General features: G+C 61.2%; 60 protein-coding genes and 2 pseudogenes. 38 read left to right on the top strand and 24 right to left on the bottom strand.

Annotated features, from left to right (window positions below; all coding sequences use genetic code 11):
- The first annotated feature begins 282 nt into the window (after positions 1–282).
- From RLDS_RS40255 to RLDS_RS54525, 10 genes are all read left to right on the top strand, one after another.
- Positions 283–834, top strand: coding sequence for a helix-turn-helix domain-containing protein (locus tag RLDS_RS40255; protein ID WP_161626725.1), 552 nt, complete (start codon positions 283–285; stop codon positions 832–834).
- 63 nt (positions 835–897) lie between these two features.
- Positions 898–1242: a hypothetical protein gene (locus RLDS_RS40250; protein WP_021226077.1), complete on the top strand. Its 345-nt coding sequence runs from the start codon at positions 898–900 to the stop codon at positions 1240–1242.
- Between the two features lie 401 nt (positions 1243–1643).
- Positions 1644–2312 (top strand): JAB domain-containing protein, encoded by a 669-nt coding sequence (locus RLDS_RS0128120; RefSeq protein WP_084514778.1) that lies wholly within the window; start codon positions 1644–1646, stop codon positions 2310–2312.
- A gap of 451 nt (positions 2313–2763) precedes the next feature.
- Positions 2764–3126 (top strand): AbrB/MazE/SpoVT family DNA-binding domain-containing protein, encoded by a 363-nt coding sequence (locus RLDS_RS0128115; RefSeq protein WP_201767477.1) that lies wholly within the window; start codon positions 2764–2766, stop codon positions 3124–3126.
- Positions 3119–3520 (top strand): type II toxin-antitoxin system VapC family toxin, encoded by a 402-nt coding sequence (locus tag RLDS_RS40240; RefSeq protein ID WP_021226073.1) that lies wholly within the window; start codon positions 3119–3121, stop codon positions 3518–3520. Before RLDS_RS0128115 ends, RLDS_RS40240 begins: the two co-directional genes overlap by 8 nt.
- A 37-nt stretch (positions 3521–3557) precedes the next feature.
- A complete protein-coding gene (locus RLDS_RS40235; RefSeq protein WP_021226072.1) occupies positions 3558–4484 on the top strand; it encodes a nucleotidyltransferase domain-containing protein in 927 nt (308 codons plus the stop codon).
- Positions 4485–5056: 572 nt separating this feature from the next.
- Positions 5057–5620, top strand: a complete 564-nt coding sequence (locus tag RLDS_RS40230) for an RNA polymerase sigma factor (protein ID WP_021226071.1) — start codon at positions 5057–5059, stop codon at positions 5618–5620.
- On the top strand, positions 5620–6714 hold the full coding sequence (locus tag RLDS_RS40225; protein ID WP_021226070.1) for a FecR family protein: 1095 nt from the start codon (positions 5620–5622) through the stop codon (positions 6712–6714). The genes RLDS_RS40230 and RLDS_RS40225 overlap by 1 nt, the downstream gene beginning before the upstream one ends.
- Before the next feature lie 66 nt (positions 6715–6780).
- Positions 6781–9363, top strand: a complete 2583-nt coding sequence (locus RLDS_RS55295; RefSeq protein WP_031298134.1) for a TonB-dependent receptor — start codon at positions 6781–6783, stop codon at positions 9361–9363.
- Between the two features lie 5 nt (positions 9364–9368).
- Positions 9369–11486, top strand: coding sequence for an Atxe2 family lasso peptide isopeptidase (locus tag RLDS_RS54525; RefSeq protein ID WP_236616856.1), 2118 nt, complete (start codon positions 9369–9371; stop codon positions 11484–11486).
- Between the two features lie 16 nt (positions 11487–11502).
- Here RLDS_RS54525 and RLDS_RS55290 read toward each other — a convergent pair whose 3' ends face one another.
- The 6 genes from RLDS_RS55290 to RLDS_RS54520 form a co-directional block, all read right to left on the bottom strand.
- Positions 11503–12582 carry an asparagine synthase-related protein gene (locus RLDS_RS55290; RefSeq protein ID WP_084514776.1) on the bottom strand — a complete coding sequence of 360 codons (1080 nt, stop codon included), beginning with the start codon at positions 12580–12582 and terminating at the stop codon, positions 11503–11505.
- Positions 12583–13235: 653 nt separating this feature from the next.
- Complete coding sequence (locus RLDS_RS57395; protein WP_161626724.1) at positions 13236–13886, bottom strand: lasso peptide biosynthesis B2 protein; 651 nt, start codon at positions 13884–13886, stop codon at positions 13236–13238.
- Between the two features lie 58 nt (positions 13887–13944).
- Complete coding sequence (locus RLDS_RS55945; RefSeq protein ID WP_021226065.1) at positions 13945–14076, bottom strand: benenodin family lasso peptide; 132 nt, start codon at positions 14074–14076, stop codon at positions 13945–13947.
- 146 nt (positions 14077–14222) lie between these two features.
- Complete coding sequence (locus RLDS_RS40215; RefSeq protein WP_269078213.1) at positions 14223–14984, bottom strand: GntR family transcriptional regulator; 762 nt, start codon at positions 14982–14984, stop codon at positions 14223–14225.
- Positions 14872–15282 (bottom strand): helix-turn-helix domain-containing protein, encoded by a 411-nt coding sequence (locus RLDS_RS56280; protein ID WP_021226063.1) that lies wholly within the window; start codon positions 15280–15282, stop codon positions 14872–14874. Before RLDS_RS56280 ends, RLDS_RS40215 begins: the two co-directional genes overlap by 113 nt.
- Before the next feature lie 151 nt (positions 15283–15433).
- The gene (locus RLDS_RS54520) at positions 15434–15871 is read right to left on the bottom strand and encodes a hypothetical protein (protein WP_021226062.1); all 438 of its coding nucleotides are present in this window, start codon (positions 15869–15871) and stop codon (positions 15434–15436) included.
- Between the two features lie 309 nt (positions 15872–16180).
- On the opposite strand from RLDS_RS54520, the gene RLDS_RS40205 reads away from it, so the two are divergent.
- The 22 genes from RLDS_RS40205 to RLDS_RS40100 all read left to right on the top strand — a co-directional run bounded on the left by RLDS_RS40205 (position 16181) and on the right by RLDS_RS40100 (position 37931).
- The gene (locus tag RLDS_RS40205) at positions 16181–17017 is read left to right on the top strand and encodes a DsbC family protein (RefSeq protein WP_040603787.1); all 837 of its coding nucleotides are present in this window, start codon (positions 16181–16183) and stop codon (positions 17015–17017) included.
- A gap of 192 nt (positions 17018–17209) precedes the next feature.
- The gene (locus RLDS_RS40200) at positions 17210–17524 is read left to right on the top strand and encodes a hypothetical protein (RefSeq protein WP_031298126.1); all 315 of its coding nucleotides are present in this window, start codon (positions 17210–17212) and stop codon (positions 17522–17524) included.
- A 130-nt stretch (positions 17525–17654) separates the two neighbouring features.
- Positions 17655–17921 (top strand): type IV conjugative transfer system protein TraL, encoded by a 267-nt coding sequence (locus RLDS_RS40195; RefSeq protein ID WP_014076300.1) that lies wholly within the window; start codon positions 17655–17657, stop codon positions 17919–17921.
- A gap of 5 nt (positions 17922–17926) precedes the next feature.
- Positions 17927–18562: a TraE/TraK family type IV conjugative transfer system protein gene (locus RLDS_RS40190; protein ID WP_021226058.1), complete on the top strand. Its 636-nt coding sequence runs from the start codon at positions 17927–17929 to the stop codon at positions 18560–18562.
- Positions 18546–19322, top strand: coding sequence for a type-F conjugative transfer system secretin TraK (locus RLDS_RS40185; RefSeq protein WP_021226057.1), 777 nt, complete (start codon positions 18546–18548; stop codon positions 19320–19322). The genes RLDS_RS40190 and RLDS_RS40185 overlap by 17 nt, the downstream gene beginning before the upstream one ends.
- Positions 19323–19345: 23 nt before the next feature.
- On the top strand, positions 19346–20674 hold the full coding sequence (locus tag RLDS_RS40180) for a TraB/VirB10 family protein (RefSeq protein ID WP_021226056.1): 1329 nt from the start codon (positions 19346–19348) through the stop codon (positions 20672–20674).
- Between the two features lie 23 nt (positions 20675–20697).
- Positions 20698–21342, top strand: coding sequence for a TraV family lipoprotein (locus tag RLDS_RS40175; protein ID WP_052034131.1), 645 nt, complete (start codon positions 20698–20700; stop codon positions 21340–21342).
- Positions 21339–23852 (top strand): TraC family protein, encoded by a 2514-nt coding sequence (locus tag RLDS_RS40170; protein ID WP_021226054.1) that lies wholly within the window; start codon positions 21339–21341, stop codon positions 23850–23852. The genes RLDS_RS40175 and RLDS_RS40170 overlap by 4 nt, the downstream gene beginning before the upstream one ends.
- A complete protein-coding gene (locus RLDS_RS40165; protein WP_021226053.1) occupies positions 23849–24178 on the top strand; it encodes a hypothetical protein in 330 nt (109 codons plus the stop codon). The genes RLDS_RS40170 and RLDS_RS40165 overlap by 4 nt, the downstream gene beginning before the upstream one ends.
- Positions 24175–24552, top strand: coding sequence for a hypothetical protein (locus tag RLDS_RS40160; RefSeq protein WP_021226052.1), 378 nt, complete (start codon positions 24175–24177; stop codon positions 24550–24552). Before RLDS_RS40165 ends, RLDS_RS40160 begins: the two co-directional genes overlap by 4 nt.
- Positions 24549–24785, top strand: coding sequence for a hypothetical protein (locus RLDS_RS40155; protein ID WP_021226051.1), 237 nt, complete (start codon positions 24549–24551; stop codon positions 24783–24785). Before RLDS_RS40160 ends, RLDS_RS40155 begins: the two co-directional genes overlap by 4 nt.
- Before the next feature lie 52 nt (positions 24786–24837).
- On the top strand, positions 24838–25434 hold the full coding sequence (locus RLDS_RS40150; RefSeq protein ID WP_031298119.1) for a conjugal transfer protein TraW: 597 nt from the start codon (positions 24838–24840) through the stop codon (positions 25432–25434).
- Positions 25431–26444, top strand: a complete 1014-nt coding sequence (locus tag RLDS_RS40145) for a TraU family protein (protein ID WP_021226049.1) — start codon at positions 25431–25433, stop codon at positions 26442–26444. Before RLDS_RS40150 ends, RLDS_RS40145 begins: the two co-directional genes overlap by 4 nt.
- A 137-nt stretch (positions 26445–26581) precedes the next feature.
- On the top strand, positions 26582–26770 hold the full coding sequence (locus tag RLDS_RS56965) for a hypothetical protein (protein ID WP_236616848.1): 189 nt from the start codon (positions 26582–26584) through the stop codon (positions 26768–26770).
- Complete coding sequence (locus tag RLDS_RS40135; RefSeq protein WP_021226047.1) at positions 26767–28698, top strand: hypothetical protein; 1932 nt, start codon at positions 26767–26769, stop codon at positions 28696–28698. Before RLDS_RS56965 ends, RLDS_RS40135 begins: the two co-directional genes overlap by 4 nt.
- Positions 28695–29789 (top strand): conjugal transfer protein TraN, encoded by a 1095-nt coding sequence (gene traN, locus RLDS_RS40130; protein ID WP_021226046.1) that lies wholly within the window; start codon positions 28695–28697, stop codon positions 29787–29789. Before RLDS_RS40135 ends, traN begins: the two co-directional genes overlap by 4 nt.
- Positions 29790–29814: 25 nt before the next feature.
- The gene (locus RLDS_RS40125; protein ID WP_021226045.1) at positions 29815–30663 is read left to right on the top strand and encodes a type-F conjugative transfer system pilin assembly protein TrbC; all 849 of its coding nucleotides are present in this window, start codon (positions 29815–29817) and stop codon (positions 30661–30663) included.
- Positions 30635–31231: a S26 family signal peptidase gene (locus RLDS_RS40120; protein ID WP_021226044.1), complete on the top strand. Its 597-nt coding sequence runs from the start codon at positions 30635–30637 to the stop codon at positions 31229–31231. Before RLDS_RS40125 ends, RLDS_RS40120 begins: the two co-directional genes overlap by 29 nt.
- On the top strand, positions 31228–32109 hold the full coding sequence (locus RLDS_RS40115; RefSeq protein ID WP_021226043.1) for a conjugal transfer protein TraF: 882 nt from the start codon (positions 31228–31230) through the stop codon (positions 32107–32109). Before RLDS_RS40120 ends, RLDS_RS40115 begins: the two co-directional genes overlap by 4 nt.
- Before the next feature lie 32 nt (positions 32110–32141).
- Positions 32142–32708, top strand: a complete 567-nt coding sequence (locus RLDS_RS40110) for a hypothetical protein (protein WP_021226042.1) — start codon at positions 32142–32144, stop codon at positions 32706–32708.
- Between the two features lie 46 nt (positions 32709–32754).
- Positions 32755–34179, top strand: a complete 1425-nt coding sequence (locus tag RLDS_RS40105) for a conjugal transfer protein TraH (protein ID WP_021226041.1) — start codon at positions 32755–32757, stop codon at positions 34177–34179.
- Between the two features lie 8 nt (positions 34180–34187).
- Positions 34188–37931 (top strand): conjugal transfer protein TraG N-terminal domain-containing protein, encoded by a 3744-nt coding sequence (locus tag RLDS_RS40100; protein ID WP_021226040.1) that lies wholly within the window; start codon positions 34188–34190, stop codon positions 37929–37931.
- 2 nt (positions 37932–37933) lie between these two features.
- On the opposite strand, the gene RLDS_RS40095 is transcribed toward RLDS_RS40100, so the two are convergent.
- Positions 37934–38332 carry a hypothetical protein gene (locus RLDS_RS40095; protein WP_021226039.1) on the bottom strand — a complete coding sequence of 133 codons (399 nt, stop codon included), beginning with the start codon at positions 38330–38332 and terminating at the stop codon, positions 37934–37936.
- 191 nt (positions 38333–38523) lie between these two features.
- Between RLDS_RS40095 and RLDS_RS56275 the strand changes: the two genes are divergently transcribed.
- The 5 genes from RLDS_RS56275 to RLDS_RS40075 all read left to right on the top strand — a co-directional run bounded on the left by RLDS_RS56275 (position 38524) and on the right by RLDS_RS40075 (position 40984).
- The gene (locus tag RLDS_RS56275; protein ID WP_021226038.1) at positions 38524–38685 is read left to right on the top strand and encodes a hypothetical protein; all 162 of its coding nucleotides are present in this window, start codon (positions 38524–38526) and stop codon (positions 38683–38685) included.
- A gap of 22 nt (positions 38686–38707) precedes the next feature.
- Positions 38708–38902, top strand: coding sequence for a hypothetical protein (locus RLDS_RS40090; RefSeq protein ID WP_021226037.1), 195 nt, complete (start codon positions 38708–38710; stop codon positions 38900–38902).
- 20 nt (positions 38903–38922) lie between these two features.
- Positions 38923–39120 (top strand): hypothetical protein, encoded by a 198-nt coding sequence (locus tag RLDS_RS40085; RefSeq protein WP_021226036.1) that lies wholly within the window; start codon positions 38923–38925, stop codon positions 39118–39120.
- Between the two features lie 95 nt (positions 39121–39215).
- A complete protein-coding gene (locus tag RLDS_RS40080; RefSeq protein ID WP_231746403.1) occupies positions 39216–40286 on the top strand; it encodes a nucleoside triphosphate pyrophosphohydrolase family protein in 1071 nt (356 codons plus the stop codon).
- The gene (locus RLDS_RS40075) at positions 40286–40984 is read left to right on the top strand and encodes a uracil-DNA glycosylase (protein WP_010339380.1); all 699 of its coding nucleotides are present in this window, start codon (positions 40286–40288) and stop codon (positions 40982–40984) included. Before RLDS_RS40080 ends, RLDS_RS40075 begins: the two co-directional genes overlap by 1 nt.
- On the opposite strand, the gene RLDS_RS40070 is transcribed toward RLDS_RS40075, so the two are convergent.
- Genes RLDS_RS40070 through RLDS_RS40050 form a run of 5 tightly spaced genes read right to left on the bottom strand, consistent with a single transcriptional unit; the run spans position 40948 to position 44113 of the window.
- On the bottom strand, positions 40948–41733 hold the full coding sequence (locus tag RLDS_RS40070) for a hypothetical protein (RefSeq protein ID WP_031298116.1): 786 nt from the start codon (positions 41731–41733) through the stop codon (positions 40948–40950). The two genes, RLDS_RS40075 and RLDS_RS40070, sit on opposite strands and share 37 nt — an antisense overlap.
- Positions 41705–42373 carry a C1 family peptidase gene (locus tag RLDS_RS40065; protein ID WP_231746402.1) on the bottom strand — a complete coding sequence of 223 codons (669 nt, stop codon included), beginning with the start codon at positions 42371–42373 and terminating at the stop codon, positions 41705–41707. The genes RLDS_RS40070 and RLDS_RS40065 overlap by 29 nt, the downstream gene beginning before the upstream one ends.
- A 16-nt stretch (positions 42374–42389) precedes the next feature.
- Positions 42390–43400, bottom strand: a complete 1011-nt coding sequence (locus RLDS_RS40060; RefSeq protein WP_010339383.1) for an ImmA/IrrE family metallo-endopeptidase — start codon at positions 43398–43400, stop codon at positions 42390–42392.
- 3 nt (positions 43401–43403) lie between these two features.
- Positions 43404–43778 carry a helix-turn-helix domain-containing protein gene (locus tag RLDS_RS40055; RefSeq protein WP_010339384.1) on the bottom strand — a complete coding sequence of 125 codons (375 nt, stop codon included), beginning with the start codon at positions 43776–43778 and terminating at the stop codon, positions 43404–43406.
- Positions 43775–44113: a hypothetical protein gene (locus RLDS_RS40050; RefSeq protein WP_021226034.1), complete on the bottom strand. Its 339-nt coding sequence runs from the start codon at positions 44111–44113 to the stop codon at positions 43775–43777. Before RLDS_RS40050 ends, RLDS_RS40055 begins: the two co-directional genes overlap by 4 nt.
- A 393-nt stretch (positions 44114–44506) precedes the next feature.
- Between RLDS_RS40050 and RLDS_RS55280 the strand changes: the two genes are divergently transcribed.
- Entirely contained in the window at positions 44507–46324 is a 1818-nt protein-coding gene (locus RLDS_RS55280; protein ID WP_084514769.1) for a recombinase family protein, read from the top strand.
- A gap of 495 nt (positions 46325–46819) precedes the next feature.
- On the opposite strand, the pseudogene RLDS_RS56960 reads toward RLDS_RS55280, so the two are convergent.
- The 12 genes and pseudogenes from RLDS_RS56960 to RLDS_RS56270 all read right to left on the bottom strand — a co-directional run.
- A pseudogene (locus tag RLDS_RS56960) lies at positions 46820–47866 on the bottom strand (recombinase family protein); the annotation flags it as partial.
- A gap of 29 nt (positions 47867–47895) precedes the next feature.
- Positions 47896–48123 (bottom strand): hypothetical protein, encoded by a 228-nt coding sequence (locus RLDS_RS40035; RefSeq protein ID WP_021226030.1) that lies wholly within the window; start codon positions 48121–48123, stop codon positions 47896–47898.
- Positions 48124–48236: 113 nt separating this feature from the next.
- Complete coding sequence (locus RLDS_RS40030; protein WP_021226029.1) at positions 48237–49031, bottom strand: DUF5131 family protein; 795 nt, start codon at positions 49029–49031, stop codon at positions 48237–48239.
- On the bottom strand, positions 49021–50148 hold the full coding sequence (locus tag RLDS_RS40025; RefSeq protein WP_021226028.1) for a three-Cys-motif partner protein TcmP: 1128 nt from the start codon (positions 50146–50148) through the stop codon (positions 49021–49023). The genes RLDS_RS40030 and RLDS_RS40025 overlap by 11 nt, the downstream gene beginning before the upstream one ends.
- A gap of 157 nt (positions 50149–50305) precedes the next feature.
- A complete protein-coding gene (locus tag RLDS_RS40020; RefSeq protein ID WP_021226026.1) occupies positions 50306–51226 on the bottom strand; it encodes a nucleotidyl transferase AbiEii/AbiGii toxin family protein in 921 nt (306 codons plus the stop codon).
- Positions 51223–51942: a type IV toxin-antitoxin system AbiEi family antitoxin domain-containing protein gene (locus tag RLDS_RS40015; protein WP_199257945.1), complete on the bottom strand. Its 720-nt coding sequence runs from the start codon at positions 51940–51942 to the stop codon at positions 51223–51225. The genes RLDS_RS40020 and RLDS_RS40015 overlap by 4 nt, the downstream gene beginning before the upstream one ends.
- A 4-nt stretch (positions 51943–51946) precedes the next feature.
- Positions 51947–52261, bottom strand: a complete 315-nt coding sequence (locus RLDS_RS40010) for a DUF736 domain-containing protein (RefSeq protein ID WP_021226024.1) — start codon at positions 52259–52261, stop codon at positions 51947–51949.
- Between the two features lie 3 nt (positions 52262–52264).
- Positions 52265–52588 carry a DUF2274 domain-containing protein gene (locus RLDS_RS57280; protein WP_021226023.1) on the bottom strand — a complete coding sequence of 108 codons (324 nt, stop codon included), beginning with the start codon at positions 52586–52588 and terminating at the stop codon, positions 52265–52267.
- Between the two features lie 11 nt (positions 52589–52599).
- Positions 52600–53820 carry a TrbI/VirB10 family protein gene (locus RLDS_RS40000; RefSeq protein WP_021226022.1) on the bottom strand — a complete coding sequence of 407 codons (1221 nt, stop codon included), beginning with the start codon at positions 53818–53820 and terminating at the stop codon, positions 52600–52602.
- Between the two features lie 11 nt (positions 53821–53831).
- On the bottom strand, positions 53832–54833 hold the full coding sequence (gene trbG / locus RLDS_RS39995; RefSeq protein WP_021226021.1) for a P-type conjugative transfer protein TrbG: 1002 nt from the start codon (positions 54831–54833) through the stop codon (positions 53832–53834).
- A complete protein-coding gene (gene trbF, locus RLDS_RS39990; RefSeq protein ID WP_021226020.1) occupies positions 54830–55549 on the bottom strand; it encodes a conjugal transfer protein TrbF in 720 nt (239 codons plus the stop codon). The genes trbG and trbF overlap by 4 nt, the downstream gene beginning before the upstream one ends.
- 3 nt (positions 55550–55552) lie before the next feature.
- A pseudogene (locus tag RLDS_RS56270) lies at positions 55553–56019 on the bottom strand (P-type conjugative transfer protein TrbL); the annotation flags it as partial.

The raw sequence follows: 56019 nt of genomic DNA, 5'->3' as shown, positions 1-56019 counted from the left end.
GGCCCGCGCGTGATGACGTTGCCGAGGTAGACCGGCGGCTCTTCGTACAGCCGTCCCGTCTGATGGCGCTACAGCCCTTGCCTGAAGCGTGAGCCGGTGCTGACCGCCCGCCGAGCGCGTAAAGCATTCTGTTAAATTCAATGTGAACAGGCTATGTTTTAGAAAGGTTTTTGGTTGAAACAGAATGCGACGTGATCGGAGGCTGACGGCAAATCGATTGGAATGCCAGGTTGAGAGAGGATGCAGCTTCCGGTCGCCTCGAACTGGCGAAGGGATACGTCCTTGGACGAGGTCAACTTTTCAGAGGTGTTCGAAGCGCTCAGCGCTCGCAAGGGTGATTGCCTGCGAGAGGCCGCCAAGGGCTATTCGGCGAAAGAAATCGGTCGGGCCCTTAACCTCTCTCCACACACCGTAAACAATCATATTCTTGAAACCAGAAAGAAGCTTGGCGGCGTATCGCGGCTGAAAGCGGGACATCTGTTTGTGGAATGGGAAGCTCGAAGGGGGGGCATATATTGCCCCCCCTATCCTGTGACTATTCCCCAGGATGACGATTCGAGGTCATCTGCGCCTACCGTAACCAAGGTGGATGCACTGGCCACGCAAGACGGTTTCGAGGATATTTTCGCGGAAGAACAACGACCATTTGGCGTTCGCGAAAGCCTTACCGCTCTGCAAGGCATTGTGCCGCTCCGCGTCGCCGGGAGGCAACTCAATGACCTGAATGGATCTTCAACGCTGATCGTTTTTGCAATCCTGACCACGATAATGCTCTTTGCTGTGGGGGGCGGGATATCCTTGCTTCTCGTACTCAACACCCTCGTGGAAAAGTAGAGCAGCAACACTTCCTTCAGTCCATCACCATGACCTGCCCCCACCGGGCGGGAAGGAGAAACCATGCGCGCTCAACGCCAGTCCATCGCCAAGCAAGTCGCCGGACGCCTATTCGCGGCCGAAGAAGCCATCGATATCGCTGTTGCCCGAATAGCGGAACTCAACGCCGCTCTTCCGCTTGCGCGGCTTGACGCCCGTCTTTCCGCCATGATCGGCCAGGACGCCATTCAAAGTTCTGCTTCGGCCATGCTGCTGATTTCGGAAACGCGGGAAAAGATCGTCATCACGCATGCCAACCTCAAACAGGCCAGCGATGCGATCGGACTGACCGAGACCAGCTATGGCGACCTGCTCAAGGTGGCAGGCGACACGTCTCGGCCCAGCGGACAACATCTCCGGGCGGTATGACGCATCTGGTCGAGAGAAATTGACGCAACGCGCCATTTATCGTTCCTCTACGATATGATGACGAGACAAGTCCTGTTTCTTGCCGTTTTGCTCCTGAGCACCGCTTATGCCTTCATCAGAGGTGGCCAACCCGAGCGGATCGGGGCGGCCACCCTTTTAGGCGGGGCAAGTCTGACAGTCGTTGCGGCCTCCCCTCTCGGCATTCGCTTCCGGGGTGTCGAAACCGGCATCCTCTTCATCGATCTGTCGCTATTGGGTATTTTCCTATGGCTCTCAATTCGGAGCACGCGCTTTTGGCCGATCTGGATCGCCGCGATGCTCGGCGCGGAGGTCATCATCCATATCGCACTGATGGTTGCACCCGATGTGGTACCCCGGACCTACATGCACGCATTGGCGCTATGGAGTTGGATGGGTCAGCTTGTTCTGGTGACTGCGACCTGGAGGCACCGAATGAGATTGACGCGCCTGGGTGCCGACGCGCCCTGGAAGGCCTGATCGGCCTCACCTGCCCGGATCGCGCCGAAGAATTCTCGGAACGCCTCTTTGCTCGTTTCGGCTCACTTGGTGAGGCCGTGTCGGCACGTTCGGCAGAACGAATCGAACTGCTGGACCATTCGATAGAGGTGGAGCGGACATTCGCCTGCTTTCGCCGCGCGATGACGCAAATACTCCGGGGCCGCCTTGTGCAGCGCCCCATATTATCGAATGACCAGACGCTGCTCGATTATCTCAGAAGCCGCATGGCCTTCGAGCCCATCGAACAACTTCGCGTACTTTTCCTCAATGCCAATAACGAGCTCATCGCCGACGAGGTTCTGGGCGTCGGGTCTGTTACAGGCGTCTATGCCTCACCGCGGGAGATACTCAAGCGTTGCCTCGATCTTGAGGCGACCGCGATATTGCTAGTCCATAACCATCCATCAGGTTGCTCCAAGCCCTCGCGCGCGGACCGAGAACTCACGGAGAAGATAGCGAAGGCGGCAAACTGCCTCAACGTCGTCGTTCATGATCACCTTATCGTGGCGCGGAACGGTACGACGAGCTTTCGAAGGGCAGGATATCTATGATTCGCAGGATCGAATCTGCTGCTATGAACCGTACGGGACGGAGAGAATGCGGCCCCTGTGGTCGATCGTACGGCGGCTGTTCGTGAGGTTCCCTTCAGGCAGTTCACCTGGGGGGAAGTCGGATGACGCCTCGTCGCTTGCCAGCCGAGCAGCGGCCTGCCGAACCCTTCTGAGATTGGAAGCTGCGATAAGGAAAAATATAGGACGCAAGCTTTCGTCCACACCCTACTTGTGGTCACTGTTACAAATCTACCTCGCCGAGATCGAGGGCGAACGCATTTATCAGGCTTGCCATTCCACGGACTACGCATCGTCGACAGCGCATCGTCGGTCGACAAAACTGGAAGAACTGGGCGCCTTGGTCCGACGGGACGACCCGACAGACGGCCGCTGCACTGACCTCAAACTCAGGCGTTCTACGAAGGATGCCCTGGAGCAAGCAGTCGACGTCATGATCTCGCATTACCTTGCATTTGGCGGCCAAGTTTTCCAATCCGGGCACTTGATACACGACGCGGAAATGCAGTACCATTTCTCAGTTGGTACCGACGATAGAGTAGATGGCATGGCTATTTTGCGAGGCAAGGTCATTGCAGGCGGCCGGGTGGCGCTTCCCGCCGATTTTCGGCGTTCTCTCGGCTTGCAGAATGGCGACACCGTTCTCTTCGAGCTCAATGGTGACGAGGTTCGCATCCGCCCAGCACGATCCGCTCTACGGCGAGTGCAGGAGCGCTTGCGGGCATTTGCGCCGTCTGACGGCCTGGTATCCGATGAGTTGATTGCCGAACGGCGCGCCGAGGCAGCACGTGACTGATATCGAACAGAATGGCGCTTACATTCTGGACGCCTCGGCGCTCCTTTGCCTCCTGTTTGGCGAACCGGGAGCCGAGCTCGTCGAGGAGCGGTTGGCCGGCGCTCTGGTATCGGCGGTGAACTATCATGAGGTGTTCGCCAAACTCGTCGACCGGGGGGTCGAAGCTGATGAGGCCCGTGCGATGCTGGCTGAACTCGACATTGAAATCGTGGCCGCTGATCGTCAGCAGGCCGATCTTGGCGGAACGTTAAGAGCATCTACGCGCAGCCTGGGCCTATCGCTTGGCGATCGATCCTGCCTTGCGCTGGCGCAGGTCAGCAACGGGGTCGCGGTCACTGCAGACAAGGCATGGGGTAGCTTGGACGCCGGGATCATCGTGGAGATCGTCAGATGAGGGTGATCCCGCTTAGCCATTGGGGCTTTGGCTTCTGATGCGTATCGACCTTAACCATCTGCCTATCGCCAAGCAGCGCGAACTGGATCGTGTGGTCGAAATTCTCTTTCAGGGATTTCGTGAGGCGACGCAGGATGCGACCGGTCGGCGCAAGTCGGCGCGTATTCTGAAAGTTATTCTTTTCGGCTCATACGCACGTGGGGACTGGGTCGATGCTCCGTTCGACTCGAACCAGTTTACCTCAGACTACGATATTCTGATCATCGTCAACCAGAAGGAATTGACCGATGGCGCGCTCTATTGGGAAGAGACAGAGCAACGTCTCTACGATGCCTATCAGGTCGAGAAGATCATCCGCTCTCCGGTCAATTTCATCGTTCATTCGCTTCAGCAAGTGAACGACGGTTTGTCGCACGGTCGGCTTCTATTCTCCGAAATCGCGAAGGACGGCATCGTTCTTTATCAGTCGGATGATCGGCCACTGGCGGAACCTAAACCTAAGACACCAAATCAGGCTTACCTTGCTGCAAAAGAGTATTTTGAGGATAAGTTTCCTGCCTCGATGCGCTGGTTCGAGGGCGCAGAGTTTTATCAAATAAAGGGATATTACAGTAACGCAGCATTCTTGCTGCATCAAACGACTGAGAGCTTGTATAAGTGCGTTCTTCTGACACTTACTTTTTACGCACCTCGCAATCCAAATATCATTTTTCTCCGGGGAATGGCTGAAGGTTTAGACACCCGCCTTTTTGAAGCCTGGCCCCGTGCGACACATGCCGAACGCGCTATGTATCAGAAGTTGAAGGAGGCCTACCGCAAAGGCCAGCACTCGAAGCATTTCGACATTTCGCCCGAAGAACTGAACTGGCTTCAGGGCAGGATTCAAATACTTGGCGAACTCGTGCACAAAGTCTGTTCGGAGCGAATAGCGAAACTGAAAATCGATGTCGGGGCAGCGGAATAGCATTCAAGAGAGACGTCGCCTCCTTCAGATTGAATTCCGGTTGCAAGCTCGAAACGCGCGACCAGCGCCACAGTCTGATAGGCATGCGTTCGGAAATTCCCGGGCGGGGTTTGACTTATTGTGAGATCATGCAACTCCCGCCGGATGAGGAAATCGTAATGATGTCGGACGTTCAACCGATCCCGCCTAGGCGGCGACGGATGCAGGCCATCGCGGCATCATAACGCCCATTGGCATCGACGCTTACAAGCTTCGTCAGTCGTCACGAGTGTGACCGGATTGGCCAGGCCCTCGTTCGAAACCCTGCAGCATGGATACATCTGAGTAGAATAACGGCGTACTAATTTGACGTCGATACCATTGTCTTGATCGAGTCCCATTCTGCGGGCATAGTGCTAAATGCGGGCTGGAAGCTGGCAGCCGCCCGCAGGATTGTCCTGTCAGGTATCTCGAAGCTCGACATACGGGTCGAGCGCCGGTTCCCTTCGTTTCGAAGACAACACGGCTCACCTCACTCAAGATAGCCCGGGGTTCCCGGGGGTCTCTGCCGTGCTGTGAGGAACCGTGGGTCCATGTCAATCGATGCCGAACACCCCGTCCCAGTGGATTCGGTCAATGCGCCCGCATCGGCCGAAACGTCCGCTATCGAGTTCAGTCGTATATACGCGATCGAAGCGCCCAAGCTGCAGCGTTACTTCCGAACGCGCCTGCGCGGCGCTGAGGACGTAAGTGATCTTGTGCATGAGACATTCGTTCGGCTCCTGGGGGCCTTGGACACTCGAAACCCGGTGCGCCCCGCCGCCTACTTGCAGCGTATCGCACGGAACCTGCTGTTCAATCGCACCAAACGCCTCGAGAACCGCCTGGCCGGCTCGCATGTGTCATTCGATGATGGCTACGAACTCGCAACACCTGCCAATCAAGGAGATGAGATCGAGGTCGAAGACATGATGCGGATCTACCGCAAGGCATTGAGCGAACTTCCGGAAAAGACCCGTCAGGCATTTCTGCTTCACCGGGTGGACGAGCTAACGTACAGGGAAATCGGAGAAAGGCTCGGAATATCGATCCCTACGGTTCAATATCATATTGCACGGGCCCTTGCCCACATCGATGCGGCGCTGGAGCAGGAATAATGGAAGACTCTGATACGCCGCAGCGGCATGGGCAGTTGCGTGAAGAAGCTGCCAAGTGGTTTGTAATCATGCGGGGACCGGAAGCTGAAATCCGCCGCAATGAATTCGAGGCCTGGCTCGCGCGCGGCGCTGTCCATCGGCTGGCCTATAATCGCATTGCGGAAACCTTCAGTAATGCCAGGTTTCTCAAGGGGGATGGGAAAGCCGGGCTTGATAAGGAACGGTCGCAGGAGAATTCGCAAAAACCACAGCGGAAAGCAAATCGCTCAATCGGCATCGCTTGTGCGACGGTCAGCATCATAGCGCTTGGCGGCGCCGTCTTATATTTGTCGATATCGTCGATGCGCGCGCGCAATCCCGAGAGGCCACAGTCAATTGTATCGGCCTCGCCATCTGTCGGCCATCCGGTCCAGCTTGCAACTGCCTTTGGCGAAATTCGCACATTCCGGCTCGGCGACGGATCGAAAGTGACGCTCGACACCGACAGCGTGCTTCTCGTTGCGTTCGGGAAAGCAAAGCGGGATTTCCGGCTTGTTCGTGGCCGGGCACGTTTCGATGTCTTCCACGAGACGCGGCCGTTCGTGGTTTTCGCGGGGAACGGCAGGGTCACCGCTCGAGGAACGATATTCGACGTGAGCCTAGGAGATGACCGCCGGGTAACGGTGCGCCTGATGCGCGGGGCCGTCGACATTGACCGTCTCGGATCGACGGTAACTGAAAAGGGAGCTGCTTTGCGCCTTTCGCCTGGTCAGCAATATTCCTTCAAGGACGGAGGGCAGCCGCAAGTTAGCGAAAAACCTGATCCTGATGTGGTGGATCGGCAATGGCCGGATGGGTTGAGAGAGTATGAAAACGTGCGCCTGGATGACCTTCTCGCCGAAGCAAACCGATATAGCGCCGTGCCTCTCCTGACAGCATCCCGAGATCTAGGCGAAATCAGGGTGTCAGGCACATATCGCATAACAGATCCCAGGCGACTTGCCGAAAATCTGGCTGATCTACTCGGGCTTGCATTGGTGACCACGTCGGACTCTTTACTCTTCACCGTGTCGTGCACCGGCTATAAAGAGAAGAGCTGCCGGCCACCTTCATAAAAGATCGATCTCAGTTGTTGCTGCCCAGGAAGTCGGAATTTCCGGCCATCATGCCTGGGGAGCGTCATGGGAAACATCGCAAGAAATCTTCTAATGTCGGCGGTAGCGCTTACGGCAATGGCCGTCGCGTCACCACTGGCGATCGCAGCTGAAGAGAAGCAGGAGTATCATCTCCCTGCGCAGGATCTGGGAACATCGCTTCGCGCGATAGGAAGTGCCTCTCGTCGCGAAATCATGTTCCCGGTTCAATCTGTCGAAGGAAGGCGCGCGCCTGCTCTCAACGGAACCTTTTCGGCCAGCGAAGCTGTTGCGATTCTTCTCAAGGACTCGGACCTCGTTGCAAGCGTGCGGGGCCGTGCCATCTTGGTGAAGTCCCGATTTCACGCAGAGACAAAAGCGTTAGCCACAGATCGAGAGGGTAATGGGACCAACGATATCATTGTCACCGGGTCGCTGATCGTAGGCGTCGATTCTGCTTCACCCACACAGACTATTGATCGTGAGCGTATTCTCGATAGCGGGTACAACAGTTTAGCAGACGCCGTACGAGCGTTGCCTATAGCTTCCGGTGCCGGCCAGAATCCGGGAATCGGTCAGAATGTCCCCGAAAGCGTTGGTAGCAATCTCGGCGGGGCCAGTTCAATCAACCTGCGCGGCCTTGGTTCCGATGCAACCATCACGCTTCTCAACGGCCACCGTCTGGCGTTCAATACCGCCGTTCAGTCCGTCGACATTTCAGCCATTCCGCTTGCAGCTGTTGAGAGGATGGAGATTGTAACCGATGGGGCCTCTGCACTGTATGGCTCTGATGCCATAGCTGGTGTCGCAAACATCATCCTGCGCAAGGACTATCGCGGCCTGACAACGCGTGCCTATTGGGGAGCCTCTACCGACGGAGGGAACGTACAACAGAATTACAGCCTGACCGGCGGGACGACATGGGATTCCGGCGGCTTCATCCTTGCCTATGATTACGCACACTCAACGCCTATTCTGGCAAATCAACGCGACTATGCCGCGGACCACTCGCCGGGCTTGACACTTTATCCGGGTTTCGACCGGCACAATGTCTTGCTGAGTGGGCATCAGGAAATCATGTCCGGCCTGACGTTCAGCATCGATGGTCTGTATGGCGAGCGAAAAACCGACCGGGCGTTTGCATCAACAACTGCTGGTGACTATCGCATACAGGGTCTGCGCCGAGCAACAAACACAAGAACAATCAGCGTGGCACCCAGCATTGATCTTGAAGCAGGCGCTGGATGGGAGATTACATTTTCGGGCGTTTACGCCGAAGATCGGACGCTCGTTGGAGATGATAGTTATAGTAATGGCAATAAATCGAGCACAGAACTTTGCTACTGCAACAAAGCATTCAGTCTGGAAGGAATTTCGAGAGTAACGTTGTTTGATTTTGGTGCAGGTCCTATCAAAGCAGCAATCGGGGCCGGATATCGAAAAAATTTCATGGACCGATATAATACGCAGATTACGACAAGCCAAAGCATCAAAGCAAGCCAGGACAACCGTTACGGGTTTCTCGAGATCAATGCCCCAATTGTCCGATCTGAAGCTGACGGCGCATTTGTTCAATCACTTATTGTTAATGGCGCGGTTCGGTATGAAGATTATCCCGGCATAGGAGACGTAGCGACACCCAAGCTGGGGGCCGTTCTAGCTACTGGCTACGGCCTGACATTCAAATTTTCTTGGGGTAAATCCTTTAAGGCACCCACACTGTATCAATTACATAGCGTGCGGGGTGCAAGTGTCTATAATATCGGGGTGTTTGGGGGAACCGGATTTCCTGCGGGAACTGTGGGCCTATATAGCGGCGGTGGCAATCCTGACTTGAAACCGGAGCGATCCGAAAATTGGACCGCCTCAGTAATATTACAGCCGACATTCTCGCCCAATTCCAAGGTGGAGGTTAGCTATTATTCGATCCGCTACCGTGATCGGATCGTAACGCCGGTGACCTATATCACCCAAGCGCTCAGCAATCCAATTTACGCGGATCTCGTGAGCCTCAATCCAACTGCGGGGGAAATCAATGCGGCGCTCGATGGGGCCACACTCTTCAACAATTCGAGCGGCCCTTGGGATCCAGCGAAGGTGGGTGCGATTATCTATAGCCGCTATGCCAATGCGGCACGTCAGAAAATCGATGGGTTCGATATCAGTCTAAACCATCGCATTGATTTTGATCAGCTGGGAGACATCTCTCTTTGGGCGACCGGTAGTTACATCGAGAGTCAGCAGCGGCTGAGCGCTTTGCAGCCGGAAACCGATCTCGCCGGCACCCTCTTCTTCCCTCCCCATCTCCGGGGCGTCGCAGGTTTCACATGGGAAAACGGGCCTTTCAAGCTTACCCCGGTTGTGAATTATATAGGAAGCGTGAAAGATCGGCGTGCAACCGTGACATACGACGTCGGTTCAATGACCACCTTTGATCTCACAGCCCGGCTAAAGATTGATAGCGCATCGCCGATTTTTCGAGGGCTGGATATCTCGCTTTCCGCACAGAATGTCTTCAACGACAAACCCTCCGTCATCACCACCACTTCGGTAAATCAGGCGCCATATGACTCCGCCAATTACTCACCCTGGGGTCGGTATGTCAGCTTTTCGATCTCGAAATCTTGGTGACCGACATGAAATCCGTCACGATGCTGGCAGCATGCGCCGGCTTCATCGTGGCTGCCTCTCATGCCGAGGCGGCCACCGCTGAAACGCACGATGTCTGCCGGAATCTCGTCGATGATAAAGCAAACGGGCCTGGAGGCGAGCGTGGGGTCACGACTGCCGACTTGATTGGTTTGCGTGATATAGGGCCGAACTTGGGCACAGACCTGCCCAGTAGCCCCTTGGCGCTGTCGCCTGATGGCAAACGTCTAGCGTTCGTTATGAGCCGGGCAGACCCCGCTCTTAACGACTATTGCCAGGCGCTCGTCACGATCGATGCCTCAAGCCAGGCTCCGGCCCGGATTCTCGATCTGGGAACAGGGCTGATTATCGGGGCGCCGACCATTCGTGGTTTTCGAAGGATCAATGGTTCGCCAATCATCAACGTTCCGCGGTGGTCATCCGATGGTCGGTATATCGCCTATTTGGTATCGATCCGAGGCATCCCTCAGGCTCGGGTCATATCGACTGAGAGCGGATCCATGCTGTTTACAACGGCTTCCGAAACAGCGGTTCGCCAAGTCGGATGGACGCCGGGTGGCAGATTGTTGTTTGGCAATGAGCCTCAAGCTGCACAACTTGAAGCGGAGATCGACCTGCGAGGCCGGGATGGCTTTCTCTATGACGATAGCTTCGTGCCCAAGCGGGATGCTCGTCCCTCGATCGCGGGCCCTGTTCCTATCGAATTCCATTCTTCAACGGCCTTTGGCACCGACATTCGTCGAGCCAGCAATGAGGAGCTTTCCGCAAATGCGAACGGTGCCATCCAACTCAAAGGCCTATTCCGCCGGGCGGCAGGGAGCCAGCGCATCGTGGCCCAACTCGTGCAGAGGGAGTTGGGAAGCATTACATCGCCTATCGACCTGTGGTTGCAGCATGCCGATGGGCGCAGGCGGCGATGCGATAATTATCGGTGCGCGGACGGCATCCTCAATATGTGGTGGACCGCGAACGGGCGGAAGCTCCTTTTTCTGCGGCGAGCCGGATGGGGAAAAAGCGAGCTACAGCTCTACAGCTGGGACATGAAATCCGTTCCCGTCGCCCTTTTTAGTACGGATGATCTGGTTACCGGCTGCGAGATGGACTCCGATTCCGATACGCTCATCTGCCTCCACGAGACGTCCATAAGGCCCAGGAGGATTGTCCGCATAAACGTGAACACCGGTGCAATGACTGCGCTTTTCGATCCCAATCCTTCATTTCGTAATTTGAGTATGGGAAGCGTCGAGCGGCTGCACTGGATCAATGATATCGGTATAGAATCTTTTGGCGATCTGGTTCTGCCCCGCAAGCGCCCACCCAACGGCAAAGTGCCGCTTGTAGTAGTCCAATATCTTACCAGAGGTTTCCTACGAGGTGGGGTGGGCGACGAGTATCCGATTTTTCCTCTGGCCGAGCATGGATTTGCGGTACTCAGCCTGCAAAGGCCCCCAGATTATTATACGACGGTCAGAGATGGGTCGGTGCGCACCGCGACCGATGCCTATGCGGTTAATCAGACCAACTGGAACGACCGACGCAGCGTGCATTCAGCGTTGATGAAGGGGATTCACCTGATCGTTTCTCGCGGATACATCGACATGGACCGCATAGGTATCACCGGCCTAAGCGATGGTACATCGACCGTACAATTTGCCTTGGTGAATTCGCCTGACCTGTTTGCAGCAGCCTCGGTTTCGACAGGATTCCAGGAGGCGAAGTCGACACAGATTTATGGCGGTTCGGCATGGGCAGCGGAACTTCTCGCTATGGGATACCCCTCTTTAAAAGGGGAGCAGAACTATTTCTGGCAAAACTTTTCAATTGAACGAAATATTGAAAAAATTCACCTTCCGATCTTAATGCAGGTTTCGGACAATGAATATTTAACGGCAATGGAGACATATGGCGTTCTTAGAGCAAATAATCGCCCAATAGAATTATACATCTTCCCCAATGAAGATCATATTAAGAACTCACCAACACACCGACTCGCGATCTACAACAGAAATATCAGGTGGTTTGAATTTTGGCTCAATCAGCAATCACTACCTAAAAAGTCAGACCCGGAGCATTCCCGGTGGAGTGCAATGAGAACGGAACAATAGGGATTCTGCCTTCATTCTATTGCATCTTTATCGCGGATACCCAAGCTTCTACATCCACCAGCTCGAGCAATCTGAACTGCTGTAAGTGATCACCGCGACCTTCCCTCATGATGGCCACTTCAATCGCCGCAGTGTCTATAATCTTGGATTCAGCCAAATATCCGCCGAGCAGCATATTGCGAATTTTTTTGCGGTTGAGATGAAACAATTGCTGGAGAAAACCATCCGGGCCACCTTTGGTTTTTCGGTGCAGAATTGCATCAGGAAGGTATCCCGCAAACGCCTGACGGGCAATCGACCGGTTCTCGCCTCGCATACACGAGAACCAGGTCGGTATACGCAAACACGTTTCTACAATAGGCTGCGACATGAGGGGATTTATCATCGGCAGCACGTTCTCGCGCCTGAAACCCTCAAGATGATTTTGAATCTGCGCAAGATATGCAATATGGGCTGCCTTTCCTGGCAATTCCTTACCCGGCATATCGAGCCAAGGATGCGATGGCTTTTCAGCATGTTGGAGCAAAAAATCTCGGGCGAGGAAATCCGGCCGCGTTTTCCATCGATATTGTGGTTTGCGAAACCATGCGCGACGCATAGCTAAGGCTGCGCAGCGGATAATGCTGGTCTCTGACATTTCTGCGATTTCGGCGGTTGTTTGAGAGACGCCCCGCCCCATTCCATCGTAAAGAATGCGGTCAACAATCGGAAGAACGGATTGTTGAAAGCAGAATACGTTATCACCTCCAGCTCCGGTCATGAAAGCGTCGGCCTGTGCTTGGGCAGCGACATCGCAATAGGCCTGATCGCCCGACTGCGCGAAAGAGCGTGCCAACGGTCTTGGCAGATGAGCTGCATGGCTTGACTGCAGGTCCGTATGCTCTGCGCTGAAATATCGCTCCTCCAGCTGTATCCCGAGATATTCCGCCGTTTCACGCGCGTAATATCGTTCATCGCCTGCACTTTCGCCAGTCACAAGCGTCAGGCCAGTAACCCTAGCACCGGCGCGCACAGCCGTCGCTGCCACAATCGAGGAATCAAGCCCACCGGAAAGGCCGATTATTGGGGACTCGAACCGCGAAACCCATATCTTCATTGTCGTTACGACTGCCGTTCTCAGGTCTGATATTGCTTCGTACGGATCATCGTAATAGGCGTCGCGCGTCCCATATGTCCAAGGATCCCATATCTAGGAGAATTCGATTGCCCCGCAGCCGGCTCGAAGTTGGTATCCCGCAGGAAGCTCCTCAAGTTGCGCCAGGCAGGTCCGATTTGTCCTGAGGTTAGGAAAAAGGAGATGGCGCCCAAGTTCGTTGTCATCAAAAGTATATTCTATATATTTCCTTTTACGAAGTATATCCATGTGAGATGCAATGACGACCTCCCCCCGAAAGCACCGATAATAGCAAGGCATTCCGCCGGATGGGTCTCGAAGGATGCTCACAACACGCTTTACGTCGTCATACATCAGGACAACATATGATCCCCAAAGAGATTTTACTAATTTCGAACTATCCATCGCTATCATTGCACTTAGATGGTCTGGATTATGTAGATCCAGCTGCCTTGCAGCGACGGGATGGCACCAACCCAATATCACGATTGTTGCCTGGGGTCGGGCGATGACAAGCAATGGCTGATCTGAATCGATCCGAACATCATTGTGAGAGGTGGAAAAAGGAAGATCGTTTTCGTGTTGCATCGCGGAGTTTCCTCCCGGACCAACGGATATAAAGTATCGCGGTTGCATTAGAGCACCATAATCGGTGTATATTCGCGAGCCTTGTCGCGATTATCACTAAGACTCTTGTCCTCGATTTGAACCCAACAGTGTGCCCCGAAAGGTCCCGTTCGAACTCCGATGGCAAGAGCAAATGTTATGCCGTACCTTGTCAGGGACCTTGCCAGACCAAAGGAACGCACAAGACATCGACTCTCTGCGGAAAGAAACAGGTCGACGAAGCGATAAGCGCCTATCAGATGGGCAAGGCTAGGCGTGTTTCGCTGGCACGGCCTGCGTTGAGTTCGCTTCCGCAGTTGGGCTACCGCCACAGGAAGCCCTACGCAACGTATCGCGATAAAGGACCAGAATTGGTCAATGGCTGCGATCGCTATATACTTGAGTGAGGTTCGCAGCGGCTCCTCAAAGTAGGATTTTTTGATCGATGGAAGTTCTAAAACCGGCTGGATGAGAGAATCCTCGTGTGTCTCCTGAAGAATACCGAAAGAGCTGAGCAGCTTCAGATCATCGCATTTTTGATTTCCGCGCCTCTCTAATCGCAATAAAGCATCTGCCGCGCGAGGTGTCAGCTTGAAATACCTATTGCGATTGATGTCCAGGAGAAATGGAACTTCTCCCACCCAAGTGTAGGTAATACCAGGTCGCAGGCTATATGCCATATGACATCCCCTGACGGTGTGGCGCGCGAGCAATGCCCGCGCGCCACCATTGCGCTGTTCAGTCGTCGGCGAGCCCCGACTGCAGCCTCCGGTCAGCGTGATCGATATCGACCCCATCATTGCCCTTCGTCTGTTCGACAGCCGGGCCGAGATCGATCAGGTCGGCTTCCGAATGGTCATTGCGTTCCATAGTTACCTCCTTCTGTTGCTGCATGAATTGCAGCGCCAAAAGGATAAGCGAGGTTACATCAGATCAGGGATCTTATAAGGTCTCGCGCGCGCGACTAACCGATATCCGCGTTGCCGAACTGGCCCCATGATCGATGAATACCAGCACTAACTGATTGAGGTATATTGATTCGGTAGATGACCGATTGCTTCGAAAATCCTGTCCACGCGACGAATTCTTCGCCGGTGGTAGGCCCAGAGCACCTCAAAACGGTCGTGATCTCGACCAAAAATGGTCGCGACCTCTACCATTTGCAGTTCCTGCGTGAGATTGCGCATGACCTGGGCTTCGCCGAGGCGGGCCTGATGCAGACGCACGGTCGCAGATTTGAGTGCCCGGGTATGTTCAGGATCTTCGCATATATCTGCCAATGTCAGGAACAGGTTGGTTGTCGCCTGGGGCAAAGAGGTGGTGCCGATGAGCGAGGAGATTGCCGGCCGAGGCAATGCATCTGCGCGCATTGCCTTCATGATCAGGCGAACAAGATGACTGTGCCACCGATAGAGGCTACGGAGCATATCTTGCGTCTGGACAGGAATGCGATAGCCACCGCCAGCCGCGATTTCCAGCATATGCTCTCCGACTAAACGTTGCGCCGCATCCCTGAGAGGCGACACGGAAACGCCATATTCGGCGGCGAGACCGCGTTCGATCAGAAGAATGCCAGGTGCCCATCTCCCCGCCATGATATCAGCCTTGAGGAGGAGATAAGCCCTTTCGGCAACGACTGGCTCTGGAGACACGGATGCTCCGCCGCTACCGATCCGTGCGCCCGGGCGCCCCGCGTTGCGCGGCAAGGCGCGCCACAGCGGCGGACTGATGACGGGCGATGACCTCGAGCAGTTCCTGCTCGAGCTGCCAAAGGTCATCCTGCAGGAGAAGTTCATGCGGCGTGGCCATGTTGTGCTCCATCGCAAGCAGAGGAATTGTCACATGGATCGTCGACATCCGCAGTGCATGGGCACAGCGGATATGATCCTCGAGTGCGGATGTCCCTGCCCCGCCTTCGAGCTCGCGCACCCAGCGGTCGCTGCGCCCGATTGAGCCGGCAAGGGTCTGTTGGGAAATCCGATCCCGCCGACGGCGTCGCTCGATCAGCTTCCCGGAAAGCTCCTTGATAAATGACAAGATCGGATAGTCGGTGTTTCCCGAACTTTGAGGCGTCATCTGCAGGTCTCCCTAGCAGCGGCTCAAGATCCAAGTCACATCGCCTATGCTCGGCAATGTGTTGTATTAAAAACCAGGCGTCAATTCAGAGAAGATTGCGCAAACGAGAGCAATTCTGATTGTCGGCCGGACAATAGTCTCGCATGCGAGACTATCGGTTGGAACGATGGGGCGGTCTTCCGGTCTTGCGGGGCATAGCGCGGAAAGTCTGGACGATTTTCCTATCTTCGATGACCTGCATATGCGCCAGCGCCGCAAGGAACAGTTTCCAGACCTGTGGTACGGGATGCTCGGGTCCGCAATGCGCGAGCGTCCGGAAGATGCCATCGATGAGGTCCGAAAGAATGGGTGAGGTGCCGACATGCCTGACCTTGCGCCCACCCAGGCCGTCGAGTGCCGGGTCGGACATTTCGGATGCGAGGTCCTGTTCGTCACAACTCTGGAGCAGATCAACCGCGATGAATAGGGTTGTTCCGTAGGGCAGCATGTCTCCCACCAGATGGCACAGCCGACAGTGGCACCGCAGGAAGAGCTCAATGCCATCCTCGGAGAGTTGAAGCTTGTAAGCCCTGGATTGCAGACGCGCCATTTTCCTTCTCCCTGCTTCACACAGCGACTCGCATGTCCGATCGGGAAGCGTCGGCGGACGCACGGAAAGCAACTGGCTCGGCCACAGAACAAAAGTAGAAACCGGAAATATACTTCCGGTTTGCGGAAGTGAGTTTCCGGAAACCGGAACTGAACTTCCCCAAACCGGAACTGAGTTTCCTTGTCCCTTGCGGGGCGATGGGAGGTCACGCCACTCAAGCCCGTGTCGAAACGGCAGCAAAGGCGAGACACTCCGAGCGATCGGCAACCTCGATCCGCTGCAAGTCCCATTTCAGGGAGATGTGCGGTTATGACCAGAACGCGTTCCAGTCGCGGGGCAATGCTCGTCGCTCTCTTGGCGAGCATTATGCCTCTCCAGGGTACAGCAGCGCAAGGCGTGCAGGCCCAAAAGCCCCAGCGAGGCGAGACCGCAGAAACCCCGAACGATCTTGGCGCCGTGGCCGCAGAGGCGCAGGCGAAGCTCCAGCAGACCTTCACCAACCTGCGCTTTGAGGATTTTGGTCCCGCCCCGATTGAAGGGCCGATTTACCAGGCCATAGCGGGCGGCAAGATCATCTATTTTGCCCCGCAGAGCGAACATCTCCTGTTCGCCACGGTCTATGATCGCAATGGCGTTAATCTCACCGCATTGGCGCAGGAGCAGGGCGCGGCCCGGCGCCTGAAGGCCATCGACCCCGCCAGGGCACTGGCGATCGGCCCGGCCGACGCGCCAACGGTCATCGAGTTCACCGATCCAGACTGCCCTTATTGCCAGGCACTCGATCGCTTCTGGAAGGCGAAGGCGGCCGAAGGCAAGCCGGTCAGGCGCCTCATCTTCTTCGTGAGCAGCATTCACCCGACTGCGGCAGCCAAGGCGGAGCATATCCTGTGCTCACCCGACCGCGAAGCAGCATTCCAGGCCGCCTATTCAGGACAGACCCCGCCGCTACTGCGTCAATGCGCCGCAGGGCGGGACAAAGTCGCGGACGACGCGGAACTGGTCGCGAAGGTCGGGGTGTCGGGCACGCCGACGTTGATCGCCGATGGCAAGCTCATCTCGGGTTTCCAGCAAGCCGAGCTCGAGGCGTTCCTCGACCGGCATGCAAAGCCGGCGCTCACGAAAGCGGCGTCCGAAGCGCGGCGCTGAAACAGGTGCGCGCCCGAAGGGGGCGCAGTGATTTCAATTCGGAGGGCATCCAGCGCCTGATCGCAGGCGGGCGGATGAACCAGGATGCCGGCGGCGGCGGGCTCAGGGAGCCGTCCACCGACGCCCCGGCCGACAGCGAATCTTCGATGCCGGCAGGCTTGGGTTGGACGGTTCCATTTTCGGAGCAATGCCATGATGCGTACATTGAGTAACAGGGCCCTGGCGGTGGCCAATCTCGGTCTCCCTTTGGGCGTGATGGCCCTGGTGGGCAGTCCTGCCCATGCCTTCTCGGCACCGGCCCAGGGCGACCTCGGCTACGATATCTACGATATCGTCGTGAACCAGGGCGTGAAGGGACCGCTGGGGTTCGTGGGCGGCGTCGCCGCCTTCCTGTTCGGCGTCTCGCGCCTCTTCTCGAACATCATGATCGGCATCCCGACGATCGTCGCGGCCGTCTGCCTGATCAAGGCGGACTCGATTCTCCAGACTTTCGGGATGGTCGTCTGAAACCCCGCGTGCGGCTGCGCGCTGGCTGACCTGCCAGACGCACTCGCACCGGCACGTGCTGGGCGCCGAATGGTCGGCTCCCGGAAACCGGCACCTTCCCAGGTGTCATGAAGCAGGAGGAGAAGGGCAAGTGGACGAACGCCTTCCGCAATATCTGCATCGGCCGGTCCAGATCCTGTGGTTCGGATCGGACGAGTTCCTGCTCGCGACCTCGAGCGTGTTCGTGGCCGCGATCGTAGGCGGACTTGTCGGCTGGGCGCTCATCGCCGCCCTTCTCCTTTTCATTCCGTGGAAGCGGACCAAGCCCCGTGGTTATCTCGCACATCTCGCATGGCGCTGGGGCCTGGTTTCCTTCCCCCATTATCCGGGTCCGACACAGACCCGCTTCTTCGAGTAGGCGCCATGGGCATCTTCACGCGCAAGCAAAATGCCGAGGATGTGCTGCTGGGCAAACCGGCAAGCTTCGGCATCCATCGCTACCTGCAGGGCTCGGCGAACCTGTTCGAGGAGAACCGGCTGCTCAAGGTCGCCATCGCCGGAATGTTCGGTGTGACAGCGGTTCTGGGCGCGGTGATCTACACGACCAACCAGAACGCCCGGACCATCATCGTGCCGTTCGGCGCCACCGGCGACCTGCATGTCTCGGGGAACAAGCCGTCCGAAGCCTATATCGTCGCGATGACGCGTAACATCGTTGCGCTCTCGGGCACCTGGTCGGCCTATTCGGCTGATCGTCAGTTCCAGGAACTGCTCGGGCTCGTCCACCCTTCCGCCTATGGCGGGATGCGCGACAGCCTGAACACCATACTCGACGAACTGGCGAACAATCCGACCCTGTCGATCGCCACCTACATCCGCAATGATCAGCCGGTCCGCTGGACCGCCCATGAGATCGTCGTGCCGGTCGAGAAGGTGCGCGTGATCGGCGGTGTCATCCGCAAGTTCCGGGGCATTTTGCGCATTGGTTACGCCATCGAAAATGGCCGCTTCTGGCTGACCCGACTTTCCGAGGAACAGTTCGATGCCGAAACACGCTGAGCGCCGCGCGCCGTTGCGCCATGCCTTGATGTTTTCGCTGCTGATAGCGGCAGTGCCGGCATCAGCGCAGAAGATCCATGCGCTGCCCGACCAGACCAGCCATATCCGCCTGTCCAACCGCGACATCAACCATGTGGTGTGCGAGGGCGGCGAGATCGAAGACATCAAATTCTCCGCCGAAAAGGGCGTCGCTGTCGAAAAGGGCGGCTCGGACGCCTGGATCAAGTTCCTTGCCCACGAGATCGACGATGCGGGGCAGATCACGCGCAGCTATGTGACCCAGCCTTCCGAATTCTTCGTGAGCTGCAACGGCGCGACTTATCCGCTTTATGCGGAACCGGCGGAGATCCCTGCACAGACGGTGGTGCTGATGCCGGGCGCCCGGCAAAGGGCGCAGGCCAATAATGAATTAATGGCCGCGCTCGCCGATGAAGACCGCGCGGTCTCGATCACCATGGCGCTGCTGGACGATCGCATTCCCGCCTCGTTCAGCGAGGTCGCGCCCGCCGGTGGAATGATCGCGGTTTCGGCAATGCCTGGTCTTTCGATTACCGAAAGCCGCCGCGTTGCCATAGAGGGCGCGGCGCTCTCAGCTTCGGAATACCGCATCCGGGCCGGAGCAGCGGTGACGCTCGACGAACGGTCATTGATCGATCCAGCGTTCGGGTCCCGCATTTTCGCCGTAACCCTTGACCGGGTGCGGCTCAGCGCCGGGGAAAGCGCCCGGCTGGTCGTGGTGCGCCGGGGGACCGGGCAATGAGCGGCGCGCAGGACAACGGGCCTATGGAAGCCCCTGAGCCACTGTCGCCCTATCAGGCGCATCTCGCCGGGCAAAACGCTCGGGAAGAGAACGAGACCCGCCCGCGACGCCCCGTGGCCCTGTTGGACTGGCAGGGTTTGTGGGCAAGATTGTCCGCGAAGCAGAAGCTGCGCGCGCGCCAGCTCGCGGTCGGCGTTGCGGTCGGCGCGCTGGGCATCGGCCTTTACATGGCCTCCGGCAGCAAGGACGAGGTAAAACCCGCCAATCCTGCATCCTCGCTCAACATGGGTGCGGGGCTACGCGGTGACAGTCTCGAGGTGAAGCTGCGCGGAGACCTGAAGAAGGTCCTTGATGGCCAGCAACTGCTCGGCGACCGCGTCAGTGCGATCGAGGAAGGCAAGGTCGTTCCCGGATCGCGTGGTCCTGGAATTCCGGGGAGCAAGTCATCCGGAGGCGTCGATGGCGATCTGCCGCCGGCATTGCCCGGTGATGCGCCTGCGCTCCCCTATCCGCCGGACGTCGGCGACATCGGCGCGGATGCGGACAAGCTCCCGGCGCCGCCTTCGGCGCCGAGCGCCCCGCCCGCACCGCCCGCGCCGCCGGTCGAGAAGACGGTCGGTGCGATCGGGACTGCGACCAGCCAGGTCGTGGGCGCAAGCGGGCCTCAGGGCGCAGCCGATGGTCCAGCCTCGTCCAAAAAAAAGAATCGGACGATCTATTTACCGCCTGGTTTCATGAAGGCGCGGCTCCTGACGGGGATCGACGCGCTGGCGAGCCGGGACGCAACCAGTAATCCCGAGCCGATCATCGCGCGGGTGCAGGCGCCTGCGGTCCTGCCCAATGAGGTGAAGGCGAACCTTGCCGGTTGCTTTGTCGTCGGCAACGCCACCGGCAGCCTTGCCAAGGAACGGGTCGAGGTCCAGCTCGTGTCGCTGTCCTGCGTCGATTTCGACGAGCATTCGGTGGTCGATCAGCCGGTCAAGGGCTTCTTCGTCGATACCGACGGCAAGAAGGGATTGTCGGGCAAGGTGGTGACGCGGGCCGGCGCCACACTGGCGCGCGCCTTCATCGCCGGGACCATCAGCGGCATCTCGCAATCGGTCGAAAGCACTTTCGGCAACACCTCGACATCTGCGCTCGGAACCGTGCGGACGCTCGATGCCGGCGACGCGGCGAAGACCGGCATTGCCGGCGGCCTCGCCAAATCCTCGGACAAGCTCACCGACTTCTATCTCGATCTCGCCCGCCAGGCAGGACCCATCGTCGAGGTGGGCGCGGCCAAGGATGTGGTCGTGGTGATCCAGGAAGGCGCGACGCTCGAGATCAAACCCGGCGCTGGAGTGAAGTTCTGATGCGCATCACGACAGGAGGCACCATGCCACACCAGCTACACCCCCGTTTGCGGACTTGCCGTACTTCGCTACGCGCGCTGCCGTTCTTCGCCTTGCCGCTGATCGGGCTTTCAGGCTGCGCCACCGTGGGATCGGTGATGTCGCCCTACAGCGAGAAATTCTCCTGCAAGAACAGCGACCATGGCCAGTGCATTCATCCCGACCAGGCCTATGCCGACGCCGTCGCCGGCCGCACGTCCAAATCCGATCCTGCCGTGACCAATGATCGCGGGATGCTCGCTGAGCAGAGGAAGGGTAAGGCGCCCACGCGCATCAGCGGCGCCAGTGGATCCACGATGGCAGATATTGTCGCTCCCCAGAGCAGACAAGGCAATGTCGGCGCACTGATCGAGGGGCCCGGCTCGCCCATGCTGCGCCCGTCGCGCACGATCCGCACATTGATCCTGCCCTATGCGGACAAGCAGCGCCCCGACCGGCTCTACATGGCGCGCTATGTCTATTCGATCATCGACCGGCCGGCCTGGGTGGTCGGCGACTATCTGGTGGAACCGGGCGGCCGCACGCCGGCCCCGCCGGTGCTGCGGACGGTGCGCGAGCCGGCGGCGGGAAGCGTCGAGGTTCCGGCCCCGGAAATGCCGCTCACCCTCGACCCGGAGAACCGGCCATGAGTGGACGCGGCAGCCTCAGCTATCAGCGCCTGCGCGCCGCCGTGACCCGCGATGCCTATTCGGACTTCCTGCCGATGGTCGCCTGGGTCGAGGAGGAAGACGCCTTCCTGTGCATCGACGACGGCTGGGGCCAGGCCTGGGAGCTTGTCCCTTCGGCCTATATGTTCGCCCATGTGCAGCAAGCGCTGCTCGGTCTTCTGAACATCCATTTTCCCGAAGGCACTGTTCTCCAGCTTATCACCTTTGCCGATCCGCTGATCGACCCGGCGCTCGACGCCTATCTCGATCTCAAGGTGCGTCCCGACCCGTTGGTCCAGGCATCGGCGCGGCGAACGGCGGACTATCTGCGCAACGGTACGAGGGGACTGGACGCGCTGCACGCCATCCCGGTGCGCGATTTTCGGTTGTTCCTCTCTATCAAGACGCGGGTCAAGCTCGGCGCGGATCTGCGCCGTCAGGTCGAGGAGCAGCTGGCGAAGATGGGCATCCGGCGGCTGCCGCCCGATGAACTTGTCAGCTTCTACCGCCGGATCTTCAACGGTGTCTTCGCGCCCGCCCCCGGCGTGTTCCTGAGCGAAAGCGTGGGCGGAATGCCGGCGCCCTCGGTCGCGCGGCAGATCATCGAGGCCGGCCCTGATCTTTGTTTCGAGGGATCCGAGGTCTATCTCGGCAACCAGGTCGCTCGCTGCCTCACGCCCAAGGCCCCTGCCCGGCGCATCACCGCCGAGCGGGCGAACCGGTTGCTTGGGGGCATGCGCGGGAGCGCCGAGGACAGCGACCAGATCGGCGGGCCGTTCCTCTACTGCCTCTCGGTCCTGTTCGATCATTCGCAGTTCGAGATCCACAAGCGCGCGCAGATCCTCTCCGCGCAGAAGGCAGCGGGCAGCTTCGCGGTCGAGGTCGGCAAGCAGATCGAGGAGATCGGCTGGATTTTGGACGAAGCGTCGAACAGCCGGTTCGTCTCAGTGATCCCGACCATGTGGGTGTTCGGCCGCGACAACGCCCAGGCGCGCGAGATGGCCGCACGGGCCAAGCGTCTGTGGGAATCCGAACCCCTGCCCTTCATGGTGCAGGAGGAGAGCTATCTGCTGCCCGTGCTGCTCGCAGCCAGCCTGCCCTTCGGTCTTTATCCCGAAAAGCGCACCTTGAAGCTGCTCGAACGCGATTTCCGCATGCCGGTCAAGGCCGCGACGCTGATGGCGCCGGTCCAGACCGACTTTCGCGGCGGCGGCCGCCCGGCCCTCCTCTATGTCGGGCGCAAGGGTCAGCTCATCACCCTCGATCTCTTCGACCCGCGCATCAACAATTACAATTTCATCGTCTCGGCCGAAAGCGGCGCAGGCAAGAGTTTCCTGCTCAACAATTTGTGCCAGCAATATTTTGCGCAAGGCGCGCTTATCCGCATCATCGATATCGGCGGTTCCTACCGCAAGCTCTGCACGCTCTGCTCGGGCCGTTACATCGACATCGGCGAGGAGCGCCTGGTCCTCAATCCTTTCGACATGGGGCTCGCGCTCGACGGCGAGGACAAGCAATCGGCGATCGCCATGGCGGTCGCCATCGTCGCCGAGATGGCCAACGCCTCCACCCGCAAGCCGGTCAGCACGTCGGAATGGAATCTGCTGAAATCCGCCGTGCAGTGGACCGTCGATAGCGGACGCGGCGAGGACGGCATCGATGCGGTCCGCGACTGGCTCGGCCGCTATCCTGACAATGCGGTCTCCGATCTCGACCGGGTCGATCATCTCGTGCCGGTGGCGCGCGAACTGGCGTTCAACCTGCGCGATTTCGGGTCGCAAGGCGCGTACGGGCATTTCTTCAACGGCCCCTCGACCTTCGACATATCCCGCGACGAATTCGTGGTGCTCGAACTCGAACGGCTGAAAGCGCTCCCCGACCTCTTCAATGTGATCGTGATGGTGGTTGTCAACGCCGTCACCCAGGAACTCTATCTCTCGGCGCGCGACAAGCCCCGCTTCGTACTGTGCGACGAAGCCGCGCAGTTCATGTCGCGCAGCGACCGGCAGGACCTTTCGCGTCTCGCCGAGGCATTCGGCCAGGGCTATCGCCGCGCGCGCAAATATCAGGGCAGCTTCGGCATCGTCCTGCAGAGCATGAACGACCTGCTGCTCTTCGGCGGTACGGGACAGGTGATCCTCGAAAACGCCGCGACCCGGTTCCTGCTGCAGGGATCGACCTACGACAAGGCGGTCGACAACAAGATTCTCGATTATTCGGGCTTCGTGCTCGATCTGCTGAAATCGGTCCGGAACGCCAAGCCCAATTATTCCGAGGTGTTCATCGACAGCCCGCTTGGTCTTGGCATTGCCCGGCTGGTGGTCGACCCCTTCAGCTACTGGATCAATACCTCCGCGCCCAACGAGGTCGCCACCTTCGAGGCGCTGGTGCGCGCGGGCCGCAATCCATTGGAAGCGGTTTGCGAACTGGCCGGTGTCGATCCGGTCGAGGTGCTGGGCGGCCGTGTCTACCAGTCCGGGAGGACGGCATGATGCCCAAGTCCGAACCTCATCCCGACCAGCTGGCGATCGACTGGGAGCAGGACCCCGCCATCGAGACGATCATCGAGGCCCGCGTCGCAAAGCGCGCCGAGGCAGCGGCGTTCCAGTGGCGGCTGCGCCTGGTGGCGATCGAAACCTGCATGATGGGCGGGCTCGTGATCGCGGCAGGTCTCGCGCTCGACCAGCCACCACTCCAGACGGTTCGCACAGGGCTCATCGTGGCGGCCGCCTGCTTTGCAAGCGGCATGCTGCTGATCGGCCTGTCAGGCGCCTGCGGGATGCTCTTCTCGCGCTTGTCGCAGTGGAGGGCGCGATGAACCCGGACCATGATGAGGACTTCGAACCTGCCTATGAAGCGGGCGCCGAGATCCACGCGCTCCTCGCCTATGCGCGCAGCCTCAACAATCAGGCGCTCGGAATCGCGGCGGTGGCGCATGCGATCGTCACCGTGATCGAGGCGGAACGGCGGTTCGCGAGGGTCAGCTACACGATCCTGGTGACCACCGGCATGGTTGTCTCGGCGCTCTTCGCTTTCATGGCCGCCTCGAGCCTGCGTGCGCCGCTGCAGGGCGCGATCGTCGTCGGCATCTGCGCCGGCATGGGCGCGGGTTCGACAGGCCTCATCCTTGTCCCCTGGGATGCGCTGGCCCGGCATGTTCGCAGCGTCGCCGGGCGCTGGAGGCGGCCATGAACGGCATCTTCTCCTCGACGCCGGCACCAGGGCCGATCCGTCTGATCGTCGGAAGCCAGGGGCTGCTGCTGGTTCAGTCTTTTATCGCCTGGCAACTGCCGGCGGTGCCCGGACTGTTCCGCCTTCTCGTCGCGATTACCGCGATCATTGCCACCGCCGCCTTGATTACAGCCGCCCTCGGCGAGGATCGCAAGACCCCCCAGCCCTATTGGAGGCGGCGCCATGGCCGCTAGATCAACGTGCCGGCCTTCCCCGCCTCCCGCATTCCTTCGCGTTTTCACGGCGATGACGATGACGGCCGGAATGCTCATGGCGTCATCGCTCCCTGCGGAGACCAGCACGATAGGCCGCACCTGGCCAATCGCAGAGCCCGATGCGTTGAGCGAGATCGAAGGCCGGGCGGCGCAGATTCCCGACATGAAAGCCGCCTTCGGTCCGCGCGAGCGCTGGTCGGCGATGAAGGCGGCGACGCTTGGGATCGCGCGAGCCGACCGGAATCGCACGGTGATTCCCTTTTATACGCTCGATCAGGATATCCGCTTGCAGGACGGAAAGCTGCTGTACGCCAAAGGCTACAGCTTCAATCCGCTTAGCTTTGTGTCGCTCCCGCAGCGGCTCATTGTCGTGCATCCCGCCGAGCTCGACTGGGCCCTGCGCACCGCTCGGCCCTCGGATTTCATCTTGCTCGCTGCCGGTGGTCCGCGTGACGCCGACGCGATCACCCTTGGCGAACGTCATGGCCGGGCGCTGTTCCTGCTCGAGGAGCGCGTCAAGGCGCGGCTTGGGCTGAGGGTAGCGCCGGTGATCGTGAGCCAGGCGGGGCAGAAACTGGTGCTGACCGAGGTCGACAGGAGCAAGACAGACCGGAGGGCCGCGCGATGAAAGGATTGTCCCTTCGCCGACTGCTGGCGCTGGGTTGCGGTTTCGCCGCGTTGGCGCTCGCTGCTCCGGCTCATGCCTCAAAATGCGAGGCGGGCACGGTATTCAACCCGATCACCAAGGTACGCTGGAACTGCATTTTCCCGATCACCATCGGCGGCGTGAAGGTCGGACCCAGCGATCCGCTCGGCAAGGCGCTCGACGCACAATCGGCTTCCAAGCCACTGTGCGCCTGTCGCAAGGGCGTGACCTTCTGGTTCGGGGTGAAGGTCAGCTTCTGGTCGCCCAACCGGATGGTCGACGTGGTGACCGAACCGGGCTGCATGATGGCGCTGGGGGCAGACATCATGCCGACCGGCGGCAAGCTGCAGGGAAGCCAGAGCAGCCTCGCCGACGGTACCAACACCCGCAAGATGTTCGCGCAGATGCACTATTATATCGCGCCGGTCTGGAAGATGCTCGACATGTTCACGGACCTGCCTTGCATCGAGGACGACGGCTTCGATGTCGCGCTCATCACCGAGGTCCTGCCGACCTGGCAGTCGGCGACGCTGGGCGCGATCATCCAGCCCGAGGCAATCTTGTTCGGTAATCCGGCCGCGGGGCTCGCCTGCATGGCCGACAGCGCCGCGGCCGCCGCGGGCAAGGTCGTCGATCCGCTGTTCTGGTGCATGGGCAGCTGGGGCGCGACCTATCCCATCGCCGGCGATATTCATTTCGGGGACAGCGTCGAGGCCTGGGCCGGCCTTGCCGCCCGCGGCGTCTTCATGATGGGCCGGCTCGGCGCGCTCACCGTCAGTTCGGCGGATGGCTGTTCCTTCATTCCCCAGCCGGTGTGGACCAAGAGCCGCTACAAGTTCCAGCTGATGGAACCGGTCAAGGGCAGCCAGTGCGTCAATGTCGGCCGTCCCGGCGCGCTCTGGACCAGTGCCAAGCATGCGCCGGGCAAGGACAATGCCCAATTCATGCTGTTTGAGAAGACGATCTGCTGCGCCGGGGTCTCGACGCCATGACCGGTCCTTCTTTCCCTGACCACATGGAATCGCCCGGGAACAGCCGATGGCTTGCCCGTCATTCCATTGCGCCGGGTGTTCCCCATGCGGTTAGGCCGGCGTCGCATCCCCCCTGCGGCGCTGGTCGGGCGGTCGGCGTGGCCGTGAATACAGGCGATGGACAGGCGGTGCGCCCCTCCTCGCCGTCTGTCGTCGTGGCCACGCTGACCGTTTTTGAAGGACAGGCAGTGTTTCGCGCCGAGCTCGCCGCGCCCGCTGGCGAGGTGCTTCTGTTCCGGTTGCGCTGCGGTTCCCGGCTGATCATACCGAGCGAGATCCGGCCATGAGGCGTCCTGCCCTCGCTCTTGTCGCGGCGCTGTGCCTGCCCGCTCCTGCACATGCGCAGACGGCGGAAGACCGGGCTCGTGCCGCCGCGGCCGCCGCGCGCGAGAAAAGCGCGGACAGCGATGCCATTCTCGAGAATTATGTGACCCCGGGTCTTGCCGGGCAGACGATTAGCACGGTCGATTCCTCGAAGACGTTCACGCCCAACCTGGCCTGCCAGAAGACCGCGACATTGCTGGAACTGCTCGCCCAGCCCAATGCGACCGGCGATATCGGCACGCTCAGAATCTCGCGCGACAGGGATCTCGACGGCAGTTTCGACGAGGCGCTGACCCTGCCCGTTCCTGCCTCGGGCATCTGCGCCAACGGGATCATCTCCTGTACGCCCGGCAGCTGGGACGCCTGCCGCTTTTTCCGCTGGGACACATCGGCGTCGGGATCGCTCAAGCTCAGCGAGGTCGAACTGACCGATCTCGCCGGCTGTTACTGCGTCAACAACAGCTGCGGCAGCAATCTGGTCTGGGGCAACATGGCCTCCGTGCTCAAGGACCTTGGCGGTGGGGTCGTCGGCGCGCTCACCAACGCCGATGCGCGGGTCGGCATCGCGCAAGCGTCCATCGACGGGCCGGTCATCCGCTACACCGGCGCGCAGACAACCGCCTGCGCGGCGCAGCCCCAGATCGGGGCCACCGCGTATAAGGCTCATCCGAACGCCATTGCCGGCGACGCCTATGCCGCCGCCCAGGCGAGTAGCGTTTTCCAGGCGCTCTCGGCTTCCTCGACCGGCGCCGGCACGTCGCAGGTGAGCCGGAATTGCACGATCACCCGGCAGATCACGCAGGAGGAAATCACCGCGGACAAGATCATCGATCGGGTCTCGGGCGGCTATGCGACCTATGCCTCGAGCGCCGACAATCTGACCTTCGTGATGGGCTCGCCCGCGGACAACAGCCTCTCGGGCGGTTCCTGCTCGATCTTCGATTTCCACATGACGCTGCGCGTCAAGGACGTCGACCGGCTCCAGCAGGTGCTGCTGACCCGCTTCGGTGCTGACGACTGGGCCCAGATCCGGGTCGATGGCGAACTGGTCGGATCGGGTCCGCAAAGCTGGACCGGGACGGGCTTGCCGCCCGGCAAATGCGAGAAGAAGGGCGCCTTCTATGTCTACCCCGGCCTCGATCTCACCTCGCGGATGACACAGAGCGATCACGACATCTGGCTGCGTGTCGCGGTTGCCGATGGCGGCGAAGCCTATGCGTCGATCGAGGCGAAGGTCGACGCGGGTTGCAAGACGACCGAGCAGCTCGTCGACACCTGCGGCGCCTATGCTTCGATCGATACATGTCGGTTGCAGGACGAAGTGGTGGACGGGGTCACCAGCTTTCGCAATGGTGTCAACACCGGCCTGTCGCCCTTACCGCAGACCCGGCTCTTCGGGACCGGCATCTGCGCCACGCAGATCACTCGCGACTTCTTCCTGCGCGAGCGAGGCTACCGGTGCACGGTGGACCTGGGACAGGCGGCGCAACCGGATCTCTCGCGCGGCGCCTATATCATCGATCATTCGACCGAGACGTTGCTCGCTGACCGGGTGAGAAGCGCTGACGGGAGCTATAGCCTGACGACGCGCAATTTTGCCCTGCCCGACCGTGGCAGCGTCAATGCCTGTGAGCCGATCTGCAAGACCCGCAAACCAATGGTGAACACGGCCGCCGCGCCCGATGGCGTTACCGGCGCGAAACAGACCAGTTCGACGGGCTGGGACTATTTCTATCACGCGTGCCAGGACAGCAATGTCTGCCCGGCCGGTGAAGGCGAAGAACTCGTCCAGGGATGTGGCTGCCTCGACGATTTCCCCGAGGCGGCGGTGATGATGCAGACCGTGCGTCTGGGCGGCGCCGACCTCGTCTGCACGAGTAGCGTGCGATGAGCGCGCGTATATCCCTGCTCGCCGGAGCCCTGATGCTGATGGCAGGCATGCTATTGTGCCCGTCGAATGCCGCGGCCCAGCAGCTGTGCGCGGTCGATCTGAACGGCAATGGCGATGCCGCCGATGATGGCGAGACGGCGAGCTGCCATCTGACGGCATCGGGTGGCTGGATGTGCCCGATCGGGCAGACGATGTGCGAGGCCGACGTCTCGGGCGCCCTGCACTGCCCGCTTGGCGATCAATATGGCTGCGAAGTGCCGGCCAGTGGCGGCGCGCCGGCCTGCTCGGCCAATGCCTGCATCAACACCAGCGCCAACCCGATCGTCGACGATCCGGCGGTGGATGATCCGGGTGTCGAGGCCGATGGCGCCGTCGATGCCGAGGGTAATTGTCTTGGCACGATCGAGATATTTTCCGGGCGCGCCGCGCGCTGCCGTCCTGCCGGCCTCAAGACGACCTTCTCCAATTGCTGCAAAGACAAGGGCAAGATCGTAAAAGACGGCATGGGCGGTTCGATCTCGTCCATCTCGACCAAGATCGCGGTCGCCAAGGGCGTCTTCACCGGCATGAAAGCCGCCTACACCGCCTTCAAGGCAGGCGCGACTGCGAGCCAGGCCGCGAGCGCCGGCGCCAATGCGATCATCGTCGGGATCGATCCCACATCGATCGCGATCAGCCTCGCGGTCAATTTCATGATCGAGGTGCTGCTGCAGGGCTGCGACCAGCAGGACATGGAAGTGGGCATGCTGCGCGGCTCGGGCATGTGTCATGAGGTCGGCAGCTATTGCTCCTCGAAGATCTTAGGCATCTGCGTGCAGAAGGCCCGCGGCCATTGCTGCTTCAACACCAAGCTTGGCCGGATCATCCAGGAACAGGGGCGACCGCAGCTGAAGGCCTTCAGCGCGATTGGCTGGGGCACGCCGAAGACCCCCTATTGCCGGGGCTTCACGCCTGAAGAATTCCAGGCGCTCGATTTCTCGCGGATGGACCTCTCCGAATATTATGCGGACGTCGAAGCGCGCGCCCAATCCGAAATCCAGATCGACATGAAGGACAAGATCGATGCCTATATGCAGACGATCAGCAACTAGGCGCGCCCTGCTTCTGGCAGGGCTCATGCTTGCGCCCCTATCCACGCCCGCTTCGGCGCGGACCGACGAGCCGCAGGCTGGAAGCGATCAGACGGATAACGAAAATGCGCGTGCGCGCATCCAGGATGAAGGCGCAGCTGCGCTGGAGCGGATGAAACGCGCGGCCGGCAAGGTGAAGGCCACGTCTGTCCCCTCGCCCGCTCTGCCCGCCAGGCCCGACGCCGCAGCGCAGCGCCGGGCTTTCGAGGGGCTCAAGGCGCGCAGGAACGATCCGGATATGGAGAAACGCGCGCAGGCCGATATCACCGCCGCGCGCGAGCGCCTGGCAGCCGAGCGCGACGCCGCCAGTCGCCGAATTGCGCAGGCGCTCGGACTGGAGCAGCCGGAACAGGCGGCGCTGGCGGGAGTGGTATCGTCCGATGTCGGCAAACGCTGGGTACCGGTCCTGTTCGTGTCCTCGTCGATGCCGATCGAGACGTTGCGCACCTACGCCGGGCAGCTCGAGCATGCCGGTGGGGTCATGGCCTTTCGCGGAATGCCGGGCGGGATGCGGCAAGTGGCGCCGATGGCGAAGCTGTCTGCCGCCATCCTGCGGCGCGATCCGGGCTGCGAAGGCCCGGCCTGCGCCATGCGGGACGTGCAGGTGATCGTCGATCCGCTGGTGTTTCGGCAACATGGCGTCGCCCGAGTTCCCGCGCTCGCGATGATCCCCGGCGATCCGACGCTCCCCTATTGCGAGCGCGACGAGGCGAGTCCTCGCGCGGCGCATCTGGTTCAGGGCGATGCCGCCTTGTCCGGGCTTCTCGAGGAATATGGCCGCCTCGGCGGCGAGGAGGAGGTACGAGATGCTCTCGCTCATCTGGCACGGCGGTAAGCGCGCCTGGCATGAACTCAAAGACCTGCCGCTGCGGGCGGCCGTAGCGCTGGGCGCGAGCGGCCTTGGACAACCGGCGCGGCCCGCCCAACTCTTCAAGGCCTATGGGATCGTGCTGCCGATCGGCCTTTTCGCTTGGGTAACGATGCCGCAGATCACCCTGGTGATGACGCCTTCGATCAAGGCCTGGGTGGTACACCGCTCTCCCGGGCCCGTGCATCGCGGCGATCTCGTCTCCTTCACGCTTGCGGACGCGATCGCCGGCCCCAGGCCTGTCGCCGTCACCAAATATGCGCTGTGCATGCCCGGTGACCGGATCGTCATGGTCGAGAGGCCGGCAAGCATCGGCTCGGGCCGAAATGGCTGGTATTATTGCAATGACCGGCTGATGGGTGTCAGCAAGCCTGCGACGCGCAGCGGCAAAGCGCTCAGGCACTGGCAGCCGGCCAGCCCCAATATTCCGGAAGGCATGATCTTCGTCGGGTCGAGCCATCCCGACGGATATGACAGCCGCTATTATGGCCCGGTCGCCATTGATCGCCTCACCCGGATGGAGAAGCTGCTGTGAAGCGGCCCGCTGTGATAGCAGGCGCGGCCCTCCTCCTGGCAGGATCGGCGGCCGCACAATCCACGGGCGCCGCGGATCGGGAAGCGCGCGGCTACTGGTGGTATCAGGCGCCGGCCAAGGCAGAGCAGGAGAAGCCCGATCCTGACGCCCTTGTGAAGCCGGTGATCCCGCCAATGGCCGAACTGGCAACCTGGACGCCGCCGAAGATCCGCACACTGATCGAGCAGCAGCGCGACTATGCCGCGACCGTGCTCACCATCGACGCCGTTGCCGATTTCTGGCGCCTGCAGGATTTTGCGCGGCGCAAGGCCCGCGCCTTCGCCGGCGTCACCCAGCTTGTCATGCTCACCCATCCCGAACTCAATGCGAGAGCCGCCAATCCCCTTGTCGGCGAGGCCCGCGATGCGCTCGGCGCGCAGAAGGACCAGGTGCGCCGCCAGTATCTGCGCGCGCATGCCGGAGAGTTCGCGCTGGTCATGTTCGCCCGCACCTCCTGTGGCTACTGCAAGGTGCAGTGGCCGATCGTGCAGCGCTTCCAGGATGAGATGGGCTGGCAGGTGAGCCTTATGGACCTCGATCGCAAGCCGGAACTTGGACAACGTTTCGGGGTCGAAGTGACGCCCACCACCATGGTCATTCGCAGGAACAGTGCCCAGCGCATGGTGATCGCCGCCGGGGTCGAGACTTATCCCAACATCGCGCAGATGGCCTATCAGGCGGTCAGGTTGCTGAGCGGTGATATCCGGCCCGAGCAATGGCTGACCGGCGCGGGGGAGGAGAGCGGGTTCTTTGACGCGCTGGCCAATGGTCCGGTTTCTTCGACCGATCCGCGCGTGCTGGGCGGTGATCTCATCGATGCAAGGGAGCCCAGGCCGTGAGGCGCCACGGGCGAGTTCGGCTTACGACAGCCATGGTGATCCTGCCCTGGCTGGCGGTGCCCGTGATCGGCGATGCCCAGCAGATAAGCCGGGAAGCGGCGATGCGGGCCGCAGTCCATCCGGTATCGACGCCCGCCGACCTGCGCCTGTGGCTTTCCCGTGTACCGGTCACCCGTGACTTTCCCCCTGACTTCCAGACCATGCTGCGTAGCCAGGCATCGCTTTACGTGATCGAGATCAGCACCGCGCCGGACTGCCTGCCCTGCGGCGATCTCTGGACAAAACTTCAGGCATTCCGCGCGCAGTACGGCTGGCAGGTTCGGACCGTCGGCGCACAGGAGGCGATGCTCCGTTCGGGTCGGCTCGGTCTCCCGTGGGTCGGGAACCCTGTTGCCTGGGTGCGACCCGTTACCGACCCGAACCGCATGGTGCCCATTGCGATCGGCACTGATCATGAAGTCAATATTGCGCGCAACGCCTGGCTTGCCGCCCGGATGCTCACCGGCGCCCGGGCGGCCGTGGGCGTGCGCGCCATGTCGAAATTCACCGGGATCGTCGGCGTGAGGGCGCCGGCCTCCTCCAGCCCGAAGGGACGCTGATCATGGCGGGGCGGCGTCACCCTTCCTCCTCACCAGGAAGCCTGCCATGGGACATCATGTTCGTCGTTCGATCCTTGCTCTTTGCCTGATCGCCGCCTCGTGCGGCCAGGCGGTTCCGGCCCATGCGCAAAGCTGGGCCGAGAGCTGGTTCGATAATGTCACGTATACCTCGCCGGGCAGCTTCGAGGACCAGACCCGCGGCTATGTGACCGCGGGCGGCATGTCGGGCCGGGTCGACGTCCATGACGATTATCTCATGAGCTTGACCCTGCCCAAGGTGAAGGCCGGCTGCGGCGGCATCGACATGTTTCTGGGGGGCATGTCGTTTCTCGATCCCGACTATCTTGTCCAGAAGCTGGAGACGATCCTCCAGGCCGCGCCGGCGGTTGCCTTCCAGTATCTCCTCGAAACGCTGGACGAGAAGATGGGGAACATTCTCTCGAAGATGGAGGCGGCAACCAATTTCCTGAACTCGATCCAGGTGAACGACTGCCGGCTTGCGAACCGCATGGTCCAGATCGCCAAGGGCGACGACAACATGTCCGGCATTGTCGAGGAGATGACCGGCTACAAGTCGATCCGCGAAGGCTATGCCAATAGCTGGCAACAGAGCCGCGAGAAGATCCAGGCCAACAAGGGCAATCCGACCGAGGATCTGAAAGATGCGCTGGCCAATTGCCCGGCGGAGGTCACGGACATTTTCAAGACCGGTTCGCTGCTCGCGCATGCCGCCGCACGGGTCGGCGCATCCGACTGGGCCGGCGTGATGCGGGCCAGGGTCGGCGATGTCTACATGCGCTGGGATGCCAATGACAAGGTGCCGATCTTCTCGGCCATTCCCGCCTGCCCGCGCCAGGATACCGAGAGCGCCGACGATTTCCTGACCGGCCGCGTCCCGACCCGTGCGCTCAACATCCCCGCGACCGCCGCGGATTGTTCGGTGAACGGCGCCGGACGCGGGGCGTTGGTGCTGGCGCGGGAAAGGATGGAGACGGTCGCGGCCAAGATCCGGACGCGCGCGGCGCTGACCATCGAGGAAAAGCAGTTCGTCGCCAATGTGCGGACCCTGCCGGTCTATCGTCTTCTGGAATGGGGTGTGCGGCAGGGCCTGACCGACAGCGTGATTGCCGATACCGACGAACTGGTCGCGCTCACCCTTGCCTATCAGATGCTCAACGACCTCACCCGGTCGATCGACTTCGCGCTGCAGAATGCGGAGCGCGGTGCGACCACCGCGGGTGCCGCCGTTGCCGAGAACAGCAATATCTGCCAGACCCGCATCCTGACCAAGGGCATCGAGCAGTTGCGCGAGTTGCGCGACGAGGTTCTGCGCCAGCGCGCGCAGATGCGCCAGTCCTACATGGCGGCGATGAGCCAGGCGAACCTGTCGGCGAGCTATGCCGGCGTCGTGCGCCAGCGCGACCGTGATGCCCGCGACGCCGCGGGCGCCAATGCCAACCGCAACCGGTGAGGATCGTCATGCGCCGCTTCATCCGCCTCCTCGTCGGTCTCCTGGGCTTTTTGGGTGCCACGCCCGCGCTGGCGATCGACGCCAGCTATCATACCTGGGACGGTTTTGCCGAAACGGTCGATGCCTTCCACCTCGTCGCCATGATCTTCAGCGATCCGCGCTATGAGACGCTGGTCGTGATCATCGCGGTGGCCGGCATCGCCATGGGTGCGGTGCTGGCAAGCATCAAGGGTTCTGGCATGGGCCTTGTCGCCTTCGGCTTCCAGATGCTGATCGGCATTGGCCTGTTCGTGGGGATGATCGCCACGACCGGCACGGTCCACATTTATGACCGGGTGCGCAACGCCTACCAGCCGGTCGGCGACGTGCCCAATCTGATCGTGCTGGTCGCGGGCGTCACCAACCTCATGGAGCGGGCCCTTGCCGAGACCATCGACGACAACACCACCGATCCCAATGCGAAGCTGGAGTTCGGTGCCGGCGGTCATGCGTTCGACCTGTTCCTGAACGCCGTGTCCCCGCGCAGTCCGATCGTCGACACGTTCCTCGATGCGACGGTGAAGGACTATGTGCGGCAATGCTATCCGGTGGCGCGTGTTTCGCCCGCCTATGGTGTCGATGATGATCAGTTGTTTCGGACCTCAACCGACCTTCCCGCCTCGTTCGCGGCGATGGCCGGCCCGGCGACATTTTCGACGGTCTATACCGCAAGTGACAAGGCCGGGACGACGATGAGCTGCGATGCGGCCTGGGGCTATATTGCGGATCGGCTGGCTGACAGCACGTTGTTCGACGCCTATAGCGACCAGGTCTGTGCCCGTACCGGCTTCGACGTGACCCAAGCGACCCAGCGTGACCGCTGCCGCCAGCAAATCGACGCGCTCGGCGACATGATGCTCGGGCAATCGATGAGCCGACAGAAGTTCCTGACAAACGTCCTGCTGGGACAGACCGTCGGCGACGTCCTGTTCGAGGATTCCCCGGCAGCGACCGCGCGGGTGATGGCGAACCGGGCAATCGAGTCCAATGGGCTGGCGACGCTCTCGACCGCCAACGAGTGGATGCCGACCATCCGCGCCTCGGTCTTTGCGATCATGCTCATGATGATGCCGATCGCGCTGCTCTTCATCCTGACGCCGATCAACCTCAGGGTCGCGAGCTTTGCGCTGGGACTGTTCGTGTTCGTGGCGCTCTGGGGCGTGATCGATGCCGGCATCTACCAGCTTACCCTGGGACGGGCGATGGATGTGCTGGCGGAACTGCGCGCCACCCATGTTGCGGCCGACAGCTGGATTCTCGCGCCATCGGCCGCGATGAAGGCACTTGCCATCTTCGGCTCGTTCCGGACCGCCGCAGCCGGTCTTGCCGGCGCCTTCGTGTTCACCGTGTTCCGCTTCTCGGGCAACATGTTCACTGCCTTCACCTCGGGCATGCTCGGCGTGCAGGGCCAGGGCAGCATGGCCGCCGCGACGGTGGGAACCAGCGAGGGTTATGCCTCGGCGCTCGAAGCGCAGGCTTCGGCCGGCGGCACCCAGGCGCGGCGTTCGGCTTCGTCCGGGTTCGGCGACTTTGGCGAACGCAGCAGCTTTGGCCTCGACCGGGCCTTCGGGGCGGCGGGAAGTGTCGCGGGAGAGCATGGCGGGGGCGCGGCAGGGACGGCAGCGTTCGGCTTGGGGCGGGCCGATGCCGCCCGGGAACTGGGCGGCCTGTCCCCTGCGGTTGTCGGACGGGATCTGAGCGATCCTGCCACCGCGCGCGCGATACGCAGCAACGCCGCAACGACAGCGATCCATGGTTTTGCACAGGGCGACGCGCTGCGTAAACTCGGCACGAGCTACTTTGGGGAAGGGCAATCCGGAGAGCGGGCCTTTGCCGCCTTTGCGCAGAACATGGTGCAGTGGAAGGCGTTCGGCGACCAACGTGCCTATGACATGATGCAATCGGGTGCCCAACGGCATTTCGAGCGCAACGGTTATGATGCCAGGGATGCCGCTCTGAAGGCGTCTACAGTGATCGGGCAGGCAAGCGCCGATCCGACCTTCGCGAAGCTGACGGCCAATGCCTTCGATCAGGAGCAGATGCTGCGCAACGACCTGACTGCGGCGCAGACGCAGGTCGGCGCGATGGAAGGGCGGCGCGACTATGCCGGCGACAGGGTCGCAGCGGTCGAGCGCGGCAATGTCGCGACCGAGCAGGCGCATCGGACCGGTGGGAATCAGGGGCAGCGGCAGGCCGCCGCGATGCTCGGGCTCTCCGTTACTGAAACCAGCCGGCGCATCGGGTTCATCAATTCCCTGTCGGGCGAGGCGCGGGCGAGTGCCATCACGCAGCTATCGCGTTCGACAGGGCGCAACGAGGCACAGGTACTGCGCGCACTGGAGGGCTACAATGCCGCAGTCCAGGTCGGCACGGCCGATGGTGCGACCGCAGAGGCGGCGCGGGAGGGTACGAGCGTCTATGGGCGCACGAGGGAAGCTGCAGGCTATGATTTTGCCGAACGCTCGGGCAAGCTCGATGCCCAGCGGGAGATCGGGCCCGACGGCGTGCGCAGCAATGCGCAAATCGGCGAACAGCGGCGACAGGCCGACAATGCAGGCTTTGCCGAAGGCGCGGCGGCGGCGGGCGTATCGGTTCGTGAGGCCGCGCGGCTCGATTCCTTTATCCGCGCGCTCGCCGGCACGGCCGGCAACCAGGTCGATATGGCCGAAGGCGGCGCGGAGGGGATCGCCGACCGTGCCCGCAACGAGCGGCTGACCGGGATCGTCGACAAGGAGCGTCTCACCCGTACGCAGGCGCTTCTGCGCGAGCATGGCGTCGAGATGTCCAAGCGACAGATCGCGATGAGCCAGAATGGCGATGTCAGCCTCAACCTGACACCGGAGCTTGCGGCGCAGATGTGGCGCGGCGGCCTCATCAACGAGGGCCAGCTCGGTGCAATCGCCAATGGCGGGCACGCGCGGCTCAGCTTTGCGCACAATGATCTGCTCGTTTCCAGCAGCACCGGGTTCAGCCAGTCGGCGCGCAACGACACCAGCACGCGGTTCGAAGCCGGCAAGCAGGCGGGTCCCGATACGATCGAGCATTTTCTTGGCAGCGGCAAGGAAGGTCAGGCCGCCATGGCCAGATGGCTTCGCGGTGGGTTCGAGATGGATCGGCGCGGCAACTGGCGGCTCAAGCCGCAGGTTGCCGATACGCTGGAGCGCGATGTCACGGCGATCATGGTGCAGACCGGATGGCAGAGGTCGCTTTCACGGTCGGCGGAGCACTCAACCGCGGACAGTCAGAGCATCTCCGGCGATCTCACGGCTTCAGCCTCGCGCGGAGTTGGTTCCGGCGACAAGGGCGGCGAAGAAAAAGGTGGCGGCAAAAGCAGCGCCACAGGCTCGCTGAGCGGTAGGTTGAACGCCGACATTGTCGATCGAGGAGTAGCGGCGGTCTCGGCTCGCTCTTCCATCGACGTGGTGAACTATGATGTGCGGGATGCTATCGCGGCTGCCGAGAAAGCAGCCGCACGCTCCGGTCGTCCCGAGGAGACTTTTGCCCAAGAACTCAGCGAACGTGTGCTTGGCAATGATGGTCTGCGCAACCGGTATCTGAAGCAGGCCGATGCTGGGCGTGGCACCTTCGATGTCACGGGTCCGATCACATCGATGGAGCAATCGTCGATCCTTGGTACCGGTCGGCTATTGTTCGACCGCGACAATGGAATGGCTGACGGGGATTCAAGCTTCAAGGAGCGTCGGGATCCATGATGTCAATCCTGGATCACTCCTATGTGTCGCAGATGGATGTCGCCCGAGCGCGAGTCGAACGGATCGGTGTAGGGATCAATAATTGGTCTTTCCGGGGGCGGTCCTGGCGTAATGATCCACTCTCCGCAGGCGACCTTGGCCTTGAGGAAGCCATATCCGAGGACCGCAACGACAGAGATCGGATTAAAGACGAAGATCAACAGGACCATTGTGTTGACCAGATAGATGTTCAACCGGTCGAAAGGCACCGCAAGCATACCCTCGAGGCCGATCCAGTAGAGCAGCGTCAACGCCCAGGTGACTTTCGCATACCATGGGCGCCAGAACCAATCCGCAGCGCGCGGAGACGGCGCTTGCGGGGCTGCCTCGTCCATCTGATCAGGTTCGGTAAATTCCTGCATGAGCAGAGCCTTTCCGGAAAGAAGAATAGCACGGATGACGATGTGGCAAAACCTTCAGCTGCTCTTGTCCGCTCCGACGAAACAGCCCGCTCGTGCGATTTCGGCCTCCCCACCACTCTTTCTCCACTTCAAGTCGGTCCGTTCCTTGTCCCGATACCGACCTATTTCGCGGGTCGAGCGGTTACGCAGCCATGAAAAGCAAGTCGCGCCATCCGGCCGACAAACCGGATATCTCTCCCGCAGCGGATGCCGCGATCATCCGGTTGGCTCGCCTTCTCGGGCGTCAGATGGCTCGCGAACTCCATGAAGAGCACATCGCGAAAGAGACCCAGGCTCCGGAAGAGCCGCATTGAACACCGTTAGCCTGACCGGGACGTGCTGACCGAGCAGCCGTTAAAGGTGATGGATCAGCACCGGTTGGAGTGGATTTTCGTTTCCCGGCCCCACGGCAAATTGCCTGAACGTCTCATTTTCGCCGAATTAGAAGATTGTTGGCAGCAGCTCAGCAATGCTGACGAGGCGCTGAACTCTAACGGCCAAAATTTGCAAATTCACTTCCATATTTCATGAAAATACGATTACATGGTTTCATGAAATATGGAGACGCGGATGGAAAGGGGGATGATGAGCATCTTCAAATCCAGGTTCCGGCCATCACAAAGCGCGACCTTGGGCAACGCGCGCTCGACAGCCGCGAGCCGATCCGCATGGTCGTGCTCCGCGCGCTCAAAGCTTATGGCGTGACGGTCCCCGGCGATGCCATCACCGACCGGCGGAAGCGCGGCTGATGTCGCCCGATGACGAAGCGCTCACGATCGATGAATATGCGCGGCAAGCTGCGCGGACCGATCAGCGCAAGGGGCCAGGCACGGCCGGTTTCACGATGCTCGGCCTCTTCGGTGAAACCGGAAGCCTGCTTACCGAGGCGAAGAAGAAGCAGCGCGATGCCGCCTCCTATCTCGGTTATGCAGAGGCGGTCGCGGAGGAGATTGGCGATGTCCTCTGGTATTTGGCAGCGGTGTCGCGCCGCTACCGACTTGCATTAAGCGATATCGCCACAGCAGCGCTCGCGCCCAGAGGCACCCACAAGGCCGGCGGTAACGGTACGCTGACCCTTCACGCACTACAGCCCGCCCACATGCCGATCGCCAAGGCGCCAACGGCAGAGTTCGAGCATAGCCTCCTCGCGCTCGCCGGCGACGTCGGAACGCTCATCAGGGTAGGTGCCAGCGAGCCTGGTCGCCAGGTCATGGCTGACCTGTTAGTCAACGTCATGCGCCGGCTGATCCAAGCCGCGACCGAGTCCGGCGTTCCGCTTGAAATCGCTGCGCTCAAGAATCTCCAAAAGATCTTCGATCGCTGGCCGCGCGAACGTTGCTATCCGCCGCCGCTCGATGAGGGCTGCGACCCGGAAGAACAACTCCCGCGTAAAATGCAAATCGACATTTACGAGCGGACCGTGCGCGGCCAAGCTTATGTGTTTCAGCGGTCGAGCGGTGTCTATGTGGGCGATCGGCTTACCGACAATGCGATCGAGCCTGACGATTATCGGTTCCACGACGTCTTCCACTATGCCTATGTCGCGGTGCTGGGATGGTCCCCGGTGATCCGGGCGCTGCTGCGGCTCAAGCGCAAGAGCGATCCCAAGCTTGACGAGGTTGAGGACGGCGCCCGCGCGGTCCTCATCGAAGAAGGCGTAACATCGTGGCTTTTCGGCAAGGCTCAACAGCTTCAATTCTTCGAAGGTGTGAAGCCGGGCGGACTTCCGCTGGACATGTTGAAGCATGTTCGCCAATTCGTCGCCGGCTACGAGGCCGAGCACTGCCCGCTGTGGCTCTGGGAAGAGGCAATTCTCCAGGGTTATGCGGCGTTTCGCTTCCTGCAGAAGAACCGCCGCGCGCGAATCGGCATCGATTTCGCGCGCCGCCGCCTAACCATCAAGGAGTTGCCGTGATGACCCCCAAAAGCTTCGTGTCGGCACTGGCAGCGGCGGATCTTCCCTCAGTGTTCAATCCATGGCGTGATCGCTGCGCCATTCACGACCGCCGCGACGCCGCTGCCCGGCGGCGCGCCAATCTTGAACGCGTACTCGTTGCGGCGCTAGACGCGCGGGTCGAGACCATCTGGATCGCTCGTGACCTCGGCTATCGCGGCGGTCGTCGCACCGGCGTGCCGCTGACTGATGAAATCCATCTGAACCATGCGGCGGCGCTCATGGGCGGCATCGCGCTGGAGCGCGCCACCCAAGGCCCTGCGATTGCCGAGCGCACTGCTGCTATCGTCTGGCAGGTGCTTGGCCGCATTGGCCAACCTGTCATGCTGTGGAACGTCTTTCCGTTTCATCCACATGAGGAAGGCGATCCCATGTCCAATCGCTGCCACACACGCGCCGAACGCGAGGCTACCTGGCCGTTCTTGCAGGCGCTGGTCTCGATGGTGCGTCCAAAGCGCATCGTCGCCATCGGACGCGATGCGCATCTGGCGCTTGACGGGCTGAATATCCCCACCACTGCGATCCGCCACCCAAGCTATGGCGGGCAGCGCGAGTTCATCGACGGCATGTTCGATCTTTATGGAATCAACGGACGGGAACCGGCCTCCCCCGAACTGCCGCTCTATGGGGCCGTAGCCAGAAGTTGCGCGCTGGCCTGATCGCACGCGCTCAGCATCGGCAGGATCGCGCTGCGGTTCCACTTATCGGTGTCGATCTTGGCATGGGTTGAGACGATGGTCAGCGAGCCCCTGGGAATCTTCGCCTCCGTCGCGACGAAGTCGAGCAAACGGCCGAGGCCGATGAGATTGCCGAGCAGCTTCTCGATATAATAATGGTTGCGGTACATAGCGGTGAGGCCGAGCCTGCGATCTGCGCCCTCGCCGATGAGCTTGAAGCTCGCAAAACTCAGGCATTGCCCGCCATATGGCGAGTCATCGACATCGCGTAGCGGATCGAAAACGCTTAACTCGAACTTGTTGAGCGCCCGGACATTAGGGTTCTTCAAGCGACCGATAATCTCCTCGAGCTGGTTCAACGGCTCGCCCTGTGCCTGCGGCAACAGCATCATCCGCTCGAAATAATAGCCAGACCAGGTGGGCTTCTTGCCTCGTACCTTGGGCAGCACATTGTCCCTAAAGCGATCGAAGAAATTGGGGAAGCCGTAGCGCCGATAGAGCCCGGCCGGGAAAATTGTATTGGCGACCGTCTCGATGCGCTTGGCATCGTGCGCCTGATGAAAGGCATCCACTGCGGCGATTACCGGATCAGCAAGGCTCGCACGCGCCAGCGGATCGACGACGTCGATAATCACATTGTAGGCGTGATGCTGTGACTGCTGGTCGACGAGGCGGACCGCTTCGCGCCACGCCGAGACACAATCAGGCTGCGGCGGCACTGGAAGATACATCGACATCCCCCGTCAGGATTGCCGTCGCAAAGAGGCGCGGCTTCAGGAATTTCTCGGTGAGCCAGGCATGGCCATCGATGCCCCAACTCTCCCCCCAGCTATTGCGGACAAGCAGGGCGGACTGGCCGTCGGTCGTGCCGTGGCCGACCGCGACGATAGCATGCCTTAGAGTGTCGTCCGGCATCTCGTCGTTGGCCGGATCGATCACTCCCTGGGAGCCCGGCATGTAGAATGACCGTGACAGTTTCGTGAGCAGCATCACCGGTCGCTGCTGATCGAGCGCGACAAGTATGCTGGTGAGGTCAATGGCGGCAGCGCCCCCATCGCGGCCAAAGCATTGGCCAACTGTCGTCGGCGGCGCCCATGCAGCAATGTCGTCCGGCACTTTATCGAGATAGACCCAGCCCGCTTCGGCCGGCTGACCGTCAGTCCGCAACGTTTCGAGCATCGACGACAAGGTTGCGCCGCTCTGATGCGGTCGTTTGGCGCGACGTTGCGCGTGATAATAAGCGAACTCGCAGGAAAGCGGCGTCCAGCCGTTGCGCAAGGCGGCATGCGCGTCGCTCGCAGCAAAGGCGAGACAGGTCGGCCGCGCGCCTTGATCACGGACAGGGCCGAGCATCGGCCTAAGATCAGTCACGATATCGATCATGGGGTCAGGCAGCCTCGAGCAGATGGCGCCGCTCGGCGCGAGACAGGCCTTCCTGTTCCGGGCCGGTGAGGTCGAACTCGATGGTCAGGCTCGCATGAGTCATGGTCGGCTGCCAAGGGCGCCGTTCGCTTAGCGACATGCGACCGCGCTGGGCTTCCTCGGGCGCAGCGGTGACGCGGCGGACGGTCGGGCCGCCGATCGCATCGGCTTCGAACGCCTCCCTTTCGTCACGCACGACCGCGAATCCGCTGGCGATTAGCTGGTCGAGATCCCAGAGGTAACCGCCGCCGCTGTTTTCCTGCAGCCGCAGCACAAACAGGTCATTGCGGCTGCCGTCCAGCCGCGTGCCCTCGTCTCGCTCGGTCAGGAGCCAAACATCGCCGCGATAATTTTCGGGGCGATAATCCTTGAGGAGATCGACCTTGAGGCTACGCGGCTGGGTATCGAGCAGTTCTCGCATGATTGCGGGCCTGATGATGCCATAGCGGACAAGCGTGCGGCACGTCGCTTCATAGCTCGCACCGACGCGCAGTGAGAGCTGGTAGGCGATATTAGGACGCCGAAGGTCGCTCGCCTGCCAACCCTGACGGGCGCAGTGCAGGCCGATCAACCATTTGGGCATCATGAAAGCGACCGCGAATGCGTCGGCTTCGGTTTCCTCGAAGGCCTGACCCGGTTCTGGGCTCATCGGCATGCGACGCAGAATGCTTTCATCGTCAAGGCTCGGTTCGTGCTTCATCGAGAAGTGACCGAGTTCGTGCGCTGCGGTGAAGCGCTGGATGCTCATCGGCCGCTCGGTCGTTACCAGAACCCCCGGTATCGGCACGCTCAGATAAGCGCCGAGAAGCCCTTTGAGCGGACGGAGCAGGAGCGGCAGGCCGAGCGCATGGATCGCCCCGAACACATCAATATTGCCTCCCTGGCTCTCGATAAGGGCCTGAGTACCGAGTTGGCGATGCAGGCGCCCCGCCGCCATGGTCCCCGCGCGCACCGCGCCGTCATAGTCCCGAGCCATGGATCAGACTTGTCCCCCACCCGACCGCGCGCGCAGATATTCAGCAAAGCGACTGAGTTCAGCGCGGTCGTCGGCCGAGAGATCGGCAACGCGGCGTGCGAGATGCGCCACATCGGCAGGCAAGCTTGCCGAAGCTTCATCCTCGCCCGTAAAATAGCCAACTGACTGGCGATAGAGCTTGGCGAGACGTGTAAGTTCAATTGCCTCAACCCGTCGCTGACCGCTTTCGATGTCGGTAAGGGCGGTGCGCGGAATTTTAAGATAGGTCGCAACCTCATCCTGCTTGAGCCCAAGATATTTGCGCGCCTCTCGCAGCCGGTCACCTAGCTGCTTGCGCTCCAGCTCGTCATTCTCCTGCCGGATAGCCATACCGTTCATGGCTTGGATCCTTTTTTCTTCACCCAGACTTTCTCGATACGAGGAACAAGATGGCCGAGCGCTTCCTCCACCGAAGCGTAACCACCGGTCTGGACAATATTATCGCGCAGTTCGATCCCGATGACCGTCTCGATGGCGCAGAGCGTGTCTACGACCGAAAGCGAGTCGAGCGCAATCGGCGCCTTCATTGCGGCACCCTGATCTTTTGGGAGCGCGATGCCGCGCAATTGCGCCTCGATACGTGCGACTTCTAGCAATTCATCGACGAGCGCCTTGATGACATCCGCCTTAGGAAAGGCAGGAGCGGTTGGCGCGGGAGGAGCAACTGTTGCCATTCAAGCCTCGCACGATTCGACTACATCTGCAGAATGTAATGTTGGAATTTCCGACATGCAAGACCTGATCGTCGCGCATGGTGCGTGGACCAGCGCTGGCTTTTGAAATCTCTGTCATGGACGTCCGACCATGGTTCCGACGATGTCGCCTCCGTGAAATCGCTGCGATGGCCACCAGCCTGTACCACAACACGGTCGCCACATTGTGTGCCGCTAGCAGTGCTGGAGGGTTTCTATCGCCCGTGTCGTTTTCACCGCCTGCAAGTTGGCGGCGTCGTGATGGAAGCCGTCCTACAAGAGGGCGACATTGTAAGTAGCAATCCTATTCAAACAGCGCCTCATTTGGCCTGCAAAGAACATCATGTTACGTTTTGTCCGATCCAGGAGACAGAAATGACCCGCGCAGCGCTCTATGCCCGCTATTCCGATGACAAGCAGAGCCCAGCTTCCATCGAGGATCAGTTTTTGGTTTGCCGCGAACAGGCTGCGCGCGAAGGCTGGCGCATCGTCGGTAGTTACAAGGATGCCGCGATCTCGGGTGCGAGCGTCATCCTGCGGCCCGGTATTCAGGCGCTGCTTCAGGACGCCCAGATGGGCCGCTTCGATGTGCTGCTCGCTGAAGCACTTGATCGCGTCTCCCGCGATCAGGCCGACGTGGCAACGCTATACAAGAACCTTCAGTTCGCGGGCGTGAAGATCGTGACCCTGGCCGAGGGCGAGGTTTCGGAACTGCATGTCGGCCTGAAGGGCACGATGAACGCCCTCTTCCTCAAGGATCTTGCCAAGAAGACCCATCGTGGCCTTCGCGGACGCGTCGAGAAAGGCAAGTCCGGCGGCGGCCTTTGCTACGGCTATGACGTCGTGCGTCGTTTTTCCAGCGAAGGTGAGGCAGTTCACGGCGAGCGCACCATCAACGACGCTGAAGCGGAAGTTGTCCGGCAGGTGTTCCGCCAGTTTGCCAATGGTCTCAGTCCGCATGCGATTGCCTGCCGCCTCAATGAAGCGGGGATAGCCGCACCGACCGGCAAGCTCTGGACATCGACTACGATTCGGGGTCACGCAAAGCGTGGAACAGGCTTGATCAATAATGAGTTGTATATCGGCAAGCTGGTCTGGAACCGCCTGCGCTACCTGAAGAACCCCCAGACCGGCAAGCGTGTCTCCCGTATCAATCCGCAGTCCGAGTGGATCGTTACTGACGTGCCTCATCTGCGGGTCCTGGATGACGAACTCTGGCAGGCCGTAAAAGCCCGACAGGAAGATATTGCGATCCAATATGCCGGCGTCATCGAGGCGACGCGCTCGGCCCACAATGCGATGAACCGGACCCATCGCCCAAAGAGCCTGCTGTCCGGCCTCGTCTACTGCGGCTGCTGCGGTGGGTCTTATACCCTTCGCGGGCAGGGGCGGTTTGCCTGTTCGAACCACATAGACACGAGCAGCTGTGCCAATGGGCATAGTATTGCACGCGAGAAGCTGGAAGCGCGTGTTCTCGACGGTCTGCGCGACCGGTTGATGAGTCCCGAAGTCGCGGCCGAAGCCATTCGTACCTGCGTCGAAGAAACCAATCGCATCAATCGCCAGCGTCGCGCGACAGATACCGCCGATCGGGCTGAGCTCGACAAGGTCCTCAAAGCTATCAAGGGACTGGTGACACTCGCAACGGAAGGCAAGGGAACGCGCTCACTCGTTGATCAACTGCTGGAACTCGAGGCGCAGGAAGACGCCATTCGCGCCCGGCTCGCTGCGGCTCCGGCCGATGTACCGGACATCCATCCGAATATCTCGGAGATCTATCGCCGCAAGGTGGAGCGCTTTGCGGAAGCCCTGGCGCATCCGGAGGAGCGGCAGGAGGCGGCCGACGCGCTACGCGCTCTCATCGAGCGCATCGTTCTGACGCCCGGCGCCAAACGCGGCGAGGTCAACGCCACGCTGCACGGCGAGTTTGGGACCATTCTCGAATGGCTGGAACGGCGCAATTGGGCCAATGCCGACAGCCCCTCCGATGCTTTCGCATCAGGGGGCCCAGGTATGTCGGTTTCTGTGGTTGCGGGAGGGCGATCCAACCGTGACCGACAAAAGCCAGGAAAATCTGGTTTGTCGGTATCGGTGGTTGCGGGGACCCGCAACGTCTTTTGTTATAACTTGAGGCCGGTTTCGGGTTTTGCGCCCGGAAACGATGTCGAGGATGTTCATCACCTCGCCGCGTAAGGTGGCGTTGACCTCGCCGCGCTTGTCGCCGGGCTCAAGCACCACTTCGTCCACCAGCGCGCGGAACGCCTCGGCGGCCTGATCGCGCAGTTCGGGATCGGCCAGAGACTCGCTTAATTGCGTCACCTTGGCCTTGTAGATTTCGGCGATGTTGGGGTGGATGTCCGGAACGTCCTCGGGCGCCTGTTCCATGCGCGCCAGGACATCCGCCTTCTGGCGTTCCAGGTCTTCCATCCGATCCTTCATGGCCGGCTGATACATGCCATCCTCGATCGCCGCAATGATGCCGGCGATGCCGCGTTCGATCTTCTCCAGCGCCTTGCGGTCAAGCTCCGCCTGCGCCCGGCGTTCACGGTTCTGACTGTTGAGCGCTTCGGCATAGGCGCGCACGGCCTTGGCGACCCGGTCGGCCGAAACCAGCCGTTCGGTAAGGCCGGAGAGAATACGCTGCTCGATCTCATCGCGACGGATGGTATGGCCGTTGTCGCAGGTACCCCGCCGATAGCGATTGAGACAGCCATACCGGTCACGGGTGATGATGCCGTAATTGCCGCCGCAGCAGCCGCATTTGAGCAGGCCCGAGAACAGAAAGGCCGGACGGCGCAGTTCGTTGACGTGTTTGGCACGATAGGCGCGCACGCCTTTGGTGACATTCTCGAACTGCCTGGAGATCTCCTCCTGCCGCCGCCGCGCCGCCTGCCATAGGTCTTCGTCGACGATGCGCAGGTCCGGCACCTCGGTCCTGATCCACTCGGACTCCGGGTTGACCCGCGAGACGCGCTTTCCCGTCGCCGGGTTCTTGATGTAGCGCAGCCGGTTCCAGACCAGCACACCGGCATAGAGCTCGTTGTTGACGATGCCGGTACCGCGGCAGACATGGCCGCGAATCGTGGTGTCTCCCCAAGCCTTGCCATTGGGGCCAGGAATACCGTCGCGGTTGAGATCGGCGGCGATAGCCTTGGGGCTCTTGCCGGCGGCGAATTCGCGAAAGATGCGGCGGACGATCTCGGCCTCGGCTTCGTTGATCTTCCGCTCGCCGCGGGCCTGCTCGCCATCGCCGTTGAGACGTTTCACAACGTCATAGCCATAGCAGAGCCCGCCGCCTGCCTTTCCCTTCTCGACGCGGCCACGCAGACCGCGATGGGTCTTGGCGGCGAGATCTTTCAGGAACAGGGCGTTCATCGTGCCCTTGAGACCGACATGCAGCTCAGAAATCTCGCCCTCGGCGAGCGTCACGAGCGTCACGCCGGCAAACTTGAAATGCTTGTAGAGAATGGCGACATCGGCCTGGTCGCGGCTGATACGGTCCAGCGCTTCCGCCAGCACAATGTCGAACTTGCCCGACTGCGCGTCCTGCAAGAGCGCCTGAATACCCGGCCGCAAGGTGACGCTCGCACCTGAAATGGCGGCGTCCTTGAAAGCGCCCACCACCTTCCACTTCTCCCGCGCCGCCTGGTCCCGGCAGATGCGGAACTGGTCCTCGATGGAGGAAACGCTCTGATTGTCCGAGGAATAGCGGGCGTATAGCGCAACGCGGGTCATGAGACTTTCCTTTCTCTCAAGGGCGGATTTCACCCATCCGGTTCCCGCCCCTCTTCCATTGGCCGGTTGTCGTTGGCCGCCCGCTTCCGCCGCTCCCGCTCCCAGGCCCTGATGTGTTCGCGAGCAATATGGCGGCCGATGGCTCGCGCAATGGTATCCAGGTGCCGCTCCGCTTCTTGCGCGGCCCCTTGCTCGGGGCCGTTATCGTTCGCCGGGGGCGGGATGACCGCGGCCGCCTGGTCCTCCTTCTCCTTCATGGGTCGAACCTTTCCAGTATTGGTACACACTGGAAAAGGATCACCCGAGGCGCGGATTACTCTTATGGCCCTTATGTACGCTCATCATGCGTTCATGCCGACTTGCATGTCGCTCAAAGGATGCCCACCGACATCTGGGAGTCCGCAGCATCGACTCTCGATCCCGCAGGTATCGGAAACTGGTCCCAGGTTCTTCCGTCAAGCATCCGGCCAGTCTTCTTCTTGTTCACGCCGCCCCATTGCTTGAAGTGGAAAGCAACTCCGGCTTGGATGCACTGGTCACGAATCGACCGCACCCAGTCCGGGTCTATTGGGCGCGCCCCCGGCCCGCTCTCACCGCCAGCAATCACCCAGTCGACGCGCTCTAGATCAAGATCATCCAGTGATCCAAGCAGGGGTTCGAGACTCAGAAATCTAACGGCCGCGCCTGTCCTTCGTAGGTGATCGATGCGAAACTGATAGTCAGCATTCTCGACGCTGACGCCCATCCAGACGTTCCGCGGCCAGGTAAGAGCATTGGATAATTCCTCCAGCCTCTCAGCTCGCTTCGTCAGGATCTGGTAAGTGTGTTGGGGAGTCTCCTGCATTGTTGCGAACACTCGTTGGATGAACTCCAGCGGCACATCTTCATGAAACAAATCCGACATCGAATTGACGAAGATCATTCTCCCCGTTTTCCAAGTGGCCGGGAGCTTCAGGCTGTCCTCATCGACACGAACCACGCCGTTCCACTTGGGCTTACCGCCGGACATGCGGGTCGTACCCGCGTACTTCGGCTGCCCCATTGCCTCCAAACGCCGAGCCAGCCTCATGGCGTAGCAGTTGGTGCATCCCGGCGAGATGACCGTGCAGCCGACAACCGGATTCCAGGTCGATTCCGTCCATTCGATTGACGAGTTAGTGGCCAATATGCCCTCCCCCGGAGAATTTGATCAGCACATGATCGGCGAAGGTTCCGGCGCGGCGCTTGCCCTTTGTCGAGCGCACGTTGATAACCCCCTCATTTTCAAGCTGTTTCAGTATTTCGCGATAGTTTTTGTCAATATAAGGCGTATCAACGCTGTGTGTTTCATAGATCTGAGTGAAATTCACCTCCCGCCCTGCGAAGGTAGCGAGGAGACTCTCCTTGAGTTTGCTGAGGGGCTGGGCCAGCGAGAACAGCAGCGGCATCGACGCATCCGCTGGCGAATATGTGAGTGACGGAACACCTTCATCATGGGTGGAGCTTTCTCCAGCCATGATACTTTTCATTATGGAATATCCGCGGAAATGCTTCGAGACGAAAATCAGCTTATGCGATGTCCGAGTTCCTGCTGCATTCTTGAATGTGAACGGAAGGACGTACGTACCGCCAAGCCGCTTTATTTCGTTCGCTAGCTCCTCAAGGATCGCCGCCTCGCGCAGCTCAGGGCTCAGCCCTGGCAGCCGCTTGCGCAGTGCTTCGGCCCGCTCCCGGCCGAAGAGGTCGTCCATATGCTGGGCTACGAACTGGTTGCCGATGCCCGCATTAATGCGATTGTAGTTGAAGAAGAAAACGCAGTCGCACCCCCAATCTTTGATCACGCCCTTGATGATGTTCAGAGAAAGCCCCTTGTATCCGAACGGGTCGATGAACGAGAAGGAAGGAATGAGTTTTGTCTCGTTGAAGTACCGGGCAGCTTCATCATCGACCTCGCCGCAGGTGACGATCGGCTTGTATGTGAACTTCTCGATACCCGGCAGCTTGTTTATCTCCTCTTGAAGGGTTGCCGTATTCTCGTTCCTGGCGTCGTTAAAGTAGGAGACGAGCATCTGCGCCATACGGGCGTCGTCGAGCGCAGTCTGAAGGACGAGAAGGGGTGTCGATGCGGCACCATCCCTGTAGCGCCCAGGCCCCGCATAAAGGTCGATGTAAGCGATTTTACCGCCATGCTTGGCGGCGGTCGGCATTATCACTCGCGCCCAAGCGAAGAAATATTTCGTGACAATTCGTGCCTTTACCTCGGACTGGTCCGAGCGTTCCTCGAAGAATTTCTTTGCCTTCATCTGCGACCAACCTCCCCTTGCTGTCGCCCCGGCGTTACGGCAGAATGGAACAAAAAGAGAACAATTTCAACATCTGTAGGCGTGGAATGAGCAGCAGCTGAGAACCGCAAGCCATATGAGGCATCCTCAACGCAGTCTTGCGGGCCAGCATGGCGCCTCATTTCCACGGGCCACCCGCGCTCCATTTCCCGTCAAAGGTCTTGCCAGCCACAAGAGCATGGGCGGGCGGTAGAACGAACGCGGCCACCCTGGCCTGCAACTCGGCAAAGGGACCAGGGGCCATGGCGATCGCGGTCCGGCGCAGGAATCCCTGCCACTGCGCCTGCTTCGCGGCGTCTTCGGCAAAGGCCGGCGTCAGGGCGATGGGCGTATCCGTGGGGATGTCCGTGCGGCGGCGATCGAAGGTCGCGGCGATAGCTTGCGCGAGGACCGGTCCGTTGAAGGAAAACGTCTCCGAGATCGCCCAGAGGTCGAAGAAATCCTTCATGCGGCTGTTGAGCATGCCGAGCGCGACCAGCGCCTGGAATTTCTCGGCTACGACCGTCTCGGGCGGGTAGGCTTGCAGCCGGGGCGCCGGCATATCGAGCAGCGAGGGATAGTCGATGTCCTGCACGGCCGGGATCACCGCATCGCCAAATCCGATGTCGATCTGGATGGGCAGGCGCGCGCCGGCGATCTCGGCGGTCATGGTGATCCGGACGCCGCTATATTCGTCTTCAGCCCGAGCCGGCTCGGCCCGCAGGGTATCCGGCTTGAAGACCACTCCATCGTCCTCGACGTCGATCCCACAAATTTCGCGGAAGACCGCAGCGATCCGCTCCGGCGCCGCGTCGCCGTATCCTAGAAGATCGAGATCGCCAGTTGCCCGATAGGGCGTGGGCGTCCAGAGGCTGAACAGCATGGCGCCCTTCAGCACGAATTGATCCCTGTGGGGCGACAGACTCAGCCGATAGAGAAGCCGCTCGATGGCAAAACGGGTGAGCGCAAGCTGGACGTTTTCCTTGCGCTCGCTTGCGCGCCGGGTGAGCCGTGCCCGGACCGAGGCGCCGACGTTTTTGAGTGGAGGTTTCGGGGTCATACCGTGGCCTCGATATAGGGCCGCATCACGTTCTGTACGCGGTCGATGGCGGCAAAATGCCAAATGTCATCGACCGTGGCGCGGCGGCTTCGGAGACAGTCTCTCAGCGCTTCGATGGCCACATCGAGACCGACTTGGCTGCGGTATTTGAAACAGTCGGCGACCGTCTTGGCGGGATTGGTGATAGGTACTTCCACCTGCTCGATTGTGTGCCGCTCCACCCCGGCGGTGAGGGCGTCGCCGGTGGCGCGGATGATGCGTAGTGATACCGGAGGATTCTTGGGCGCCCACTTCTTGTGACCGATCAGCATCCACACCTGATGTGGCAGTTGCGTGGTGAGTTCGTGGAATCTAAGCGCGGAGAGCAGGCAGATAACACCGTGGGGCACAGCCCGAGCGGCTTCGGCAAGGCTGTGGGACTCGGACCATTCCGCATCGGCAAGCTGATAGAGGCCGCGCCCCATACGCACCAGAAGCCCCTCGTCTTGCAGCCTCCGCAGGTAGGCGCGCGGAATGCCCGCCGCATCGAAATCGCGCGCGCGCGCGATACCGCGCTCCCTGGCGACGGTGATCGCACGATCCTTCAGCGTTCCTTGAGCCGTTCCTGCCATATTCCGTATGCTCGGCAATAACACATAAATGCCGAGACTTTGTATCACGCCCCTTGATCCCCTGCAACCGGAACTAAACAGCTCGACCACGAGTATGGCGCTCATACTGCTACTCCCGCCGCCTGTTCCAGACGAGCTGCGCCCGATCCCCCTCCTCGGAGGGGAACAGGGCGGCGGTGAAGGGCTCGGGAAGGCTCGGGTCGTCGAGACGGACGCGGAGATAGTATTTCGGGTGATCGCCCGTTGTCCGGGCATCCCAGGCGTCACCGATGCGGGCGTTGCCAACGAGGACGCGGAATGCCGGGGCGTTGTCATGGGTCCGGTCGTCATTGGGGACGAGCCGGACCTTGGCGTCGATGGTGAGGGTGCGGATGGAGCCGGTCCAGCCGCCGTCATTGGACAAAGTGAAGGCGCCGATTTGCATGGGTCACTCCTGGAATTGCGATGTGGATGAGACAGTGGGCGACGCCGCTTCGGTATCGCCCGCGCGGGGTGAGCGGGTGCGGCGGGCCGGTTTGTCGGTGTCCGTCTCCGGCAACCCCTCCTTGCGCGCCCTGGCGAAGGCGCGGTCGCTGTCGAGGAAGGCCTCCAGCATGAAGGGAATGAGCTCGGCGACGGATTCGGCCTCGCCGTAGGTGGCGCGGTAGAGGGTCGCATAATCCCGGAGCGCCTGGTTGAGGTCAGCGCCCATCGTGATGGTGATCTTCGCCGGCGTGCGGTCGGGGAGTTTTCCGAGTTTCAGATTGGCCATGATCGATCCTTTCAGCCCTGGTAGGGGCGCAATACGAGATCCCTGTGGACGATGATCCTGAGCGGCCAGCCGGGACGGACGGTGATGGTCGGCTGTATGTTCAGGTTCTTCTCGGTGATGCGCTGGCCGGCCCGGTTGACGTTCTGCTGAGTTGACTCGCGGATGGCCCGGACCAGGTCGCTCTCGTCGCTGCCCAGGCTCAGTTCCGTGCCGACGCCAAGCAGGGTGGCGAGCGCTATGCCCTTGATGAGGCGCCAGGTGTGGTAGTCGACCTCATCCTCGAGCCCAGCATAGCCGGCGGTGTCGGTGGCGGGCAGATTGTCGATCTCGATGGAGGAGCCGTTGGGCAGGATGATGCGCTGCCATACGAGCAGCGCGCGGGATTGGCCGAAGGCAATCACGCTGTCATAGGTGCCGATCAGGCGCGAGCCCTGCGGGATGAGCAGTGCGCGGCCGGTCACCGTGTCGTAGACGTTTTCGGTGACCTGGGCGACGACGAGGCCCGGCAGGTCGGAATTGATCCCGGTGATCAGGCTCGCGGCGATCACACTGCCGGCCATCACCTGATAGGGCGAGGCCGGCGTCTGCAGGGTGTGCGGGTTATAGATACCGCCGGTGTCGCGCTGATTCAGGAAGTCGAGTTTGCGTTGCTGGTTGTTATGGTCGCGTTCGGGGTCGAGCGTCAGGCGGTTGGCGTCGGGCGAAACAGTTTCCGTGGCAGCCGTTTGCTGGGACTGGCCCGTCACTGCCGGCGTGTCCTGCCGCGGCCGGTTCTCGATACGGAAGAAGACGCCGGCCTCCTTCGCCTGGATGGCCTGCTGGGCGCGCCGCTGCTCCTCGGCCGACAATTCCGGCCCTCCCGGCGCGATCCCAAGCTGCCGTTGGTGTTCGAGGATCGGTCGTCCGAGATCACCCGGCAGCGGTGGACCTAATTCAGGTGTCTGGGGACGGACCTGGCTGTAATCGCCGGGCAGCGCGGCAAGGCCATCCGGGGTCGGCTTGCGCTCGGTGTTGTAGAGCTCCTCGGCCTGGTCCTGGATGCGCAGGGCCGGGCCTTGCAACGCCATCATGGTAACGCCGAGGATGGCGCCGGAGCCGAGCGCGGCCGCGCCAATGACAAGGCCGCGCTTGAACCGCACGACACGGCGGGGCGCGGCGCGCAGGTCCAGCTTGCCGGGATCGCGCTTGGACGAGCCGGCGGGTTGCGGCGTGGGTGCGGCGGAATCCGTCATAGCCCCTCCCCCTACCGGTCCGTGCCCGGGAACAGCGCGGTGCGCCGCGGCGTCCCGTCGGTCCGGGAAATCCGCACGACCTGCTGCGGCCGGGCGCCGAGGCGCAGCTCGGCGGCGGCGAAGAGGCGGTCGACGATGTAGTAATTGCCGCGCATACGGTAGTTGACGAGTTCGTTGCCACCGTCGGCGCCGACGACGAAGAGCGGCGGCGCCTCGCCCTGGTCGATGCGGCGGGGGAACTCGATATAGACCTTGTGGCCGTCGTCGAAGGCGCGCAGCGGCTTCCAGGGTGGATTGTCGCCGGTGATGGCATAGCGGAAGCGGATGTTCTCCAACGCCACATTCGAGGCGACCGGCAGTGCGGCCTGGGCGGCCGCGTTCTGGCGTCGGAGCGCCGTGATCTGGTCGGACGGATAGGTCCAGGAGATCGCCGCCATGGCGGTCCTCTCGGTGCTTTCGAGCTGGAGGTGATAGGCGCGCCGGTCGGTGGTGATGACGAGATTGGTCTTGAGACCCGGCGCGAAGGGCTTGACCAGCACGTGGATGCGCTCGCTGTCGCCCGTGCCGCTCACCGTATCGCCGATCACCCAACGCACGGTATCGCCGGCGGAAACCGAGGTCAGCTTCTCGCCGGGCTGCAGGGCAATGTCGCTCACCCGCTCGGGCGCCGCATAGAGGCGATAGAGCGCCCCTTCCGCATAGGGATAGACTTGGATGGCGTTGACATAGCCGTATTTCGTCGGCTCCTGCGTCGCCGCCTTGTTGGCGTCCTCGACCCGTTGGGTCGGCGGACGTTTGTCCTCGGTCACCTCGCCGGGCTCTGGCTGAAGCTGGCCCGGCAATGGCAGAACCTTCGGCACCTCGACGATCTCCACCGGCTTGGCCGGTTCCTGGTCGATGACGGCCGGCTTGAAATCGTCGGAGTCGTAGCTGATCGCCGGCGGCAAAGGCTTTGTGGCGCAAGCGGACAAGGCCAGCGCCGAGACGGATATGACGAACACATTCTTCTTCATTGAGAGGACTCCTTGGGCAATTGCGGCGCCGCAGTGTCGAGCTCGCGCGACCAGTCGATGGCGTTGATGAAGACGCCGAGGGGGTTCTTGCGGAGCTGCTCGGCGGTGCGCGGGGTCTGGATCACGACGGTCAGGATCGCGGTCCAGCGTTCGGTTCGGGCGAGGCTGCCGCGCTCGAAGACCTGCTCGGTCCACTTGACCTGGAAGGAGGCGTCGGAGGCCCGCACAACGCTCGTCACCTGCACCGAGACGCTGCGGGTGCCGATCGCGCTGAACGGATCGTTCTTCTTGGCGTGGTCGTTCAGGAACAGCGCGGCGCGGTCGGTGGCGAAATCGTAGGCGGACAGCCAGTTCTGGCGCACCAGCACCGGATCGGTGGAAACCGAACGGACGTTCGTGATGAAGCGGGCGAGGTGCCAGGCGATCTGGGCGTCGGCCGGCTGGTAGGTCTGGATCGCCGGCGCGACGGCGCGCGCCTCGCCGAACTTGTCGACCTCGACCACATAGGGCGTGACGCGGCTTTGCAGCGACTGCCAGAGCAAGCCGCCGGAAAGACCGACAGATAGCGCCAGGCAGCCGAAGGCCATGAGCCGCCAGTTTCTCGCCTGGACACGGGACGCGCCGATGCGCTCGTCCCAGAGCTGCGCAGCCTTCTGATAGGGAGTAACGGGCTCTGGCGTCGTGCCATATCGCTGGATCGGTCGCTTGAACAGCATGGGTCAGTCGTCCTTGTCGTTGAGAGAGGGATTGGCGCCGTTGCCGGGCCGGTCGCCGTCCTTGATGGCTTGGGTGGCGGTCTGCCGATGGGCGCGCGCCGCCTGTTCGGAGCGCAGGCGGTTCGCCCAATCGGGCGGGGAACTGGAGGGGATGCCCGCCGATGCGGCGTTCGCCTCCGACATGGAGACGGTCGGCGTTCCGCCGGTCGCCGTCCAGGCGCCACGGCGTCCGGCATCGGCGCTTTGTTTCAGAGAGGAAGTGGCGCGACCCGCGACTTGGCGCGCGGCGTTTGTGGCGGCTCCGCCGGCGGCGCGTACCATGCCACCGACACCGGCCGCGATGCCTGACATGCCGGACGTCCCGGAGGTCGCCTGTCCCAGTTGGTAAGCAGAAGAAGCGGCAGACCCCATCGCCGTGCCCGCGCGGATGGCGACAAGACCGCCGCCAGCGGCCATGCGCGCGCCGGCAA

The sequence above is a fragment of the Sphingobium lactosutens DS20 genome, assembly GCF_000445105.1.
Lineage (GTDB): Bacteria > Pseudomonadota > Alphaproteobacteria > Sphingomonadales > Sphingomonadaceae > Sphingobium > Sphingobium lactosutens.
Note: the sequence above shows the minus strand (reverse complement) of the source record. Positions and strands in the feature narration are given on the sequence as shown.

Bases quoted from the DNA above. Each gene is read 5' to 3' on its own strand.
- RLDS_RS40035 (WP_021226030.1), bottom strand. From the start codon at position 48,123: ATGAAGGAGAAGGAGGACCAGGCGGCCGCGGTCATCCCGCCCCCGGCG.
- RLDS_RS40205 (WP_040603787.1), top strand. From the start codon at position 16,181: ATGACCAGAACGCGTTCCAGTCGCGGGGCAATGCTCGTCGCTCTCTTG.
- RLDS_RS40150 (WP_031298119.1), top strand. From the start codon at position 24,838: ATGACGATGACGGCCGGAATGCTCATGGCGTCATCGCTCCCTGCGGAG.
- RLDS_RS40070 (WP_031298116.1), bottom strand. From the start codon at position 41,733: ATGTATCTTCCAGTGCCGCCGCAGCCTGATTGTGTCTCGGCGTGGCGC.
- RLDS_RS57395 (WP_161626724.1), bottom strand. From the start codon at position 13,886: ATGGCATATAGCCTGCGACCTGGTATTACCTACACTTGGGTGGGAGAA.
- RLDS_RS40155 (WP_021226051.1), top strand. From the start codon at position 24,549: ATGAACGGCATCTTCTCCTCGACGCCGGCACCAGGGCCGATCCGTCTG.
- RLDS_RS40020 (WP_021226026.1), bottom strand. From the start codon at position 51,226: ATGACCCCGAAACCTCCACTCAAAAACGTCGGCGCCTCGGTCCGGGCA.
- RLDS_RS40175 (WP_052034131.1), top strand. From the start codon at position 20,698: ATGCCACACCAGCTACACCCCCGTTTGCGGACTTGCCGTACTTCGCTA.
- RLDS_RS40105 (WP_021226041.1), top strand. From the start codon at position 32,755: ATGGGACATCATGTTCGTCGTTCGATCCTTGCTCTTTGCCTGATCGCC.
- RLDS_RS40250 (WP_021226077.1), top strand. From the start codon at position 898: ATGCGCGCTCAACGCCAGTCCATCGCCAAGCAAGTCGCCGGACGCCTA.
- RLDS_RS54520 (WP_021226062.1), bottom strand. From the start codon at position 15,871: ATGGCGCGTCTGCAATCCAGGGCTTACAAGCTTCAACTCTCCGAGGAT.
- RLDS_RS40025 (WP_021226028.1), bottom strand. From the start codon at position 50,148: ATGAAGGCAAAGAAATTCTTCGAGGAACGCTCGGACCAGTCCGAGGTA.
- RLDS_RS40015 (WP_199257945.1), bottom strand. From the start codon at position 51,942: ATGAGCGCCATACTCGTGGTCGAGCTGTTTAGTTCCGGTTGCAGGGGA.
- traN (WP_021226046.1), top strand. From the start codon at position 28,695: ATGAGCGCGCGTATATCCCTGCTCGCCGGAGCCCTGATGCTGATGGCA.
- RLDS_RS40160 (WP_021226052.1), top strand. From the start codon at position 24,175: ATGAACCCGGACCATGATGAGGACTTCGAACCTGCCTATGAAGCGGGC.
- RLDS_RS40075 (WP_010339380.1), top strand. From the start codon at position 40,286: ATGACCCCCAAAAGCTTCGTGTCGGCACTGGCAGCGGCGGATCTTCCC.
- RLDS_RS40145 (WP_021226049.1), top strand. From the start codon at position 25,431: ATGAAAGGATTGTCCCTTCGCCGACTGCTGGCGCTGGGTTGCGGTTTC.
- RLDS_RS40120 (WP_021226044.1), top strand. From the start codon at position 30,635: ATGCTCTCGCTCATCTGGCACGGCGGTAAGCGCGCCTGGCATGAACTC.
- RLDS_RS40225 (WP_021226070.1), top strand. From the start codon at position 5,620: ATGGAAGACTCTGATACGCCGCAGCGGCATGGGCAGTTGCGTGAAGAA.
- RLDS_RS57280 (WP_021226023.1), bottom strand. From the start codon at position 52,588: ATGGCCAATCTGAAACTCGGAAAACTCCCCGACCGCACGCCGGCGAAG.
- RLDS_RS40110 (WP_021226042.1), top strand. From the start codon at position 32,142: ATGGTGATCCTGCCCTGGCTGGCGGTGCCCGTGATCGGCGATGCCCAG.
- RLDS_RS56280 (WP_021226063.1), bottom strand. From the start codon at position 15,282: ATGACGCCTCAAAGTTCGGGAAACACCGACTATCCGATCTTGTCATTT.
- RLDS_RS40050 (WP_021226034.1), bottom strand. From the start codon at position 44,113: ATGGCAACAGTTGCTCCTCCCGCGCCAACCGCTCCTGCCTTTCCTAAG.
- RLDS_RS0128115 (WP_201767477.1), top strand. From the start codon at position 2,764: ATGATCTCGCATTACCTTGCATTTGGCGGCCAAGTTTTCCAATCCGGG.
- RLDS_RS40190 (WP_021226058.1), top strand. From the start codon at position 17,927: ATGGGCATCTTCACGCGCAAGCAAAATGCCGAGGATGTGCTGCTGGGC.
- RLDS_RS40085 (WP_021226036.1), top strand. From the start codon at position 38,923: ATGAAATATGGAGACGCGGATGGAAAGGGGGATGATGAGCATCTTCAA.
- RLDS_RS40135 (WP_021226047.1), top strand. From the start codon at position 26,767: ATGAGGCGTCCTGCCCTCGCTCTTGTCGCGGCGCTGTGCCTGCCCGCT.
- RLDS_RS54525 (WP_236616856.1), top strand. From the start codon at position 9,369: ATGAAATCCGTCACGATGCTGGCAGCATGCGCCGGCTTCATCGTGGCT.
- RLDS_RS55295 (WP_031298134.1), top strand. From the start codon at position 6,781: ATGGGAAACATCGCAAGAAATCTTCTAATGTCGGCGGTAGCGCTTACG.
- RLDS_RS40080 (WP_231746403.1), top strand. From the start codon at position 39,216: ATGCTCGGCCTCTTCGGTGAAACCGGAAGCCTGCTTACCGAGGCGAAG.
- RLDS_RS40000 (WP_021226022.1), bottom strand. From the start codon at position 53,820: ATGACGGATTCCGCCGCACCCACGCCGCAACCCGCCGGCTCGTCCAAG.
- trbG (WP_021226021.1), bottom strand. From the start codon at position 54,833: ATGAAGAAGAATGTGTTCGTCATATCCGTCTCGGCGCTGGCCTTGTCC.
- RLDS_RS40060 (WP_010339383.1), bottom strand. From the start codon at position 43,400: ATGGCTCGGGACTATGACGGCGCGGTGCGCGCGGGGACCATGGCGGCG.
- RLDS_RS40170 (WP_021226054.1), top strand. From the start codon at position 21,339: ATGAGTGGACGCGGCAGCCTCAGCTATCAGCGCCTGCGCGCCGCCGTG.
- RLDS_RS40100 (WP_021226040.1), top strand. From the start codon at position 34,188: ATGCGCCGCTTCATCCGCCTCCTCGTCGGTCTCCTGGGCTTTTTGGGT.
- RLDS_RS0128120 (WP_084514778.1), top strand. From the start codon at position 1,644: ATGGAGTTGGATGGGTCAGCTTGTTCTGGTGACTGCGACCTGGAGGCA.
- RLDS_RS40180 (WP_021226056.1), top strand. From the start codon at position 19,346: ATGGAAGCCCCTGAGCCACTGTCGCCCTATCAGGCGCATCTCGCCGGG.
- RLDS_RS40055 (WP_010339384.1), bottom strand. From the start codon at position 43,778: ATGAACGGTATGGCTATCCGGCAGGAGAATGACGAGCTGGAGCGCAAG.
- RLDS_RS55945 (WP_021226065.1), bottom strand. From the start codon at position 14,076: ATGGAACGCAATGACCATTCGGAAGCCGACCTGATCGATCTCGGCCCG.
- RLDS_RS40235 (WP_021226072.1), top strand. From the start codon at position 3,558: ATGCGTATCGACCTTAACCATCTGCCTATCGCCAAGCAGCGCGAACTG.
- RLDS_RS40125 (WP_021226045.1), top strand. From the start codon at position 29,815: ATGCTTGCGCCCCTATCCACGCCCGCTTCGGCGCGGACCGACGAGCCG.
- RLDS_RS40010 (WP_021226024.1), bottom strand. From the start codon at position 52,261: ATGCAAATCGGCGCCTTCACTTTGTCCAATGACGGCGGCTGGACCGGC.
- RLDS_RS40200 (WP_031298126.1), top strand. From the start codon at position 17,210: ATGATGCGTACATTGAGTAACAGGGCCCTGGCGGTGGCCAATCTCGGT.
- RLDS_RS40215 (WP_269078213.1), bottom strand. From the start codon at position 14,984: ATGACCTTTGGCAGCTCGAGCAGGAACTGCTCGAGGTCATCGCCCGTC.
- trbF (WP_021226020.1), bottom strand. From the start codon at position 55,549: ATGCTGTTCAAGCGACCGATCCAGCGATATGGCACGACGCCAGAGCCC.
- RLDS_RS55290 (WP_084514776.1), bottom strand. From the start codon at position 12,582: ATGAAGATATGGGTTTCGCGGTTCGAGTCCCCAATAATCGGCCTTTCC.
- RLDS_RS40165 (WP_021226053.1), top strand. From the start codon at position 23,849: ATGATGCCCAAGTCCGAACCTCATCCCGACCAGCTGGCGATCGACTGG.
- RLDS_RS40095 (WP_021226039.1), bottom strand. From the start codon at position 38,332: ATGCAGGAATTTACCGAACCTGATCAGATGGACGAGGCAGCCCCGCAA.
- RLDS_RS40230 (WP_021226071.1), top strand. From the start codon at position 5,057: ATGTCAATCGATGCCGAACACCCCGTCCCAGTGGATTCGGTCAATGCG.
- RLDS_RS55280 (WP_084514769.1), top strand. From the start codon at position 44,507: ATGACCCGCGCAGCGCTCTATGCCCGCTATTCCGATGACAAGCAGAGC.
- RLDS_RS40185 (WP_021226057.1), top strand. From the start codon at position 18,546: ATGCCGAAACACGCTGAGCGCCGCGCGCCGTTGCGCCATGCCTTGATG.
- RLDS_RS56275 (WP_021226038.1), top strand. From the start codon at position 38,524: ATGAAAAGCAAGTCGCGCCATCCGGCCGACAAACCGGATATCTCTCCC.